Annotated in this window: 59 protein-coding genes and 1 tRNA gene (2 of these 60 cut by a window edge); 13 read left to right on the top strand and 47 right to left on the bottom strand. The window is 61.9% G+C overall.

The annotated features are described in order from the left end of the window. A protein-coding gene (gene argJ, locus P353_RS01515) for a bifunctional glutamate N-acetyltransferase/amino-acid acetyltransferase ArgJ (RefSeq protein WP_034364483.1) crosses the window boundary here: on the bottom strand, positions 1-323 show its beginning. The gene continues 907 nt to the left of window position 1, outside the view; 323 of the gene's 1,230 nt are visible here — the first part of the coding sequence; the start codon lies at positions 321-323; its stop codon lies off the left edge, out of view. A gap of 356 nt (positions 324-679) precedes the next feature. Next, positions 680-3,439 (bottom strand): preprotein translocase subunit SecA, encoded by a 2,760-nt coding sequence (secA, locus tag P353_RS01510; RefSeq protein WP_034364481.1) that lies wholly within the window; start codon positions 3,437-3,439, stop codon positions 680-682. 337 nt (positions 3,440-3,776) lie between these two features. Between secA and P353_RS01505 the strand changes: the two genes are divergently transcribed. Further along, positions 3,777-4,085 carry a hypothetical protein gene (locus P353_RS01505; protein WP_080750413.1) on the top strand — a complete coding sequence of 103 codons (309 nt, stop codon included), beginning with the start codon at positions 3,777-3,779 and terminating at the stop codon, positions 4,083-4,085. A gap of 52 nt (positions 4,086-4,137) precedes the next feature. On the opposite strand, the gene P353_RS01500 is transcribed toward P353_RS01505, so the two are convergent. The 6 genes from P353_RS01500 to petA form a co-directional block, all read right to left on the bottom strand. Next, a tRNA-Thr gene (locus P353_RS01500) sits at positions 4,138-4,213 on the bottom strand. A gap of 84 nt (positions 4,214-4,297) precedes the next feature. After that, positions 4,298-4,816, bottom strand: a complete 519-nt coding sequence (locus P353_RS01495) for a ClpXP protease specificity-enhancing factor (RefSeq protein ID WP_034364480.1) — start codon at positions 4,814-4,816, stop codon at positions 4,298-4,300. 99 nt (positions 4,817-4,915) lie between these two features. Next, positions 4,916-5,527: a glutathione S-transferase N-terminal domain-containing protein gene (locus P353_RS01490; protein ID WP_003058564.1), complete on the bottom strand. Its 612-nt coding sequence runs from the start codon at positions 5,525-5,527 to the stop codon at positions 4,916-4,918. Between the two features lie 100 nt (positions 5,528-5,627). Then, entirely contained in the window at positions 5,628-6,383 is a 756-nt protein-coding gene (locus P353_RS01485; protein WP_034364478.1) for a cytochrome c1, read from the bottom strand. A 17-nt stretch (positions 6,384-6,400) separates the two neighbouring features. Then, positions 6,401-7,816, bottom strand: a complete 1,416-nt coding sequence (locus P353_RS01480; protein ID WP_003074023.1) for a cytochrome b — start codon at positions 7,814-7,816, stop codon at positions 6,401-6,403. A gap of 14 nt (positions 7,817-7,830) precedes the next feature. Beyond that, a complete protein-coding gene (gene petA / locus P353_RS01475; RefSeq protein ID WP_034364476.1) occupies positions 7,831-8,433 on the bottom strand; it encodes a ubiquinol-cytochrome c reductase iron-sulfur subunit in 603 nt (200 codons plus the stop codon). A gap of 149 nt (positions 8,434-8,582) precedes the next feature. Here petA and mscL point away from each other — a divergent pair, with 149 nt between their 5' ends. Next, positions 8,583-9,017 (top strand): large conductance mechanosensitive channel protein MscL, encoded by a 435-nt coding sequence (mscL, locus tag P353_RS01470; protein WP_034364474.1) that lies wholly within the window; start codon positions 8,583-8,585, stop codon positions 9,015-9,017. A 114-nt stretch (positions 9,018-9,131) separates the two neighbouring features. Here the strand turns inward: mscL and pdxA are convergent, their stop codons facing one another. The 5 genes from pdxA to P353_RS01445 form a co-directional block, all read right to left on the bottom strand. Then, positions 9,132-10,190 (bottom strand): 4-hydroxythreonine-4-phosphate dehydrogenase PdxA, encoded by a 1,059-nt coding sequence (gene pdxA, locus P353_RS01465; RefSeq protein WP_080750401.1) that lies wholly within the window; start codon positions 10,188-10,190, stop codon positions 9,132-9,134. 81 nt (positions 10,191-10,271) lie between these two features. Continuing rightward, the gene (locus tag P353_RS01460; protein WP_080750400.1) at positions 10,272-11,030 is read right to left on the bottom strand and encodes a Nif3-like dinuclear metal center hexameric protein; all 759 of its coding nucleotides are present in this window, start codon (positions 11,028-11,030) and stop codon (positions 10,272-10,274) included. Positions 11,031-11,145: 115 nt separating this feature from the next. Next, positions 11,146-12,720 carry a malonate--CoA ligase gene (locus P353_RS01455; RefSeq protein WP_034364471.1) on the bottom strand — a complete coding sequence of 525 codons (1,575 nt, stop codon included), beginning with the start codon at positions 12,718-12,720 and terminating at the stop codon, positions 11,146-11,148. 29 nt (positions 12,721-12,749) lie between these two features. Beyond that, the gene (locus P353_RS01450) at positions 12,750-13,712 is read right to left on the bottom strand and encodes a Bug family tripartite tricarboxylate transporter substrate binding protein (RefSeq protein WP_034364469.1); all 963 of its coding nucleotides are present in this window, start codon (positions 13,710-13,712) and stop codon (positions 12,750-12,752) included. 51 nt (positions 13,713-13,763) lie between these two features. Beyond that, the gene (locus P353_RS01445; protein ID WP_034364467.1) at positions 13,764-14,513 is read right to left on the bottom strand and encodes an enoyl-CoA hydratase/isomerase family protein; all 750 of its coding nucleotides are present in this window, start codon (positions 14,511-14,513) and stop codon (positions 13,764-13,766) included. An 88-nt stretch (positions 14,514-14,601) separates the two neighbouring features. Here P353_RS01445 and P353_RS01440 point away from each other — a divergent pair, with 88 nt between their 5' ends. Then, entirely contained in the window at positions 14,602-15,300 is a 699-nt protein-coding gene (locus P353_RS01440; protein WP_034364465.1) for a GntR family transcriptional regulator, read from the top strand. 28 nt (positions 15,301-15,328) lie between these two features. Here the strand turns inward: P353_RS01440 and P353_RS01435 are convergent, their stop codons facing one another. Further along, positions 15,329-16,654 (bottom strand): MFS transporter, encoded by a 1,326-nt coding sequence (locus tag P353_RS01435; RefSeq protein ID WP_034364463.1) that lies wholly within the window; start codon positions 16,652-16,654, stop codon positions 15,329-15,331. 364 nt (positions 16,655-17,018) lie between these two features. Between P353_RS01435 and P353_RS01430 the strand changes: the two genes are divergently transcribed. Next, positions 17,019-18,179 carry a trypsin-like peptidase domain-containing protein gene (locus P353_RS01430; protein ID WP_034364461.1) on the top strand — a complete coding sequence of 387 codons (1,161 nt, stop codon included), beginning with the start codon at positions 17,019-17,021 and terminating at the stop codon, positions 18,177-18,179. Between the two features lie 201 nt (positions 18,180-18,380). Here P353_RS01430 and tatC read toward each other — a convergent pair whose 3' ends face one another. From tatC to hisF, 9 genes are all read right to left on the bottom strand, one after another. Continuing rightward, positions 18,381-19,193: a twin-arginine translocase subunit TatC gene (tatC, locus tag P353_RS01425; protein WP_034364459.1), complete on the bottom strand. Its 813-nt coding sequence runs from the start codon at positions 19,191-19,193 to the stop codon at positions 18,381-18,383. A 156-nt stretch (positions 19,194-19,349) separates the two neighbouring features. Continuing rightward, entirely contained in the window at positions 19,350-19,871 is a 522-nt protein-coding gene (gene tatB, locus P353_RS01420; protein ID WP_034364458.1) for a Sec-independent protein translocase protein TatB, read from the bottom strand. 22 nt (positions 19,872-19,893) lie between these two features. Beyond that, positions 19,894-20,130, bottom strand: a complete 237-nt coding sequence (gene tatA, locus P353_RS01415; protein ID WP_003058595.1) for a Sec-independent protein translocase subunit TatA — start codon at positions 20,128-20,130, stop codon at positions 19,894-19,896. A gap of 120 nt (positions 20,131-20,250) precedes the next feature. Further along, complete coding sequence (locus P353_RS01410) at positions 20,251-20,619, bottom strand: histidine triad nucleotide-binding protein (RefSeq protein WP_034364455.1); 369 nt, start codon at positions 20,617-20,619, stop codon at positions 20,251-20,253. A gap of 98 nt (positions 20,620-20,717) precedes the next feature. Continuing rightward, on the bottom strand, positions 20,718-21,761 hold the full coding sequence (locus P353_RS01405) for a patatin-like phospholipase family protein (RefSeq protein ID WP_034364454.1): 1,044 nt from the start codon (positions 21,759-21,761) through the stop codon (positions 20,718-20,720). Between the two features lie 269 nt (positions 21,762-22,030). Next, a complete protein-coding gene (locus P353_RS01400) occupies positions 22,031-22,429 on the bottom strand; it encodes a DUF4870 family protein (protein WP_034364452.1) in 399 nt (132 codons plus the stop codon). A gap of 11 nt (positions 22,430-22,440) precedes the next feature. Further along, entirely contained in the window at positions 22,441-22,839 is a 399-nt protein-coding gene (locus P353_RS01395; protein WP_034364449.1) for a phosphoribosyl-ATP diphosphatase, read from the bottom strand. Positions 22,840-22,843: 4 nt separating this feature from the next. After that, on the bottom strand, positions 22,844-23,272 hold the full coding sequence (hisI, locus tag P353_RS01390; protein WP_269799945.1) for a phosphoribosyl-AMP cyclohydrolase: 429 nt from the start codon (positions 23,270-23,272) through the stop codon (positions 22,844-22,846). Between the two features lie 70 nt (positions 23,273-23,342). Further along, positions 23,343-24,143 carry an imidazole glycerol phosphate synthase subunit HisF gene (gene hisF / locus P353_RS01385; RefSeq protein WP_003058607.1) on the bottom strand — a complete coding sequence of 267 codons (801 nt, stop codon included), beginning with the start codon at positions 24,141-24,143 and terminating at the stop codon, positions 23,343-23,345. Between the two features lie 789 nt (positions 24,144-24,932). On the opposite strand from hisF, the gene glmM reads away from it, so the two are divergent. From glmM to P353_RS01350, 7 genes are all read left to right on the top strand, one after another. Beyond that, positions 24,933-26,267: a phosphoglucosamine mutase gene (gene glmM, locus P353_RS01380; RefSeq protein ID WP_034365396.1), complete on the top strand. Its 1,335-nt coding sequence runs from the start codon at positions 24,933-24,935 to the stop codon at positions 26,265-26,267. A 162-nt stretch (positions 26,268-26,429) separates the two neighbouring features. After that, positions 26,430-27,611, top strand: coding sequence for a non-hydrolyzing UDP-N-acetylglucosamine 2-epimerase (gene wecB, locus P353_RS01375; protein ID WP_034364448.1), 1,182 nt, complete (start codon positions 26,430-26,432; stop codon positions 27,609-27,611). Beyond that, complete coding sequence (nrfB, locus tag P353_RS01370) at positions 27,598-29,820, top strand: cyclic di-3',5'-guanylate-activated glycosyltransferase NrfB (protein WP_034364446.1); 2,223 nt, start codon at positions 27,598-27,600, stop codon at positions 29,818-29,820. The genes wecB and nrfB overlap by 14 nt, the downstream gene beginning before the upstream one ends. 10 nt (positions 29,821-29,830) lie before the next feature. Next, on the top strand, positions 29,831-32,581 hold the full coding sequence (locus tag P353_RS01365; protein WP_034364444.1) for an NfrA family protein: 2,751 nt from the start codon (positions 29,831-29,833) through the stop codon (positions 32,579-32,581). Between the two features lie 102 nt (positions 32,582-32,683). Further along, complete coding sequence (locus P353_RS01360; protein WP_034364443.1) at positions 32,684-33,007, top strand: hypothetical protein; 324 nt, start codon at positions 32,684-32,686, stop codon at positions 33,005-33,007. 32 nt (positions 33,008-33,039) lie between these two features. Further along, positions 33,040-34,674, top strand: a complete 1,635-nt coding sequence (locus tag P353_RS01355; protein ID WP_034364442.1) for a DUF2334 domain-containing protein — start codon at positions 33,040-33,042, stop codon at positions 34,672-34,674. A gap of 47 nt (positions 34,675-34,721) precedes the next feature. Next, a complete protein-coding gene (locus tag P353_RS01350; RefSeq protein ID WP_232776189.1) occupies positions 34,722-35,591 on the top strand; it encodes a hypothetical protein in 870 nt (289 codons plus the stop codon). Between the two features lie 133 nt (positions 35,592-35,724). Here P353_RS01350 and P353_RS01345 read toward each other — a convergent pair whose 3' ends face one another. The 8 genes from P353_RS01345 to P353_RS01310 form a co-directional block, all read right to left on the bottom strand. Continuing rightward, on the bottom strand, positions 35,725-36,591 hold the full coding sequence (locus P353_RS01345) for a D-hexose-6-phosphate mutarotase (protein ID WP_034364439.1): 867 nt from the start codon (positions 36,589-36,591) through the stop codon (positions 35,725-35,727). Continuing rightward, entirely contained in the window at positions 36,584-37,327 is a 744-nt protein-coding gene (hisA, locus tag P353_RS01340; protein ID WP_034364438.1) for a 1-(5-phosphoribosyl)-5-[(5-phosphoribosylamino)methylideneamino]imidazole-4-carboxamide isomerase, read from the bottom strand. The genes P353_RS01345 and hisA overlap by 8 nt, the downstream gene beginning before the upstream one ends. Before the next feature lie 58 nt (positions 37,328-37,385). Then, the gene (hisH, locus tag P353_RS01335) at positions 37,386-38,054 is read right to left on the bottom strand and encodes an imidazole glycerol phosphate synthase subunit HisH (protein ID WP_034364436.1); all 669 of its coding nucleotides are present in this window, start codon (positions 38,052-38,054) and stop codon (positions 37,386-37,388) included. An 81-nt stretch (positions 38,055-38,135) separates the two neighbouring features. Further along, on the bottom strand, positions 38,136-38,759 hold the full coding sequence (gene hisB / locus P353_RS01330) for an imidazoleglycerol-phosphate dehydratase HisB (protein ID WP_003058637.1): 624 nt from the start codon (positions 38,757-38,759) through the stop codon (positions 38,136-38,138). After that, on the bottom strand, positions 38,756-39,874 hold the full coding sequence (gene hisC, locus P353_RS01325) for a histidinol-phosphate transaminase (RefSeq protein ID WP_034364434.1): 1,119 nt from the start codon (positions 39,872-39,874) through the stop codon (positions 38,756-38,758). The genes hisB and hisC overlap by 4 nt, the downstream gene beginning before the upstream one ends. A 69-nt stretch (positions 39,875-39,943) precedes the next feature. Beyond that, a complete protein-coding gene (locus P353_RS01320; RefSeq protein WP_034364432.1) occupies positions 39,944-40,384 on the bottom strand; it encodes a PIN domain-containing protein in 441 nt (146 codons plus the stop codon). Further along, positions 40,381-40,653: a hypothetical protein gene (locus P353_RS01315; protein ID WP_034364431.1), complete on the bottom strand. Its 273-nt coding sequence runs from the start codon at positions 40,651-40,653 to the stop codon at positions 40,381-40,383. Before P353_RS01315 ends, P353_RS01320 begins: the two co-directional genes overlap by 4 nt. Positions 40,654-40,712: 59 nt before the next feature. Beyond that, entirely contained in the window at positions 40,713-42,167 is a 1,455-nt protein-coding gene (locus P353_RS01310) for a PLP-dependent aminotransferase family protein (protein ID WP_420093343.1), read from the bottom strand. 129 nt (positions 42,168-42,296) lie between these two features. Between P353_RS01310 and P353_RS01305 the strand changes: the two genes are divergently transcribed. Further along, on the top strand, positions 42,297-42,626 hold the full coding sequence (locus P353_RS01305; protein ID WP_080750399.1) for a DUF2917 domain-containing protein: 330 nt from the start codon (positions 42,297-42,299) through the stop codon (positions 42,624-42,626). Positions 42,627-42,683: 57 nt separating this feature from the next. Here the strand turns inward: P353_RS01305 and P353_RS01300 are convergent, their stop codons facing one another. The 16 genes from P353_RS01300 to P353_RS01225 form a co-directional block, all read right to left on the bottom strand. Next, the gene (locus P353_RS01300; RefSeq protein ID WP_034364425.1) at positions 42,684-43,535 is read right to left on the bottom strand and encodes a hypothetical protein; all 852 of its coding nucleotides are present in this window, start codon (positions 43,533-43,535) and stop codon (positions 42,684-42,686) included. A gap of 198 nt (positions 43,536-43,733) precedes the next feature. Further along, positions 43,734-45,050 (bottom strand): histidinol dehydrogenase, encoded by a 1,317-nt coding sequence (gene hisD, locus P353_RS01295; RefSeq protein ID WP_034364423.1) that lies wholly within the window; start codon positions 45,048-45,050, stop codon positions 43,734-43,736. Positions 45,051-45,071: 21 nt separating this feature from the next. Then, a complete protein-coding gene (hisG, locus tag P353_RS01290) occupies positions 45,072-45,734 on the bottom strand; it encodes an ATP phosphoribosyltransferase (protein WP_034364421.1) in 663 nt (220 codons plus the stop codon). Next, positions 45,731-47,002: a UDP-N-acetylglucosamine 1-carboxyvinyltransferase gene (gene murA / locus P353_RS01285; protein ID WP_034364419.1), complete on the bottom strand. Its 1,272-nt coding sequence runs from the start codon at positions 47,000-47,002 to the stop codon at positions 45,731-45,733. Before murA ends, hisG begins: the two co-directional genes overlap by 4 nt. Before the next feature lie 91 nt (positions 47,003-47,093). Beyond that, positions 47,094-47,336, bottom strand: coding sequence for a BolA family protein (locus tag P353_RS01280; protein WP_034364418.1), 243 nt, complete (start codon positions 47,334-47,336; stop codon positions 47,094-47,096). A gap of 72 nt (positions 47,337-47,408) precedes the next feature. Next, positions 47,409-48,164, bottom strand: coding sequence for an ABC transporter permease (locus tag P353_RS01275; protein ID WP_003058656.1), 756 nt, complete (start codon positions 48,162-48,164; stop codon positions 47,409-47,411). Continuing rightward, entirely contained in the window at positions 48,161-49,096 is a 936-nt protein-coding gene (locus P353_RS01270) for an ABC transporter ATP-binding protein (RefSeq protein WP_034365393.1), read from the bottom strand. Before P353_RS01270 ends, P353_RS01275 begins: the two co-directional genes overlap by 4 nt. 74 nt (positions 49,097-49,170) lie before the next feature. Next, the gene (locus P353_RS01265) at positions 49,171-49,497 is read right to left on the bottom strand and encodes an STAS domain-containing protein (RefSeq protein ID WP_034364417.1); all 327 of its coding nucleotides are present in this window, start codon (positions 49,495-49,497) and stop codon (positions 49,171-49,173) included. A gap of 19 nt (positions 49,498-49,516) precedes the next feature. Continuing rightward, positions 49,517-50,149, bottom strand: coding sequence for an MlaC/ttg2D family ABC transporter substrate-binding protein (locus tag P353_RS01260; RefSeq protein WP_034364416.1), 633 nt, complete (start codon positions 50,147-50,149; stop codon positions 49,517-49,519). 80 nt (positions 50,150-50,229) lie between these two features. Continuing rightward, complete coding sequence (locus P353_RS01255; protein WP_034364415.1) at positions 50,230-51,033, bottom strand: VacJ family lipoprotein; 804 nt, start codon at positions 51,031-51,033, stop codon at positions 50,230-50,232. Then, positions 51,030-51,530, bottom strand: a complete 501-nt coding sequence (mlaD, locus tag P353_RS01250; RefSeq protein ID WP_034364414.1) for an outer membrane lipid asymmetry maintenance protein MlaD — start codon at positions 51,528-51,530, stop codon at positions 51,030-51,032. The genes P353_RS01255 and mlaD overlap by 4 nt, the downstream gene beginning before the upstream one ends. Positions 51,531-51,559: 29 nt before the next feature. After that, a complete protein-coding gene (gene mlaE / locus P353_RS01245; RefSeq protein WP_034364413.1) occupies positions 51,560-52,336 on the bottom strand; it encodes a lipid asymmetry maintenance ABC transporter permease subunit MlaE in 777 nt (258 codons plus the stop codon). Next, positions 52,333-53,145 (bottom strand): ABC transporter ATP-binding protein, encoded by an 813-nt coding sequence (locus tag P353_RS01240; RefSeq protein WP_034364412.1) that lies wholly within the window; start codon positions 53,143-53,145, stop codon positions 52,333-52,335. The genes mlaE and P353_RS01240 overlap by 4 nt, the downstream gene beginning before the upstream one ends. Positions 53,146-53,366: 221 nt before the next feature. Further along, positions 53,367-54,143 carry an amino acid ABC transporter ATP-binding protein gene (locus P353_RS01235; RefSeq protein WP_420093342.1) on the bottom strand — a complete coding sequence of 259 codons (777 nt, stop codon included), beginning with the start codon at positions 54,141-54,143 and terminating at the stop codon, positions 53,367-53,369. Next, positions 54,124-54,777: an amino acid ABC transporter permease gene (locus tag P353_RS01230; RefSeq protein WP_034364411.1), complete on the bottom strand. Its 654-nt coding sequence runs from the start codon at positions 54,775-54,777 to the stop codon at positions 54,124-54,126. The genes P353_RS01235 and P353_RS01230 overlap by 20 nt, the downstream gene beginning before the upstream one ends. A 143-nt stretch (positions 54,778-54,920) precedes the next feature. Continuing rightward, positions 54,921-55,730 carry an amino acid ABC transporter substrate-binding protein gene (locus P353_RS01225; RefSeq protein WP_034364410.1) on the bottom strand — a complete coding sequence of 270 codons (810 nt, stop codon included), beginning with the start codon at positions 55,728-55,730 and terminating at the stop codon, positions 54,921-54,923. Between the two features lie 268 nt (positions 55,731-55,998). Here P353_RS01225 and P353_RS01220 point away from each other — a divergent pair, with 268 nt between their 5' ends. Further along, positions 55,999-56,061 carry the 5' portion of a DUF3293 domain-containing protein gene (locus P353_RS01220; RefSeq protein WP_034365388.1) on the top strand. 387 nt of this gene lie beyond the right edge of the window, so 63 of the gene's 450 nt are visible here — the first part of the coding sequence; its start codon is at positions 55,999-56,001; the stop codon falls past the right edge of the window.

The raw sequence follows: 56,061 nt of genomic DNA, 5'->3' as shown, positions 1-56,061 counted from the left end.
TCCAGCTCCTTGGCCAGAGCCGCGCAGGTGGCACGGGCATTGGCCAGACCGGCTGCGCCGGTGCCGGCATTGGCATTGCCGGTGTTGATGACCATGGCGCGGATGCCGGTGCCGGCCGCCAGATGCTCGCGGCAGATCTGCACGGGAGCGGCGCAGAAACGGTTCTGGGTGAACACGCCGGCCACCGAGGCGCCTTCGTCGAGCAGGAACACCGTCAGGTCCTTGCGATTGGCCTTGCGCACGCCGGCTTCGGTAACACCAATGCGAACGCCATTGATCGCCAGCAGATCAGCGGCGACGGGAGCGGAAAGATTCACGGACATTTCTGTATGTTCCTGACAAAAGTCTCCCCCTGTGCGGCTGCGCAGCTTCCCCCGAGGGGGACGACATCTTCGCCGCGAGGCGGCTCTTGCTCGATGTCTCTGGCCAAGAGCACGCCCCGTGCAGCGGCCTAGGGGTCGAAAGTTAAAACGTTCCCCATTATCGGAACAAACAGAGGCCTGATCGGACTTGCCGGATTTTGTTGCGCAAAAAGCTGCGCCCCAATGCAAACACGGGCCGCAGCCCGTGTTGTTCGATAACGCATGCTCCAAGCCAGGGACGGCCAGCAAGGGGCGCCCCACAGCAATGAGCCCCCTTTTCAAGGGGAAGGCGCAGCGCGCCTCACGAGGTCAAGGGGTCAGGACAGCTTGCCGTGGCAAAGCTTGAACTTCTTGCCGCTGCCGCAAGGGCAAGGGTCGTTGCGGCCCACATGCACTCCTTCGGGCATGGCCAGTGGCTCGGCCAGCATCACGTCGTCTTCGATGCTCATGCCTTCCGTCTCCGAGGGCGAGGCATAGCTCATGTGCTCCAGGCTCTGCGCGCCGCGCTCGTTCATGGCAACGGCGGCTTCGTCCATCTCTTCGCGCGAGCGGACCTGCACCGTCATCAGCACGCGGGTGACTTCGGTCTTGACCTGATCGATCAGCTGGCGGAACAGCTCGAAAGCCTCGCGCTTGTATTCCTGCTTGGGCTGCTTCTGGGCATAGCCGCGCAGGTGAATGCCCTGGCGCAGATAGTCCAGCGCAGCCAGGTGGTCGCGCCAGTTGGTGTCGAAGCTCTGCAGCAGCACGGCACGCTGGAATTGCGTGAAGTTCTCCTGACCGATCAGGGCCACCTTGGCATCGAACAGATCGTGGGCTGCCTTGACGACCTTCTCCAGAATGTCTTCGTCGGTGATGGATTCCGAACCCGCCACGTCCTGCTGCAAGGAAAGATCGATCTGCCATTCGCTGGCCAGTGCCTTCTCCAGGCCGGGCACATCCCACTGCTCTTCCATGGAATCGGCCGGCACGTACTGGCGCACCAGGTCGGTGATCACGTCCTCGCGCATGGCGGCCAGCATGCCGCCCAGATCGGTCGAGTCCAGAATGTCGTTGCGCTGCTGGTAGATCACCTTGCGCTGGTCGTTGGCCACGTCGTCGTATTCGAGCAGCTGCTTGCGCATGTCGAAGTTGCGTGCTTCGACCTTGCGCTGCGCCGACTCGATGGAGCGGGTCACGATGCCTGCCTCGATGGCTTCGCCTTCGGGCATCTTCAGGCGGTCCATGATGGCCTTGACTCGGTCGCCCGCGAAGATGCGCATCAGCTGGTCGTCCAGGCTCAGATAGAAGCGCGAGGAACCGGGGTCGCCCTGGCGGCCCGAGCGGCCGCGCAGCTGGTTGTCGATACGGCGCGACTCATGACGCTCGGTGGCGATGATGCGCAGGCCGCCCAGAGCCACGATCTTGTCGTGGGCCACTTGCCAGTCGGCACGCAGCTGCTCGATCTGCTGCTGACGCTCGGTCTCGCTGAGGGCCTCGTTGCTTTCGATGGCCTTGAGCTGCTTCTCGATGTTGCCGCCCAGCACGATGTCGGTACCACGGCCGGCCATATTGGTGGCGATGGTGATCATGCCTTCGCTGCCCGCCTGGGCAATGATGTCGGCCTCGCGCTCATGCTGCTTGGCGTTGAGCACCTGATGGGGCAGCTTTTCGCGGGTCAGCAGCTGATCGATGATTTCGGAGTTCTCGATCGAGGTCGTGCCGACCAGCACGGGCTGGCCGCGCTCGTAGCACTCGCGGATGTCCTTGATCGCGGCGTCGTACTTTTCCTTGGTGGTCTTGTAGACGCGATCGAGCTGGTCCTGGCGCTTGCTGGGCTTGTTGGGCGGCACCACCACGGTCTCCAGGCCATAGATTTCCTGGAATTCGTAGGCTTCGGTGTCGGCCGTACCGGTCATGCCCGACAGCTTCTTGTACAGACGGAAGTAGTTCTGGAAGGTGATCGAGGCCATGGTCTGGTTCTCGGCCTGAATGGCCACACCTTCCTTGGCTTCCACGGCCTGGTGCAGGCCATCGCTCCAGCGGCGGCCCGCCATCAGACGGCCGGTGAACTCGTCCACGATCACGATTTCGTCGTTCTGCACCACATAGTGCTGATCGCGGAAGTACAGCTGGTTGGCACGCAGCGCTGCGTACAGATGATGCACCAGAGAGATATTGGAGGGGTCGTAGAGCGACGAGCCTTCGGTGATCAGGCCGGCATGGCTCAGCAGGCGCTCGGCCGCTTCATAGCCCTGGTCGGTCAGATAGACCTGGTGGGATTTTTCATCAACCGTGAAGTCGCCGGGCTTGGTCACGCCTTCGCCCGTGCGGGGATCGGCTTCGCCCTCCTGACGCACCAGATTCGGCACGATCTGGTTCATGGCCACGTACATGGCCGTGTGATCTTCGGCCGGGCCGGAGATGATCAGCGGAGTACGCGCCTCGTCGATCAGGATGGAGTCCACCTCGTCGACGATGGCGTAGTTCAGCACTCGCTGCACACGGTCGCCGGGCTCATACACCATGTTGTCACGCAGGTAGTCGAAGCCGTACTCGTTGTTCGTGCCGTAGGTGATGTCGGAGTTGTAGGCCTGCTGCTTTTGCTCGCGCGACAGATTGGGCAGATTGATGCCCACCGACAGACCGAGGAAGTTGTACAGGCGAGCCATGGTCATGGCATCGCGGTTGGCCAGGTAATCGTTGACGGTCACGACATGCACGCCCTCGCCCGACAGGGCATTGAGGTACACGGGCAGCGTCGCAGTCAGCGTCTTGCCTTCACCGGTGCGCATTTCGGCAATCTTGCCGTCATGCAGCGCCATGGCGCCCAGCATCTGTACGTCGAAGTGACGCATCTTCATGACGCGCTTGGAGCCTTCACGCACTACGGCAAAGGCTTCGGGCAACAACTCGTCAAGCGCCTCGCCCTTGGCAACGCGCTCCTTGAACTCCTGCGTCTTGGCGCGCAATGCCTCATCGCTGAGCTTTTCGTACTCAGGCTCCATCGCATTGATGCGAGCGACTGTTTTACGGTATTGCTTGAGCAACCGGTCATTGCGGCTGCCGAACAGTTTGGTGAGGAAATTGGTGGCCATGCGTGCGAAGGCACATTGCTTTTTTGCCTGTTGCGCAAAGCAATGTGTCCAGAATCCCTTGATTGTTGGTCTTCAGATGGGGCCGTCCCTGCGGCAGTCAAGAGCCACACCCGAAATGGGTGAAAAAACCTCCTGACGCACCCCAAACAGGGACAGGACCAAAAAATGATTCTAACCGCGCAAGCCTGCCTTGGCTTTTCGCTACTCCAGAGCTCGTATGGGATTGCACTGCACGCGCAAATAGCCAGCTCTGCGATAGCCGGCACTGCAGCATTCATTCTCGGCTGAGCTAAGCTTGGGCTTGCCCTTTGCCCTTGCCCAACTGTTTGCCGCTCGCATGACCATTGTTCGCCGCCATCACGCCGTAACTGCCATCAATGCCATGGAGTCTTCTCCCACATTGGCGCGCCTGGCTGCACTGACTCAGGACTCCAGCAACCGGCTCAAAGCCGTTTTGCCCCTGATTCCGCCCATGCTGCGCGCCAGCTTGCAGGCCGGCCCCATCGATGAAGACGGCTGGTGCCTGATCGTGAAAAACAACGCAGCGGCAGCCAAAGTGCGCCAACTGCTGCCAGCCATGGCGGCTCATCTGCGCACCAAGGGATGGGCCGTCACCAGCATCCGCATCAAAGTTCAGGCCCGATAAGGCTTTTTAGGCACTGAAAAACAAAAAAGGCCTCCGAAGAGACCTATTTGTTTGGTGCCGGTTGTCGGATTCGAACTGACGACCTACCGCTTACAAGGCGGGTGCTCTACCAACTGAGCTAAACCGGCGAAGACTGAATTCTAACGTAGAAATTCAGCCCCAAAAGAAGAATCCTGAAATTTCCCGATCTACCGGCAAAAGCACTGGCCGGACTACTTCACACGCTTGAGCGCCGGACGGCCGCCTGCGGGCGGTGGAGTACGAGGAGCATCATCTTCGTCGGAAGCTTCTGCTTCCGCCTTGACGGGAACCAGCTGCACCACACGCTCGGCCGAGGACTCCTCATCCGACGCCATGTCGGGCTCGACATCCTCCATCGATGGCGCATCGCCATCCTCGGGGACTTCGTCCTCCTCGGGCGGGAAGGCCATGCCCTGGCCGGTCTCGCGCGCATAGATGGCCAGGACGTTCGCCACAGGCACCATGATTTCGCGGGGCTGGCCGCCAAAGCGTGCCTTGAATTCAACATACTCATTGCCGATCAGCAGGCCGCTGGTCGCGTCATAGCTGATGTTGAGCACGATCTGGCCATCACGCACAAACTCCATGGGCACCTGGGTGCTGCGATCCACACGCACGGCGATATGCGGCGTCAAACCATTGTCGGTACACCATTCAAACAGAGCCCGCAGCAGATACGGACGGGTTGAAGTCGTTTCAGGGGCTGTCATCTCGTTTCCTGACGAATCAAATCCAGAAGATTGCAAAGACAAAAAAGCGGGCAGATGAAGGAAATCCCTTCAGCATGCCCGCTCTACGCTCATGTGCAATTACTTGCGCATGACCTTTTCCGAAGGCGTCAGCGCTTCAATGTAAGCCGGACGCGAGAAGATGCGCTCGGCATACTTGAGCAAAGGAGCGGCATTCTTGGACAGCTCGATGCCGTAGTAGTCCAGGCGCCACAGCAGCGGAGCAATGGCCACATCCAGCATGGAGAAGTTCTCGCCCATGATGTACTTGTTCTTCAGGAAGATGGGCGCCATCTGGGTCAGGCGGTCACGGATATGGGCGCGTGCCTTTTCCAGAGCCTTTTCATTGCCCTTGACGTTGCGCTCTTCCAGAGCGCTCACGTGCACGAACAGTTCCTTTTCGAAGTTCAGCAGGAACAGACGCACACGGGCACGGTCCACTGGGTCGCCAGGCATCAGCTGGGGATGGGGAAAGCGCTCATCGATGTACTCGTTGATGATGTTGGACTCGTACAGAATCAGGTCGCGCTCGACCAGGATTGGCACTTGACCATAGGGGTTCATCACGGCGATTTCTTCGGGCTTGCTGAACAAGTCCACATCGCGGATCTCGAAATCCATGCCTTTTTCAAACAGCACAAAGCGGCAGCGGTGTGAGAAGGGGCAAGTCGTTCCCGAATAAAGCACCATCATGGTGGAGACTCCTAAAAATCAAAAAGAGTGGGTTGCCCACGGCACCCCACTCTGCACTAACACGGTTTGGCTGCAGACAACTTCTGCACGGCGGCAACGCTTATTTCACGTCTTTCCAGAACGCGGCATTCAGGCGCCAAGCGATAAAGATGAAGAAGGCCAGGAAAATCAACACACCCACCCCGATACGGGTTCGGGTGTTCTGAGCCGGCTCCCCCATCCATTGCAGGTAATTCACCAGATCGCCAACTGCCTGATCGTACTGCACTGCGCTCATCTTGCCAGGAGACACCTGCTCCCAACCCTTGAACACCTGGGTCTTAGTCCCATGGTCGTCATGCTCTTCGAAGATGGCGCGACGCTCGCCCTGCAGCTCCCACAGCGCATGCGGCATGCCTACGCTGGGGAAGGCAAGATTATTCCAGCCCGTGGCCTTGGTGTCATCCCTGTAGAAAGTACGCAAGAAGGTATACAGGTAATCGGCACCCGAGCCGCCCGAGCCGGCGCGCGAGCGCGCGATCACGGTCAAGTCGGGAGGGTTGGCACCGAACCACTCCTTGGCCTCCTTGGGATTGATGGCCGCCTTCATGGTCTCGCCCACCTTGTCGGTGGTGAACAACAGGTTGTCCTTGATGTCCTGCTCGGTCAGACCAATGTCCTTCAGGCGGTTGAAACGCATGAAGGCAGCGGAGTGGCAGCTCAGGCAGTAGTTGACAAAGATCTTGGCGCCATTTTGCAGGGATGCCGTGTCGCTGGTGTTGACCGGCGCCTTGTCCCAGTGGATGCCGCCTTCGGAGGCTTGCGCGGCACCGGCAATACCCAGGGCCGCAACCAGGGTCAGAATCAGTTTCTTCATTCTTGTTCTCTCCTGCTTCAGTGAGGCTTGAAGGTCACACGCTCGGGCACGGGCTTGGTCTCACCCAAGCGACTCCACCAGGGCATGAGCAGGAAAAAGCCGAAGTAGAACAGCGTGCCGACCTGAGACACCTTCTCGCCAATCGGCGACGGAGGCTGCACCCCCAGATAGGCCAGGACGACGAAGTTCACCACAAACACTGCATACACATATTTGTGCCAGCTGGGACGATAGCGGATCGACTTGACCGGGCTGCAATCGAGCCAGGGCAGAGCAAACAAGATGATGACCGCACCACCCATGACGACCACGCCCCAGAACTTGGCATCGATGGACAGCATCATGGCGATGGCACCCAGCGCCACGATGGCCACGGCGCCCTTGGCAAAACCGGGCAGGCGCGACTTCAGAATGCCGTAGCCGGCACCCAGCACCACGCAGGCGATCAGCACATACATCATCTCGCCGGTGATGGCACGCAGCATCGAATAGAAGGGCGTGAAGTACCAGACGGGAGCAATGTGATTGGGCGTCTTGAGCGGATCGGCGGGGATGAAGTTGTTGTACTCCAGGAAGTAACCGCCGAACTCGGGCGCAAAGAACACCACGGCCGAGAACAGAAACAGGAACACTGTCACGCCAAAGATGTCATGCACCGTGTAGTAGGGGTGGAAGGGAACGCCATCCAGAGGGCGACCCTTTTCATCCTTGGGCGCATTCGGACCCTTAATCTCGATACCGTCGGGATTGTTGGAGCCCACATCGTGCAGCGCCAGCAAATGCGCCACGACCAGACCCAGCAGCACCAGGGGCACCGCGATCACGTGGAAGCTGAAGAAGCGGTTCAGCGTCGCATCGCCCACCACATAGTCGCCGCGGATCAGCAAAGCCAGATCGGGACCGACAAAGGGGATGGCGGAGAACAGGTTCACGATCACCTGGGCGCCCCAGTACGACATCTGGCCCCAGGGCAGCAGATAGCCCATGAAGGCTTCGGCCATCAGCACCAGGAAGATGGCGCAGCCGAAGATCCAGACCAGTTCACGCGGTTTGCGGTAAGAACCGTACAGAAGGCCGCGGAACATATGCAGATAGACCACCACAAAAAACGCCGAGGCGCCCGTGGAGTGCATGTAGCGGATCAGCCAGCCCCAAGGCACATCACGCATGATGTATTCCACGGAAGCAAACGCCTTTTCGGCGTCGGGCTTGTAGTGCATCACCAGAAAGATGCCGGTGACGATCTGGATCACCAGCACCAGCAGCGCCAGCGAGCCAAAGATGTACCAGAAGTTGAAGTTCTTGGGAGCGTAGTACTCCGACATATGGACGCGGTACGCATCGAATGCCGTCGGAAACCGGTTCTCCAGCCAGTTCATGGCCTTGGCTCCGGTCGTGGAGTTCGGGTCGATTTGCTTGAATTCGTGGGCCATTGTTCTTGTCTCCCTCAGGCTGCCTTGGTGTCTTCACCAATCAGCAGCTTGGTGTCGGACAGATACATATGTGGCGGCACCTGCAGGTTGTCCGGCGCTGGCTTGTTCTTGAACACCCGGCCGGCCATGTCAAAGGTGGAGCCATGGCATGGGCAGAGGAAACCACCCTTCCAGTCTGCGGGCAGCGAAGGCTGGGGCCCTGCAACGAACTTGTCGGTGGGTGAGCAGCCCAGGTGGGTGCAGATGCCCACGACCACCAGGATTTCAGGCTTGATGGAGCGCGCTTCATTTTGCGCATAGGGCGGCGTGAACTCTTCGGGATGACGCACCGATTTCGGGTCCGCCAGTTCGCCATCGAGGCCAGGCAGGTCCTTGAGCTGCTCGGGTGTGCGCTTAATGATCCACACCGGCTTGCCACGCCACTCGACGGTGAGCTTCTCACCATCCTTGAGATTGGAGATATCCACCTCTACCGCAGCACCTGCTGCTTTGGCTTTTTCAGAAGGCTGGAAGGAGCTCACAAAAGGGACGGCCGTTGCCACACCGCCCACGGCACCAGCACATGCTGACGTGATGATCCACGTGCGCTTGCTGGAGTCGACTGGAGAGTCACTCATGGATTTCCTCGAAGTACATCGCTTGATTTGGGGTCAACTGCAAATTCTAGCGGTGGGGTTATGGTTATTCCAGCCCCAGTCCGACGTTGACAACCGCCAAAGTCACGCAATACTGCGCTATCTCAAACTCTTAGTGACTGGAACTGCTTATGGGCATGATGCAAGAATTCCGTGAGTTCGCAATCAAGGGAAACGTCATGGATCTGGCCGTGGGCGTGATCATCGGCGGCGCGTTCGGGAAAATCGTTGATTCCGTGGTCAACGACCTGATCATGCCTCTAGTGGGTCTGTTCTTTGGCAAGCTGGATTTCTCCAACCTGTTCGTCGTTCTGGGCACCATGCCCGAAGGAGTTCCACGCACCCTGGATGCACTGAAAAAAGCTGGCATTCCTGTATTTGCCTACGGCAACTTCATCACGGTTGCAGTGAATTTCATGATTCTGGCCTTCATCATTTTCATGATGGTCAAGCAGATCAACCGCCTCAAGCGCGAGGCACCTGCGGCACCGGAGCAAGCACCCGCTACCCCTGAAGACATTCAGCTGCTGCGCGAGATCCGCGACAGCCTCAATCGCAAGGCCTGAGACCCTTCAGGTCCGATGACTGAAAGCCTGCCGGCCCCGGCAGGCTTTTTTCATGGGCGCGCATGCAGTGCACGCCTTCGGGCGGCCACCGCTCGATCTGCCGCTGAAAAACCGTCAAATAGCCAGACTGCGTGCCATGTGCACGGCTTCGAGCAGACTGGCCTCGTCGGCCACGCCCTGACCCGCAATGTCAAAGGCCGTGCCATGGTCGGGACTGGTACGCACCAGCGGCAAACCCAGGGTCACGTTGACGCCTTTTTCCACACCCAAATATTTGACTGGGATCAACCCTTGGTCGTGGTACATCGCCAACACCACATCGAATTCACCCGGGTGAGCAGGCGTATTTCTCGCCCGCATGAAGACCGTGTCCGGCGCAAACGGCCCCTGCACATCCATGCCTTCGGCCTGCGCTGCCGCGATCGCCGGGGCAATGATCTCGATTTCCTCACGACCGAAGATGCCGCCCTCGCCCGCATGTGGATTGAGTCCGGCCACGGCAATGCGAGGTGCACGCCCCAGGCTCCTGCTCAGCGCCTGATGCGTGATGCGCAAGGTCTGCTGGATCTGCGGCACGGTCACAGCCTCGATGGCCTCGCGCAGCGAGACATGGATGCTGACCAGCACGGTGCGCAACTCGTCGTTCGCCAGCATCATGCGCACCGGCATCTGCTCGAGCGAAACGCCCGCATGAGCGGCCGCCTCCGCCTGCAGGAGTTCCGTATGCCCGGGGAAAGTCACGCCTGCCAGATGCAGAGCCTCCTTGTGCAAGGGTGCCGTGACCAGGGCGGCAATCTCGCCACGCAAAGCCGCTTGCGCGGCCCAGACCACGCATTGCGCAGCCGCCTGTCCGGCCGCTGCGCAAATCTGGCCATAGGGCTGAGGCCCCGCCAGGCCCGGCAAATTCAGCAGCGCGACAGCACCTTCCGGAACAGACCAGGCTTCGCCCGGCTCATCGATCACCACCACGGGCTGGGCGATGGCCTGATCGCCGTCTGCGGCCCGGGCGGCCAGCGCTGTCGCCCGGCGCAGGGTCTGCAACTCACCCACCACAAAGCAGCCGCGCATGGCATGCGGCGCAGCCCGAAAAGCCTTGGCGATGATTTCAGGCCCTATGCCTGCGCAGTCGCCCTGGGTGATGGCGATGGTTTGGGTTGAAGCGGTGACGGACATAGGCATCAGAGTCGCCGCAAGCCCCTCTGTTCCCAAGTGCTTGCAGCCATCAAAAGTGAGAGACGAAGATCCAGAACCGGATCAGGCCGGGTTGTCGATATCGATGAAGCGGTGCTCCAGCCCGCACTCCCGGGCCACATGGGCGGCCACGGCCGGCGCGCCGTAGCGCTCGGTGGCGTGATGGCCGGCGGCAATAAAGCTCACGCCCATCTCCCGCGCCAGATGCATCTGGGGCTCGGAGATCTCGCCGGTGATATAGGCATCGGCGCCGGCGGCAATCGCGGACTCGAAAAAGCCTTGAGCCCCTCCGGTGCACCAGGCCAGCTTGCGAATCGGCCTGCGCTCTTGCGCACCGGCCAGCGTCACCTCTCGCCCCAGCACGCCTTGCACATGTTCGGCCAGAGCAGTGGCATCGGCAAAGTCCGCATCGGCCAGCCAGCCCAGGTTCTGGTCGCCGAATGCGGCCTGACCCTGCACGCCCAGCCGCGCACCGAGTTGCGCGTTGTTGCCCAGTTCGGCATGGGCGTCCAGCGGCAGGTGATAGGCAAACAGATTGATGTCATGCGCTAGCAGCAGGCGGATGCGCTCCTTGAGCCAGCCCGTGATGCGGCCATCCATGCCGCGCCAGAACAGACCGTGGTGCACGAAGATGGCATCGGCCCCGGCCTCGATCGCACCCTCGATCAGGGCGCGACTGGCCGTCACACCGCTGACGATGCGACGAATCTCGCTCTTGCCTTCGACCTGCAGGCCGTTGGGTCCGTAGTCCTTGAAACGTTCAGGCTGCAGCAAGGCATCGAACGCCTGCAGCATGTCTTGGCGGGTGGTCATCATGGGCATGATTGTCGCACCCGCCGCACTTCAAAATAAGGAGCTGCTAGCGCATACTATCAAAGCATTTCAGTACCAAATAGAGCTGAATACCTTTTCTACCATTCGACAGCAGCTATGGTTTTCAGAGGAACAAATCCCGGTAGCGATCACGCAGCAGGTTTTTCTGCACCTTGCCCATGGTATTGCGGGGCAGCTCCGAGACGACAACGCAGCGCTTGGGAATCTTGAAGTTGGCAAGCCGGGACTTGAGCGCGGCGACGATGGCGGCGCCGTCGAGCGAATGGCCGCTCCTGGAGACGACCACCGCCACCCCCACCTCGCCGAAATCCGGGTGCGGCACACCGACCAGGGCGCTCTCGGCCACGCCGGGCATATCGTTGATGAAGCCTTCGATCTCCGCCGGGTAGACGTTGTAGCCGCCGCTGATGATCAGATCCTTGCTGCGACCCACGATGCTGACATAGCCGCGCTCGTCGAGCCTGCCGACGTCGCCGGTCCTGAACCAGCCGTCGGCCGTGAACTCCTGCGCCGTTTTCTCAGGCATGCGCCAATAGCCTTTGAAGATATTGGGTCCCCGGACCTCGATGGCACCGACCTCGCCCGTGGGCAGCGGCTGGCCGCTGTCGCCCGCCACGCGTACCCCCACACCGGGCAGCGCAAAGCCCACGGTGCCGCCACGACGCTCGTCCTGCCCGCCGTGGCGTGCATCGGGACCGTAGGGATTGGAGGTGAGCATGATGGTTTCGCTCATGCCATAGCGCTCGAGAATGGTGTGGCCGGTGCGCTGGCGCCACTCGCCAAAGGTTTCGATGAGCAGCGGTGCCGAACCCGAGATGAACAGCCGCATCCGGCCGGCCGCCTCCCTCGTCAGCGTCGGCTCAGCCAGCATTCGCACATACAGCGTCGGCACGCCCATGAACACTGTGGCGCGTGGCATGGCGGCGATCGCGGCCCTGGCATCAAATTTCGCCATCCAGATGATCTTGCTGCCATTGATCAGCGCGCCATGGATGGCGACGAACAGCCCGTGCGCATGAAAGATGGGCAAAGCGTGGATCAGCACGTCGCCACCCTGCTCGCGTGTGCGCCAGCCCCAGTACTGCTTGAGCATGAGCGCGTTCGAGAGCAGATTGCCATGCGAGAGCATCGCGCCCTTGCTGCGCCCTGTGGTGCCACTGGTGTAGAGGATGGCGGCCAGATCATCGGCCAGGCGCGGCACAGGCGCATGCACCTCGTCGAAGCGCAGCGCCTGCTCCAGCAGGCTGCCGTCCTGCACTTCGCCCAGCGTGAAGACATGCTGAGTGCCACAGTCCGCCGCCACCTTTGCCACCCAGTCCGCATTGGCGGGCGTGCAGACCACCACGGCGGGCTCGGCATTGCCGATGAAATATTCGATTTCGGCACTCTGGTAGGCAGTGTTGAGCGGCAGGAACACATGGCCGGCGCGCAAGGTGGCCAGATACAGCATCAGCGCCTCGACTGACTTTTCCACCTGCACCGCGATACGGCTGGCGGCGGGCAGATCGAGCGAGGCCAGCAGATTCGCCATGCGTGCGCTCATGCGGTCCAGGTCGCGCCAAGTATAGAGAAGCGGCGCGTCGGCCGGAGCCTGGGGCGATACGGCCTCGATGGCGACCTCGTCCAGATCGGCCGGGAAAGCCGCGCGCAGTGCGGTGAACATATTCATGTCAGACATATGGATAACTCTCTTTGCTGGAAACCGCTTCATTGCCCGGCCATGGCGCGCTCGGCAACGGCTTTTTGCTTCTTGCCATCGGCCTGGGCCCAGGCCTCGAACTCCTGGGGCGATGCCGAGGGATAGGCCACGACGCCCTGCTTTTCGAGCTTGGCCTTGACTTCCGGGTCGCTCAAGGCCTGGCGGCTGGCCTCGAACAGCTTTAGCGTGATCTCCCTGGGCAGCTTGGCCGGCCCGTAGAGACCGAACCAGAGCGTAAAGTCAGCCCCATCGATGCCGGACTCCTGCATGGCCGGCAGATCGGGGAACAGCTGCGAGCGCTGGGCCGTGGTCACGGCCATGATGCGCAGCTTGCCGCCGGCGGCCATCGGCATCACCGAAGGGGGCGTTCCGAAAGTCATGCCCACATCGCCCGCCCCCACGGCCTGAATCGACGGAGCCCCGCCCTTGAACGGCACATGCAGCATGTCGATGCCGGCCGCATGCGCAAACGAGGCCCCCGCCAGATGCGTGACCACGCCCGTGCCGGACGAGGAATAGCTCAGCTTGCCGGGGTTCTTGCGCGCCCGCGCTATCAGGCCGGCCACGGATTTCTCGGGAAAGTCCTTTTTCACCGCCAGCAGCATCGGCGAATCGCTCCAGCGCATGATGGGCGTGAAGCTCCTGACACCGTCGTAGCGCGCACTCTTGTAGAGAATCTGGTCCGTGCCGTAGAGATTGGCAGAGCCCAGCAGCAGGGTATAGCCGTCCGCAGGCGCCCGCGCCACCAGATCCGACGCAATCGTCGTGCCTGCACCGGGGCGGTTGTCCACCAGCACCGCCTGGTTCAGCACCCGCCCCAGCTTCTCGCTGACGATGCGCGCCACCGCGTCGGCACCGCCGCCGGGCGGGAAGCCCACCATCAGCGTGATGGGGCGCGACGGGTATGCGTCCGCCAGCGCCAGGGTGCTGGCGCTCAGCAGGCAGGCCGATACCAATGCTTTCTTGAACATGCTTGTCTCCTTGATGGAAGCTAGGGTTGTTTTTTCGGCGCCAGTGAGGCGCTAGCAGCCTTTGAAAACCGCTACGCGCTTCTCGCGCCAGGCCAGGCCGCCTTCGCGCAGATCAGCGGACTCGACCGAGCGCTGCACGTCGCGCGCAATCGCCTCGCGGTCTTGGCGACCGCAGGCAATCAGGTTCAGGTGTTTCTTCATGCCGGACAAAGCCAGGGGCGCCATTGCAGCGATCGTCTCGACCAGAGCCGCCACGGTCTCGTCGAGCTGCTGCGGCGCCGCCAGATGCGTCAGAAAGCCGCAGGCCTTCATCTGCTCGGCATCCAGGCGTTCGCCAATCAGGAACAGGCGCTTGGCGGTATCGAGTCCCAGGCGGCTGACATAGCGCTCCATTCCCGAGGCATAGAAATGCAGGCCCAGCCGCGCCGCAGGCATGAACATGTCTGCCGCCATCGAACCCACGCGAAAGTCGCATGCCAGCGCCAGATCGGTCCCGCCGCCATAGACGCCGCCCTGGATGGCGGCGATGGTCACCGCACGGCACTGCTCCACCACGTCCACCATTTCGCCGAAGCTGCTGCCTTCGCTCTGGCTGTTTTCGATTTGTGATATATCGTAGCCACTGCAGAAATACTTGCCTTCGCTACGCAGCACCAGCACCCGTACCTCCGCTCTGCGATTGACGCTCTCGATGGATTCCATGAGCACCGGCAAGTCATCAGGCGCCAGGCGGTTTGCCACCGTGGGGCGCTGGAGAGTAATGGTTGCGATATGGTCTTGGTAGTGCAGTCTTGGATTCATGCGTATCAGACATATAAATAGATATATCTAATATTGAACAATGAACCACAAACCTTCACCAAGGGAAGAAACCCTAGACGCGCCCAGCATGCAGGACCGCATCCGCCTGGCTCTGGAGCAGGATCTGCGCAACGGCGCGCTGCTGCCCGGCGCCGCCATCGACGAGCAGGCACTGTGCGAGCGCTTCCAGGCTTCGCGCACGCCGGTCCGTGAGGCCTTGCTGCTGCTGTCCGCCAAAGGGATGGTGAGCATTCTTCCGCGCGTGGGAATCTACGTGCGCCACCTCGATCCCCGCGAGCTGGTCGCGATGATGGAGGGGCTTGCCGAGCTGGAAGGCGTGCTGGCGCGCCTAGCGGCCCGGCGCATCAACGCCGAGCAAAGAGCGCAACTGCAAGCCGCTCTCGCGCAGACCGCAGCCCATGCCCAGAAGGCCGATTCGATTGCCTATGAGCAAGCGAATGCCAGGCTGCATGATCTGATATATCAATCCAGCGGAAACACCTTTATCGTCGAGCAGACCCGCGAAGCCAGACTCCGGGTCGCACCGTACCGCAGCAAGATGTTCGAAAAGCCGGAGCGGCTGCTGCACTCCCAGGCCGAGCATGAAGTCGTGGTGGCCGCCATTCTGGCGGGCAACAGCGAAGTCGCTGCCGAGGCCATGCGCAACCATATATCGGCGGGCGGCAGCGCCTTTGCCGACATGGTGCTGAGCACCGTGTCCGCGCACGTCATGCAGCCACGTCGCCGCAAACGCGCGAGCAGTGAAAAAAAAGGCAGCCACTGCTGACTGCCTTTTCTCATCCGCCTGTGCAGGCTCACGCTTTGCGCGGCTGCCAGCCCTTGCAGGCCAGTGGCCAGAAGCCCATGGCCATGCCCAGCACGCCCATTGCCGCCACATAGTGGGCAGGAGCCATCACGTCCACCTGCTGCCACACGGACACCAGCATGGGAGTCAGGCCGCCAAACACGGCATAAGCCATGTTGTAGGAGAAGGACAGACCGGTGAAGCGCACTTCAGGCGGGAAGGCCCGCACGCCCACCACAGGCAGCAGCGAGATGGAGCCCACAAAAAAGCCCACGGTCGCATAGTTGCAGATCAGCGATGCCTCGTTGCCTGGCAGGTTCAGATAGAACAGATAGGCAGTGGCCGTCATGCCGCCCCAGCCGATGAGCATGGTCGGCTTGGTGCCGATCTTGTCGGACAGCCAGCCCCAGAACACGCAGCCCATGGTCAGCGTCACGGTCGCCACGGCATTGGCCTTCAGGGCCATGGCAGGCTCGATGTGGAACACCTTTTGCAGATAGGCCGGCGTGAACAGGATCACCACCACAATCGCCGTGGACAGCACCCAGGTCATCAGCGCCACGACAACGCAGGCTTCGCGGTGGTCGCGCAAGATGGTCTTGATCGGCAGTTCGCGGTCAGCGGCCTTGCGGGCCTGCAGCTCCTGGAAGATGGGGGTCTCGTGCAGGAACTTGCGCAGATACACCGACACCAGACCGAAGACACCGCCCAGAATGAAGGGCAGGCGCCAGGCCCAGTCGTGGATCTCGCCCTGGCTGTAGGTGCTGTTGAGCCAGACCCCGATGATGGAGCCCAGGAAAATGCCGCCGGTAATGCCGGAAGTCAGTGCGCCGATCGCAAAGCCGTAACGCTTCTGGGGAGCATGCTCGGCCACGAACACCCAGGCACCGGGCATTTCACCGCCGATGGCAGCACCTTGCATCACACGCATCAGCAGCAGCAGGATGGGAGCGGCAAGGCCTATGGTTTCATAGGTCGGCAGCAGGCCGATGACCAGCGTGGGCACGGCCATCAGGAACACCGACAGCGTGAACATCTTCTTGCGGCCCAGGATGTCGCCGAAGTGGGCAATCAAGATGCCGCCGATGGGGCGTGCCAGATAGCCGGCAGCGAAAATACCCAGCGTCTGCAGCTGGCGCATCCACTCCGGCAGCGAAGCAGGAAAGAACAGGCTGCCAATCACATTGGCAAAAAAGACGAACACCACGAAGTCGTAAAACTCCAGCGTTCCGCCCAGGGCCGATAAGCCCAAGGTCTTGTAGTCCTCCCGGTTCAGGAGACGATTCGTCGCTGCAGCCGGCGCGTCAGCCGATGCAGCGTGGTCAAGCGTAGTCATGGTGTTTCCTAGATCGAACAGCAGGACAGCGCGGATAAGGCCGCTGATCACGGGTCAACGTGCAGTGGCAGACCGATTGCGGCGGGCTTCAGATACAAAGCCACACCAGACCGAATATGAGCACCTTGTGGGCAGTCACTTCAGTAACGGCGGCGTAAGCGCAGTCGAAAAAACATTCTAGGGTTTTCACTCATGACTCCTGGCCGCGCAAAACTTTAGATGCCTGCAGTCCTATAGCCATCGCTCCTGCAATCTGCAAAGCTTTGCGTTATGCAATTGCGTGCAAGCAAATGTTCGCTTCGACGCCCGGTGCAGCCATGCTTCACAATGTGGGCTTGTTCTCCTCACTACCTATACGCATTACATGAAACGCACCTGGTTGCTGTTTTCGCAGGTCGTCACCGTGCTGGTGGCTATCTATTTTGTAGTAGCTACCCTACAGCCCACTTGGCTTCAGCGCGGAAATATCCGTAGCAGTGCCGGTGTTTCGCTGCTGCAGGCTCCATCCACTCCGGCGGGTGAAGTCGCTCCCGGCAGCTTTGCGCCCGCCGCGCGCAAGGCCTCGCCCGCCGTGGTCAGTATCAACACCAGCAAGGCTGTTCGCCACCCGCGCGCCAACGATCCCTGGTTCCAGTTCTTCTTTGGCGATCAGGGTCCGCAAGAGCAATCTGGTTTGGGTAGTGGCGTCATCATCAGTCAAGATGGCTACATCCTCACCAACAACCATGTGGTGGAAGGCGCCGACGATATCGAGGTCACGCTGACCGACAGCCGCCAGGCCAAGGCCAAGGTCATTGGCACGGATCCCGAGACCGATCTGGCCATTCTCAAGATCGAACTCGACAAGCTGCCCGTCATCGTGCTGGGCAACTCCGATCAGGTCGCTGTGGGCGACCGCGTGCTGGCTATCGGCAATCCCTTCGGCGTGGGCCAGACCGTGACCAGCGGCATCATCAGCGCTCTGGGCCGCAGCCAGCTGGGCATCAACACCTTCGAGAACTTCATCCAGACCGACGCTGCCATCAACCCCGGCAACTCCGGCGGTGCGCTGGTGGATGCCAACGGCAATCTACTGGGCATCAACACGGCCATCTACTCGCGCTCGGGCGGCAGCATGGGCATCGGTTTCGCGATTCCCGTCTCCACAGCCAAGATGGTGCTGGACGGCATCGTCAAGGACGGCAAGGTCACACGCGGCTGGATCGGCGTGGAACCCAACGAGCTCTCGCCCGAGCTGGCCGAGACCTTTGGCGTCAAGGCCGATGCCGGCGTCATCATCACCGGCGTGCTGCAGGCCGGCCCCGCTGCCCAGGCCGGCATGCGCCCCGGCGACGTGATCGTCAAGGTGGGCGAGACCGCGACCCGCAATGTCTCCGAACTGCTGACGGCCGTGGCCTCGCTCAAGCCCGGCGAAGCCGCCAAGTTCGATGTGCGCCGCGGCGACAGCGAAGTCGTGCTGGACATCACTCCGGGTGCCCGCCCAGCAGCCAGCACCTTGCAGCAGCAGAGCCGCCCACGGCGCTGATTGCAGCTCCATCAAGCCCACAACAAGCCAGCGCCAGTCGCTGGCTTTTTTCATGCTGCGGCCCGCTCTGCAAGCCACAGCGGCACCATCAGGACTCATCAGGAAACATGGCTCAAGCGCTTGCAGGCAAAGCGCCGGCAGCTATCAAAACAAAAGCCCTTGAATCGCTTCAAGGGCTTTGTCGGGAGTCGGGGATGAAGATCAGTGGCCGTCCGTGGATTTCTCCACTTCCGTACCCGATCCTTCTTCGGCATCGGGCGCACGCGATACCCGACTGAACCAGCCGGCTCCCAGAATGCCGATCTCGTAGAGCAGGCACATGGGCAAGGCCAGGGCCAGCTGAGAGATCACATCGGGCGGCGTGATGACGGCAGCAATCACAAAGGCCAGCACCACGAAATAGCCGCGGAAGGCCTTGAGCTTTTCAATCTCCACCAGACCGAAGCGCACCAGCAGCATCACCACGATGGGCACCTGAAAGGCTGCCGCAAACGCGATGTAGAGCGAGAGAATCGCTTCCACATACGAGGCAATGTCGGGCGTGGCCGCCACGCTGGCCGGCGTGAAATGCTGGATGAACTTGAACATATTGCCCAGCACAAAGAACTGTACGAAGGCAATGCCGGCATAGGCCAGCAGGCTGCCGAACATGATCAGCGGCAGGGCGAACTTCTTCTCATGGCTGTACAGGCCCGGCGCCACAAAGGCCCAGATCTGGTACATGATCCAGGGCAGCGCCAGCAGCACGGCCACCATCATCAACACCTTGAGCGGCACGAAGAAGGGCGAGAAAACGCCCACCGCAATCAGCTTGGCGCCAGGCGGCATGTGCTCCTTGATGGGCAGGGCGATGAAGTCGATCAGGCCGTCGGGGCCCGGCCAGAACATCAGCAGCCCGACGCCGATCAAAACGCCATACAGGCTGTAGAGCAGGCGGTCACGCAGCTCCATCAGGTGCTGGACAAACGGCTGCTCCGTGCCGGCGAGTTCGTCTTCTTTAGAGGGTTCGGACATGGTGCAAAACCGCGCCGGAGCCGGATCGGCCCCACACGCTTGGGAAACAACAACGCCCGCGAATCACGGGCAAAGAGCGACATGCGGGCAGCAGGGCCTGCCCCCTGGGGCCGGCCTTGGCCGACCTTGCGGCCGGCAGGCTGCTGAGCTGCATGTTCAATGGAACTTCTTGGGGCGAAAGCGCGCCACGCGTGCCGCACCCGACTGGACCTTGCTGCGTACCCCGGCACGGGCCTTGTACCACTGGGGCACGGCACCGCGCTTGACGCGCCAGTTCTTGCGCGGATGGCGATAGCTGGGCACCACGCTGCTGTGCGTATCCAGACCGGTGTAGCCACCTTCCGCATCATAGGAGCCGAAGGACGAAGCCGAAGTCATGTTCGCGTCGTCGCGCAGGTCCTTGGTCGCATCGCTCCAGTCCTTTTCAAGATCGGAGGCCTGATTGCGCATGCTGGACTCCACGTCCCGCGCAGCGGTCTCGACCGTGTCCTTCATCTTGCGCAGCTCATCGAGCTCCATGGAGCGGTTGACCTCGGCCTTGACGTCGGACACATAGCGCTGTGCCCTGCCAAGCAAGGTGCCCACCATGCGGGCCACGCGCGGCAGCTTCTCGGGACCGATGACCACCAGGGCCACGGCACCGATCAGCGCCATTTTGGACAGGCCAATATCAAACATCTAAATGTCAGTCCTGCCGCGATCAGCTCTTTTGCTTGGCTTCCACGTCGATGGTGGCCTTTTCGGCGGCCTGCTGGTTGGCCACCTGGCCGGTTGCAGCGTTGGCGTCGGCGTCAGTCGCGCCGTCCTTCATGCCGTCCTTGAAGCCCTTGACGGCGCCGCCCAGGTCGGAGCCGATGTTCTTGAGCTTCTTGGTGCCAAACACCAGAACCACGATGAGCAGCACGATCGCCCAGTGCCAGATAGAAAACGAGCCCATGAGAATCTCCTAGAAATTGCGAACCATTTTAGACGGGGCTTGTGACAGATACGAATCAATCACCCAAAAAGCCTGCAGCGCACAGCTCTATCGCCGGGTGCAGGCCTTGCCTGCGCCGGATCAGCCCTTGAGCCAGGGGCGCGGGCCGCCCATGACGTGCAGGTGCAGATGGTGCACTTCCTGCCCGCCTTCGCTGCCGGTATTGACCACGATGCGGAAACCGCCATCGGGATAAGGGTTGCAGCCCTGCTCCATCGCCAGCTTGGGAGCCAGCGCCATCATGCGGCCCAGCAGGGGCGCATCCTCGGCGCCGACCTGGGCCATGGAGCGAATGTGCTTCTTGGGAATCACCAGGAAGTGCACGGGCGCACCGGGGTGAATGTCATGGAAGGCGAACAGTTCCTCGTCTTCATACACCTTGCGCGAAGGAATCTCCCCTTTGGCGATGCGGCAGAAAATGCAATTGGCGTCGTAATCGTGGTCGTGCATGGTCTCTTGTATCTCTACGGTTCAGTACTCCGGACGCCCTGCCCTGCCCATGACCCGGGAAGCCAGAAAGCAAGCAATGGCGTCGCCCCCTGCGGAGGCTATCCCCTATTCTCGTTGAATCGCAGCGTCTGCTTGACGCCAAGGTGCTCGCGGTTGAGCTGCAGCCATTGCTGGCCGCGCTCACGCCCCAGCTCGAACAGCTTGCGCACCATGCCCATGTCTGCGCGCACCTTGCTCGAGGCGCCAAAGGGCTTGAGCACCGAGCCGCCATCGATGCGGTGCATCAGCACATGCTTGTAGCGCTCGGGGTCCAGGCGCTTTTGCTCCAGCAGCTTGACCACGAACTCTATGGCCCTCAGCTCGGCCAGCAAGCTGGCGTTGAAGGTGATTTCGTTCATGCGGTCCATGATCTCGCGGGCCGTGTCGGGCGAGACATCGGACTCCTTGGGATTGATCTGCACCAGCAGGATGTCCCGGCTCCGAGTCTCGTAGATCAGCGGATACAGGGCCGGATTGCCCGAAAACCCGCCATCCCAGTAGCACTCCCCGTCAATCTCCACCGCCTTGAACAGCTGCGGCAGGCAGGCCGAGGCCATGATGGCGTCTGCCGTCACCTGCTCGCCCTTGAAGATCTTGCCGGCGCCCGTGCGCACATTGGTGGCGCAGATGAAAAGCTTGGGCACCACGCTGGGGTGCTCGGGATGCGCCAGCGTCTCGAAGTCCACCACCCGGGTGAGCAGTTGTCGCAGCGGGTTGATATTGAGCGGATTGGTCTGATAGGGCGACAGAAACTGATTGAGCACGCCCATGAACTGCTTGCTGCCCGGCAACGGCGCGGCCCAGAACATCTTGCCCACGCTGCCCATGGTGCCCACGCCCTCCCACAGCTCGCGCAGAGACTGGCGCGCCAGCTGCCGTCCCAGGTAACGGGCATCGTCCACTTTTTTTTCCTGCGCGGCCGCCTGCGCGAAACCATGGGCCAGCGCCACGGCATTCATGGCACCGGCGCTGGTGCCGCTGATGCCTTCGAAGATCAGGCCGTCATCGTCCAGCAATGCATCCAGCACGCCCCAGGTCAGCGCACCATGCGATCCCCCGCCCTGCAAGGCCAGGTTGAGGGTATGGGAAGTCTCTGCAGCCATGGCACGATCCTGTGAAGGTTGAGGAACCAAGCTAGGGGCTTGGGACTTACGCAAACAAGAAGGCATACCGGGCAGTTCCATGGAAAAGACACCATGCCCGATTCGAATCCGCGCAAGTCCTGGAGCTTATCCAGCACCGCGAGCATTGCACAGGCCCGGCCCCCGTGTCAGCCTGCGACCTCGAATCTGTTGCAGTGCAGCAAAACCGCTTGCAAAAACAAAAAAGCCCCGGCCGTAAAGCGGGGGCTTGGGTGTCAGGCAAGTTCGGCTCAGGGCTGGATCGCACGATTCTTGTTCATGGCGATCATGCCGCTGACGATGCGGTAGAGGAACCAGATGGAGATCAGCACCCAGGCGGGGTTGAAGATCAGGAGACCCAGCAGGAAGAACGGGAAAGTCACGGCATAGAGCACGATGGCCCAGAGCACGCTGCGCAGTCGCCAGGAAAAATGGCTCTCCTGCCAGGTGCCGCGTGCATCGTCGCGCTTGACCAGATCGATGACGACTGCAATCAGCAACAGCAGCACACTGACCTGCGCGCCCGGCAGCACCGCGGCCACGGCCACGATCAGGTGCAGCAGATAGCTGACCCAGCCCCAGGCCTTCAGGCCCTCAACCTCGGTAGAGCCGCTGGGGCCTACATCGATGATGTCGCGATCGTCATTCATGCGCTTCCTCCTTATTGCTTGGCCGCCCCTTCCTGAGCAGCGCGTTCCTGGGCCTTGCGCAGGGCTTTTTCCTCCAGACCGCTGGTGCCCTCGCGGCGCTCCAGCTCGGCCACCACCTCTGCGGGCGTCAATCCATAATGCGACAGCGCAATCATGGAGTGAAACCACAGATCCGCCACTTCATAGAGGATCTTGCCCTTGTCCGCGCCATGATCGACATCCTTGGCGGCCATGACGACTTCGGTTGCCTCTTCGCCGATCTTCTTCAGAAAGGCGTCGGGCCCCTTGTGCAGCAGGCGCGCGACATAGCTTTTTTCGGGATCGCCACCGTTGGCGACCTTGCGGCTTTCGATCACGGCGGCCAGACGGGCCAGCGCGCCCTCGACCGACGCGGTGTTGTGTTCAGACATGACTTTATTTGTAGATGGAAGCAGGATCTTTCAAGACCGGATCGACAGCCAGCCACTGTCCGTCCTTGAAAACGCTGTAGAAGCAGGAGTGGCGACCGGTATGGCAGGCAATACCGGGATCATGCCCCTCTTGCGTGATCTTGAGCAAAACCACGTCGTTGTCGCAGTCGATGCGCATCTCATGCACGGTCTGCACATGGCCGGACTCCTCGCCCTTGAACCACAGCTTGTTGCGCGAGCGGCTGAAGTAGACGGCACGCCCGAGCTCGGCGGTCTTCTCCAGTGCCTCGCGGTTCATCCAGGCGAACATGACCACGTCGCCGCTGCTTTGCTCCTGTGCAATCACGGGCACCAGCCCTTGCGCATCCCATTTGACCTGATCCAGCCAGCTCATTGCAGACCTTTGTTTTGTATAGCTGCTAGCGCAGGCCAGCAACCGATTTCAACCACAAAACATATGGAAAGCCGCTTGTAGCCTGCGCAAGCAGCTCTCAAATTAACTATTACAAGCGTACGGGAATGCCACGCGCGCGCATGCATTCCTTGGCCTGCTGCACGGTGTACTCGCCATAGTGGAAGATGCTGGCAGCCAGCACGGCATCGGCGCCGCCAATGGTCACGCCATCGGCCAGATCTTCCAGATTACCGACACCGCCCGATGCGATCACGGGCACGGCCACGGCATCGGCCACGGCACGCGTGAGCTTCAGGTCGAAGCCGCTCTTGGTGCCGTCCTTGTCCATGCTGGTCAGCAGGATCTCGCCGGCACCACGCCTGGCCATCTCTTCGGCCCAGCGCACCACGTCCAGCCCCACGTTCTTGCGCCCGCCATGGCTGTACACATCCCAGCCCGGCCCCATGGGCGTGCCGCCGGGGCCGATGCGCTGCTCGTCCTCGGGCGTGCGGCGCTTGGCGTCGATGGCCACCACGATGCATTGCGCGCCGTACTTGTCGCTGCAGGCGTTGATGGTGTCGGGGTTGGCAATGGCGGCGGAGTTGAAGCTGGTCTTGTCGGCTCCGGCATTGAGCAGGCGGCGCACATCTTCCACGCTGCGCACGCCACCGCCCACGGTCAGCGGAATGAAGACCTGCGAAGCCACGGCCTCGATGATGGGCAGGATCAGGTCGCGGCCATCACTGGTGGCCGTGATGTCCAGAAAAGTCAGCTCATCCGCACCCTGGGCGTTGTAGCGTGCGGCAATTTCCACCGGGTCGCCCGCATCGCGCAGCTCCAGAAAATTGACGCCCTTGACCACGCGGCCACCGGTCACGTCAAGGCAGGGAATGATGCGTTTGGCAAGCATGGACCAGTCTCGGAATATCTACGAACAAGGAGGCCAAAGATACCACGGCCTCGCCGCTGCCTAGGGCATCTGCCGGCGGCGTCCCCTTGCCGCTGCCATGGCATTGCCACCCGGCTTCGGCGGCACGCAGCCCGGCCACAGCCATCGCATCGCGAATCAAGCCTGAGCGAGTTGAAACGATTCAATGCAACAGCTGCCTAAACCCATAAAGAGCAGCACAAAATCCCTGTGCTCCCAATTGAATAACAGCAAACACAGAGCCGGCCTCAGGATTTATTGTTTTCAGCCCCAATTTCTTTCCTGCATCAATATTCCGGCTGCGATTAACTGGCGCACATAGGACCATCGCCCACTCCTGAGCAGGCATGCCACAAGCGATCCGGAAATAAAGGCACTGATATTTTCAATGAGCGGCCTCCACACCAGCGAGAAGCTGCACTGCAGAGAGCGACACATGACGGCATGACAAGCAAAGCTATTGCGGGATGGGCTTCGGCAAGCCGCCTGACGCTAGGGTTGACAGCAATGCAAAGCAGTCCCGACCGGGAAGCGAAATACCCTAAATACTGTGTATAAAACCCCAATTCGGCATCCAAATATTCATGGCGTAAAAAGATGTTTCTTTTTACGCTGCATTCTTGTTCGGATTGTTTTTGCTAGTGAAACTATGGAAAAAATAAATCAATAGTTTTTAATACTTCGACAGTGTTGCACCCATAAATAATTGACCGAACCCGGAAACCCATCCCGCTCGATCAATGTATTCAGGCACAGGTGATCATCATGGATATGAGACGCCAATATTTCGGTACCGACGGAATCCGTGGGCGGGCTGGGTACTTTCCCATCACGCCGGACTTCGCTCTGCATCTTGCCCATGTCGTCGGACGAATGCTTCATCGCAACGAAGAGCGCCCGACGGTGCTGATTGGCAAGGACACGCGCATCTCGGGGCACATGCTCGAAAGCGCCTTGGTGTCGGGCTTCAATTCCTCTGGCGTGGATGTGGTGCTGCTTGGAACGCTGCCTACACCGGGCGTGGCCTATCTCACGCGGGCCTTGCGGGCCAGCCTCGGAGTGGTCATCAGCGCCAGCCACAACACCTTCGAGGACAACGGCATCAAATTCTTCAGTGCCAAAGGCACCAAGCTGCCCTACGTCTGGGAGGTAGCAGTCGAGCAAATGCTGCTGGATGAGCCGCATTGGGTCCCGGCGATCGCACTCGGAAAGACCCAGCTCCTGGAGGATGCCGCCGGTCGCTATATCGAGTTTTGCAAGAGCACCTGCGACCATGCGTTCACCTTGCGAGGACTGAAGATCGTGGTCGATGCCGGCCATGGCGCGGCCTATCAGATAGCGCCCATGGTCTTGCATGAACTCGGGGCCGAAGTGGTTGCCATAGGCTGCGCGCCCGATGGCATGAATATCAACCAGGGGGCTGGAGCCGCACATCCGGAGCTCCTGGCCACGACTGTTTCCGGTTGCGGTGCGGATTTCGGCATCGCCCTGGATGGCGATGCCGATCGCCTGCTGGTCGTCGATGCAGCCGGGCGGCTCTACAACGGTGACGAGTTGCTGTACCTGATTGTTGCCGACCGCCTGGAGCATGACGAGAGCATTGCGGGTGCCGTCGGCACGCTGATGACGAATATGGCGGTGGAGCGGGCATTCGGGGTGCTGGATGTGGACTTCATGCGCACCAAGGTCGGTGACCGCTACGTGCTTGAAGAGCTCAGCCGCAGGGGCTGGACCTTCGGGGGCGAGGGCTCAGGCCATCTGCTGATACTGGACCGCCACAGCACGGGCGACGGTCTGGTGAATGCACTGCAGATATTGCAGGCCTGTGTGAGCACCGGCCGCACACTGTCGCAATGGCTGCTGCCGGTGCAGCTCTACCCCCAGGCATTGCTCAATGTGCACTGGTCACCAGACCGGGATTGGCGCAGCAATGCGTTGCTGGCACGAGTGCAGGCACAGGTCGAGGCCGAGCTGGGTTCTACCGGGCGTGTGCTGGTTCGTCACAGCGGCACGGAGCCGCTGTTGCATGTGATGGTGGAAGCGCAGGATGGCGATCAGGCCAGCCGCTGTGCCGAGCGTCTGGTCACGGCGGCCAGAGACGGTTAGCTCGCTGATGCGGCTGCGCCGCTCATGCAGCAGATAAAGCCGGCACCGATGGCGGCCAGCATGAGGAGCTGGCTGACATACCCGAAGCAGAGCGTGAAAGATGATTTTGAGCAGGTACGAATGAAGACAGTCTGATACCAATTGACTCAAAGGGAGAACGCAATGAATCAGGACTCCGAGGCTCTTCACGCCACGCCAGACATCGCGCAGTTGCTCATCGTGTCCGGGACCAGGCCCGAAATCATCAAGCTGGCCCCTGTCTATCACGCACTGCAACAGACGCACTGGGCCCGCCCCATCTGGCTGCACACCGGCCAGCATGGCGACATGGCCGCGCAAATGCTCGATTGCTTTCATATCCAGCCCGATCATGTGCTGCAAAGGCAAGGAAGCTCACTGCTGGAATTCGCTACAGGCTGCCGGACTCAGCTGGAGTCCGTGCTGGCGGATACGAGCTGTGAGGCAGTGATCGTGCAGGGCGACACAGAGAGCGCATTTCAGGGTGCATTGGCCGGCTTCTACCTCAAGGTGCCCGTCGTCCATGTCGAGGCCGGCCTGCGCACCTACAACCTGCACCGACCTTTTCCAGAAGAAGGTCTGCGGCAAATGATAGGGCGCATCGCCAGCCTGCATCTGGCCCCCACCCTCAGAGCCCAGCAGGCACTGGAGCGCGAAAACGTGGCCAAGGAAAAGATCGAGCTCACCGGCAACACCGTCGTCGATGCCCAGCTCTGGGCCAGCCAGCATCACCACATCCATCGCCGCATGCAGGGCCGAGGCCATATCCTGGTGACCATGCACAGGCGAGAGAACTGGGGCCCCGATGTGGATCATGTGTGCGAAGCCATTGCCGACATCGCGCGCGAGTTTCCCCAGATGCCGGTGCTGTTTCCGGTCCACCTCAATCCGGTGGTCAAGGAGCCCGTATACCGCCTGCTGGGCGGACTTCCCAATGTCAAGCTGACAGAGCCGCTGGATTACCTGGCCATGCAGCAGGCCCTGGCCGATGCCTGGCTGGTGCTGACCGATTCCGGCGGACTGCAGGAGGAGGCGCCGACCTTCAAGGTACCGGTGCTGGTCTTGCGCGACGAGACCGAGCGTCCCGAGGTGCTGGAAGCCGGCTGCGCCGCCTTGGTTGGGGCCGACAAAGGCAGGATCGTTCAGTCCGTGCGCCACCTGATGCATGACGATGCTGCCTACCGGAGCATGCAAGCCAGCAGCAACCCGTTTGGTGACGGGACTGCAGCGCAGCGCACCGAGAAAAGACTGCACCAGATGCTGAGGCCTGATCAAGCTGGCCTGGCACAGAAAGCCGCAGAAAGGACGCCTCATGTCCTGGCTTGACCTGTTCACCGGATACCTCTATGTCCTCAAGAGCATCGCCATCGTCATTGCGGTGGTGATCTTCATCAGCGGACTGGACGATCTGTTCATCGACCTCTTTTACTGGGGGCGGCGCGCCTGGCGTGCACTGACCGTGTATTCGCGCCATGAGCAGATGAATTACAAGGCCTTGCTCGGCGTGGACGAGAAGCCGCTGGCCATCATGGTGCCCGCCTGGCAGGAGCATGGCGTGATCGGCAAGATGGCGCAGCTGGCGGCAACCACGCTGGACTATGAGAACTACCACATCTTCATCGGCACCTACCCCAACGACCCTCAGACACACGCCGATGTGGAGCAGGTAAGAGCCCATTTCCCGAATGTGCACAGCGTGGTCTGCGCACGCCCCGGGCCAACCAGCAAGGCCGACTGCCTCAACAACGTGCTCGATGCCATCTTCCAGTTCGAGCAGCGCTCGGGCATAGCGTTTGCAGGCTTCATCCTGCATGACTCGGAAGACGTGCTGTCCAAGCTGGAGCTAAGGCTGTTCAACTTCCTCGTGGATCGCAAGGATCTGATCCAGCTGCCGGTCTACCCCCTTGAGCGGCCGCTGCGCGAATTTACCGGCGGGCATTATCTGGACGAGTTTGCCGAGCTGCATGCCAAGGACATCGTGGTGCGCGAGGCCCTGGTGGGCCAGGTGCCCAGCGCCGGGGTCGGCACCTGCTTCAGCCGCCGCGCCATCACGGCGCTGCTGGAGCTCGGTGACGGCGTGGCCTTCGATACCCAGAGCCTGACCGAGGACTACGACATCGGTTTCCGGCTCAAGCAGCTGGGTATGCGCGAGATCTTCGTGCGCTTTCCCGTGCATGATGCGGACCAGCCTGCCGACCCCGAGCAGCCACGCCGACGCGGACGCAGCGCGCGTGAGGCCAGCGTCATCTGCGTGCGGGAGTTCTTTCCCGATACGCTGAATGCGGCGGTGCGACAGAAGTCCCGCTGGATCACGGGCATCGTGATCCAGGGTTTCAAGACCCTGCGCTGGACCAAGAGCGGCGTGCTGAACTATTTTCTCTGGCGCGACCGAAAAGGTGCTCTCACCAATTTCGCCAGCTTTCTGGCCATGCTGCTGGCGATGCAGCTGATTGCCATCTGGCTCTACCAGCGCCTGGTACCGGACAGCTACCGGTTTCTCTCCATCTTCCAGGGAGACTGGTGGCTGTATGCGCTGCTGGCTGCGAACTTCATGCTGATGCTCAACCGCATTGTCCAGCGCATGTTCTTCGTCACCAGCTACTACGGCATCGTCCAGGGATTGATGTCGCTTCCGCGCCTGCTATGGGGCAATTTAGTGAACTTTCTGGCCAACTGGCGGGCCATCGCCCAGGCGCTGCAGGCCAAGGATATCCGGCGCATGGCCTGGGCCAAGACCGACCATGACTTCCCCATGCTGGGAGAGGGACCCAGACTGCGCCAGCCCCTGGGACAGATACTGATCGCACAAGGTGCCTTGACCGAGAGCCAGTTGCAGGAAGCACTGGTGCGCCCCACTCCCGGCTTGCGCCTGGGCAGTGCGCTGGTGCACAAGGACCTGATCAGCACCGCACAGCTGGCCGCTGCAGTTGCCCAGCAAGCTGGCGTTTCATGGGAGTTTCTGGGAGAGCATCTGATCCCCGACGAGATCGCGGCGCTGCTGCCGGCACATCTGGCACTGCATTACAGCGTGGTGCCGCTGCGCGAGGAGGGAAAAACACTGATCCTGGCCAGCGAGTCCGTCATAGACCCGGTCTCGCATGCAGCCCTGGAGCGCAAGCTGGAGAGGCCCGTGCGCTACCTCATTGCCCCCAAGGGAGAGGTCACGGTCGAGCTGCGGCGTCTGTATGCAAGACAGCATGGGGAGCCGGCTCGCGAACTGCTGGCCTGGGCCGTGGAGCGCAAACGCGTATCCGCCGAACAGGCGAAAGAGCTGTGGAAATTCTATGTGTCGCGGCAGCTGATGCTGGGCGAAGTGCTTCAAGCCCTGGGCCGCATCGACACGGCAGTGCTGAATGCCTTGCTGCTCAGACATGAGCAAAGCGATGACAGCCTGGGCCAGTTCCTGGTGAACCAGGGGGCCTTGACGCAGGCCACACTGGATGAAGCACTGCGACTGCAGCAACAGCTGCAAGTCACCATGGCGCAACTTTTGCGCCGCCTTGATGCCGCCCCGATCGTGTCCGTTGCTGCTTAGGTGCCAATATATGAAGCTTTCTCGTCCTATTCTGGTTCTTTCCCTGGCATGCGCCACCCCATACGATGGTCTGGCGCAGGCCGTGGATCTAGGTCCGGATATCACTCCCAGACAGCGCTTTCAGGTCTACCCCCGGATCGACAAGGCGTATGAGGCCATGGCGCGCGGCGATGGCCAGCGCGCCATCTCCGAGCTGCAGCAGGCTCAGCGTCTGGCACCGGACAACACCGAGATCGTCTTGCAATTGGCGGCAGCCCATCGCCGCTTTGGCCAACCCGCACAGGCCGAAGCTGTACTGAAGGCTCAGCTTCAGCGCCACCCTGGCGATGCGCGTCTGACCCAGGCTCTGCGCGACATGCATCAGGGAGCCGTTCCGGCCAGACAGCCCGAGTCTCAAGCCCTGCCCGCTCCTTCGGCCAAGGAGCCGCCGAAGACGCCAGGCACGGCCACGCCTTCAGCAGCGACAACACCGGAGCCGACAAAGGCGGCCGCCTCGACAGCAGACACCACGCCGCGCCCGCGCAAGAGCCCGGCAGCACAGGCCATGCCTGCTGGTTACGCCAAGGCCAGCCAGGCCTATGCCGCCACCGAGCGGCGCGACTTCGCCGCTGCCTTGCCTCTGGCCAGACAGGCCGTAGCGGCGGCCCCGGCGCGTCTGGACTACCAGCGCCTGCTGGTCTACCTGCTGGTCGAGAACGGACGCTTCGACGAGGCCGAGGCCCGTGCAGCAAGACTGGACAACGTGAAACAGCTGCAGTCGGATCCCGATTGGCAGATGCTGCGCACATCCATACGTCAGCGCCGCGCCCTGCGTCCCTTCGAGCAGGCCTTGCAGGCACGCGAGCAAGGCGACATGGTCAAGGCCCTCAGGTATGCCGAGACCAGCGTCCGAACAGCACCGGATGCACTGGCTCCCCGCCTGCAATGGCTGGGCCTGCTGCTCCAGGATGGGCAAGCGGCACAGGCACAGCGCGTGGCAGAGCAAGGGCTGGCACTGCAGGACGATCCGGCACTGCGGATGCTGCTGGGCGTGGCCCTGCATGCACAGGGACGCGGCATGGCCTCCGAACAGGCCTTCGACACCGCCCTTGCCGCACCCCATCTGGCGCGCTCCGAGCGGCAGAACTACGGCGTGATTACCCTTGATGCGGCAATGGCCGCCGGCCAGACCGAACGTGCCCAGCGCCTGGTGCAGGCACTGGAGACAGACAGCAATGCCGATGTCAGCAGCCGCCGCGAGCAGCTCAAGGCTTTGCGCTCTTCGGCCATGTCACGCAGCTACGAGCTGCCCTTGCCCCTGGTCAACTGCTTCAGCGCCGGCGACGTGCCCGGCTGCGAAATCTGGCCCGGGCAGGAGGCGCCGGACCCGGCCTACAAGGTCGCACATGAAGCCTATCAAGCCTACAGCGATGGGCAATATGCTTTGGCGGCAGAAAAGGCCGGGGCTGCCGTGCAGCTCAACCCCGGACAACTGCCCTATCGCCAGCTGCGCCTGCAGGCCTTGCTGGCCTCTGGCCAGAAGGCGCAAGCCCTCGAAGAGGCCGATCAAACCCTGCAGCTGCAGCCCGATGCCGTCGAGGTGCTGGCCCTGCGCAGCCGTCTGCGTCGCGAGCTGGGCATGACCGAGGCGGCCAATGCCGATGCACAGACGGCCTTGCAGATGGGCGGCCTGTCCCTGTCCAGCGAGGTGGATCTGCTGCTGCAACTGGGACGGCGCGAGGAGGCGGCAGCACGTTTTGCCCAGGCTGCCTCGGAGCCAGAGATGCAGCAAAGCGCCGATCCCAATCTGGCCTATATGGCCATCCGCGTGGGCGATGATCGCCGTGCCTTGTCCATCTTCAACCGCGCACGGGAGCAGAGCCGCCTGCCGGACACGGCGCTGCGCGATGGAGCCTACGCGGCCAGCAGGCTGGCCGAGAACGAGCAGTCCATCGACTACTTCAAGCAGGCCATTGCCGCGGCACATGACGGCAGACTCGCCATGACGCCGCAGCAGCAATATGAGACGCGGCGTGAAGTGGCCGACCGGGATCGCTCCTGGGGCGTCAACACCTTGCTGGGCTATCGCGGCATTTCCCTGGGAGCTGCGGGCGCCCAGCCCGGCCTGTATGGCGACGTGGCCCAGCTTGTCAGCGAGGTGTACTGGCGCCCGCAGAAGTTCGGCGATGGCCGCTTCTGGGAGCTGTACGGCGGCGCTGCGCAAACCGTCTACAGCCGCCACGATGTGCCCACGGGCGGCGAGACTACTCAGGGGGCCTTCGGCATTCGTGCCAAGCCACTGAGCGATCACAACCTCATACTCGCGGTCGAGCGGCGCGTGCGCATCGGCTCGCTGTCCAGCAACGACTGGTTGCTGCGCATGGGGTATTCGGGCGGCATGGGCACCGATCTGCGCGTCGATGTGCCCAGCTGGAACACCGTCAACGTCTACACCGAAGTAGGCCGTTTCATTCATCGCAAGCAAAACTACGCGACGTTCGAAGCCCAAGCAGGGCGCAGTTTCCGTATGGGGGGGGGCGACTCGAGACTGGTGCTGTTTCCGCACGCAGTCCTGGGCGCTGATTACAACTCTGAACGCACAGCCTCGGGCAAGCAAAGCTCGGTTGGCGCTGGCGTTGGTGTGAACATGCGTTTCTGGTTCCGCGAGGACCGTGACCATGCACCTCGCTCCTACCTCGACCTCTCCCTGCAGTATCGCGCCCGGCTTGCCGGGGACGACAGAGGGAAAGGCGTGTTTCTACGTGCCGCCTTGGTGTTTTGAGATGGCACGCCTTTAAGGCCCGAACCCATCGCCATTTTTAGAGTTTATGGAGATGGTGTTGTTTGACACTTTTTCTTTCTGCTCTCCAGAAAGGAGACTCTCATGCACTCCCATGATCAAAGGCAGGCCACGCGCGCGCTGCTCGCGCTGGCGCTGTTGACCTGGGCCAACTGGACCCTGGCCTCGAACGTCATGCCGCCGCCATTGCCGCCTGGGGCATCCCAGATCCGCATGGACGCAGGCGCAGCCCCCGAAGAGCGCAAGCGCAACGAGCGTGCGCATCACCACAAAGGACATTTCAAGAAGGATTTCACACGGGATGACACGCTGGACGAGCCGCCCATCAAACCCGGCAACCCCTCCCCCGGCAATCCGCCGAAAGGCAAGCCCAATCCGGGCAGCCCATTCCGTGACCAGCAGCGATAGGCCTCACCGTGTACTGATCTCAGGAGAGTCTCATGAAAACCCTAGGACGCATTCTTGGGGCATGGCTGCTGGCCATGCTCTTTGCGAGCCCTGGCGCCTTTGCGCAAACAGGTCCCCGCACACTGATCCTTTATGACGCGCCGCCCAATACGGCCTACACCAAGCTCGGCATGAGCTATGCCATCATGCTGCGCAATCTGTTGGGACATTTCGACAGCAAGGTCGATATGGTCGCGGTGCAGAACTACACGGCAGGCCAGCTCAGCGGCTACGACGCCACGTTCTATCTGGGCTCGTATTACGACAACCCGGTTCCCGCCGCCTTCATGACCGATGCCGCCAGCTCGAGCAAGACCATAGTCTGGTTCAAGTACAACATCTGGCAGTTTGCCTGGGACCCGGCCTACGGCTTCCAGTCACGCTATGGCTTCAACCTGACGGCGCTGCGAGGACTCAATGCGGCGCCAACTGCGAGCAACACCACGCCGGGGTTCTTTGACACCATCACCTACAAAAACCTGCCCTTTGTCAAATACTACGCATACGACAGCAGCACCGGAGCCGTGAATTCGGATCCCGATGTAGGGGTGACGGCCATCACCGACACCACCAAGGCCCAGAATCTGGTCTCCATGTCCAATCCCAAGACCGGCGAGCAGGCGCCCTATGTGGTGAGGTCGGGCAACTTCTGGTATGTGGCGGATATGCCGTTCAGCTATATCGGACCGCGCGATCGCTATCTCGTGCTCGCCGACATGCTGCATGACATGCTGGGGGTGAACCATGCCGAGAGCCACAAGGCCATGGTCCGTCTTGAAGATGTGAGTGCCAATGTCAGCGTGACAGCGATGAAATCGCTGACGGACTACCTCTACCTGCAACGGATACCGTTTTCGATTGCGACCATTCCGTACTACAAAGATCCTCTTGGCGTGTACAACTCGGGAATACCAATGCAGGTGCCCTTGTCGCTGGCCGCCAATCTGAAGAGAGCTCTCAACTATGCACTGGTGCGCGGCGGCGAAATCGTGATGCATGGCTACACGCACCAGTACAGCAATGTGCGCAACCGCTATACGGCCGTGAGTGGCGATGACTACGAGTTCTGGGACATTGTCAACAACAAGCCCGTGCCGGAAGACTCGACATCCTGGGCGCTGGGACGTTATCGAGCTGGCCTGCTGGAGCTGTCTCTCAATGGATATCGCGCAACCGCCTGGGAAACCCCGCACTACCAGGGCTCTGCGCTGGCATCCAAGGCCAGTACGCAGGTCTTCCCCAAGACTTATCAACGCGTGGTGTACTACACCGCAGACAAGCCCAATTTCACTGCATCGGTGGAGAAGGATTTTGCCGTGGGTCAGATCTTCCCCTACCCCATCCAGACCGACTACTACGGGCAGAAAGTGTTGCCGGAAAGCCTGGGGAACATCGAATACGACATCCACCTCGTCGATCCGACCTCCTCCTTCAACTACACATGGCAGGACATTCTCACCAATGCCCAGTATGTGAAGACGGTGCGTGACGGCTATGCCTCGTTCTTCTTCCACCCGTTCTGGCTGGAGCCGCAGGTTGGAACCCCTGGCCTGGCGGACTTCAAAAGCCTTGTCAGCGGCATCTCCAATCTGGGCTTCACCTGGACCGTTCCGAGTCAGCTGCCATGAAAGAAAAGCGCTTTCTCCGGAAGGAGAAAGCGGCTCGATCAATAGATATGACGATGGAACAATGCACCAGACGCGAGGCGCTGGGCCTGGCCTGGGCGCTGAGCTGCAGCCTGCCCGAGGCACAGGCCAAGCCCGGTCCGCGTCTGCCCGGCATGGTCTGGCAGCCCAGTGCCGATACTCTGCGACCCCATGGGTCATGGCAGCGTCTGGGCATCCGCCGCCTGCTGGTGCAATGGACGGCCGTGGACAATCTGAGCCTGGTGCCCGGCACTTACCTGCCCTCTATGAGCCGCAATCTCCCGGACTGGGAGCGCATCGCTGCAGAACCCTGGGCGCAGGAGCTGATTCTCGGCTTGGCCGGCATGCATGACGAGGCAAAGGCCCGCGCCAGTCTCGCGGATCTGGCAATGCAGTCATATGCCTTGAAAGCAGCGATCACAGCGCTGCCACTGCGGGTTGCCGGCTGGTACTTCCCGGTCGAGGTCGATCCGACCTGGGCTGCGCCCAGTCTTCTCACCGAAGTTCTCAACAAGCTGCCGCGTCCGCTGTGGATCAGCGCCTATGACAATGCCAATATGGGTCCCCAGGCGCTGGTTGACTGGATCATGCGCTGGATACCTGAAGACGTGGGCGTGTTTTTCCAGGATGGAGTCGGCGTGCACGCGCGCACTCCCAGCGTGGCACGCGAATACCTGCAGATGCTGACCGCCCATCTGGGCCAGGCGCGGGTACGGGTGATTGCCGAGGCCTTCCGACCTGCGCCGGGCGGCGGCTTTCGCAGCGCCATGGCAGAGGAATTTCTGCCGCAGCTGACGGCCTACCAAGGCTGGACGGTCTTCGCATTCGACGGCCCGCATTATCTGAACCCGCCTCTGGTCGATGCATTGGCGGATGCTCTGAGCACCAAATCCCGATGAGTCGCCGTCCGCCCTGCCTCTACAGCTGCGGCCCATGGAGCCGGCAACAGGGCTGAGCAGACTGACAGCCAGCGGCTCTGCGCATACGGGCAGGCCCAGGCTCGGGTGACATCACCCCGCCCCGCTCAGCGCTTCAAAAGCATTCGAAGGTCTGCGCCGCCTTCCAGCGCTGCTCGGGTGCAAGAACCACAGGTGCATCGATGGCCGCGGCCTCCACACACAGCATCTGCTGCCAGCTGTCAGCCTCCATGTCCTTGAGCGTGGCGCACAGAGCAGGGCCTGGATTCCAGACCACGGTTTCGCTCCAGGATGCATCCTGGGCAAGCTGCAGCCAGGGCTGACCCGAGCTTTGCAGCTGCAGGGCTTGCGCCGCACGTGGATAGACGCGATCGGTCTCCGCACCGAAGCTGACGCTGCCCTCCTGCGTGACATGGGTGTTCGGCTGAGCCGCAGCCGCGTCCCAGTAGCTCAGACCTTCGAGGCCATGCAGGCTGGCCTGTTCGACCTGGGGCACACGCAGATAACCGTGCAAGGCTGCGGTAAAAGACAGGTCCTGGCGGCCGCGGTTATGCACGGCCAGCTCCACACGCAACACGCCGGGCCTGAGCTCAATCGTGAGCACTGCTTCAAAGGCGTGCAGCCAGACCGCGCGCGATGCTTCGCTGTCCGTCAGGCGCAAGGAGACTTGCACACCATCCTCGCCCAATGGGCGCGCAGCATCGGCCTGCCAGTGGCTGAGGCGCGCAAAGCCATGCTTGACCAAGGGACCACGCTGGTTGAACTGCGGAAAACAGACCGGAATGCCGCCGCGAATGGCGCTGTGGCCGTCATGGGCTGCCCTGGGACTGAGGAACAGGCGCTCCTGCCCCTGGCCGACCCAGGACAGCACCTGGGCGCCCTGCAGGCAGATCAGCACCGAATCCCCCTGACCCAGCTTCAAGGCAATGGCAGGGAGTCCTTTCCAGTCAACGACCTGGGCCTGAAACGTCAAATCACTCACCCGTGAGCTCGTCCGCACGCTCCTGGCCGGCTGTGAAGTCCAGATCGCCGGTATAGATGGCGCGGCCGCAGATAACGCCTTCCACGCCCTCGCCCTGCACCTTGCACAGCGCTTCGATGTCGGCCATGCCGGCCAGACCGCCCGAGGCGATGACCGGAATCTTCAGCGACTGGGCCAGCTTGACGGTGGCGTCGATGTTGATGCCGCTGAGCATGCCGTCACGACCGATGTCGGTGTAGATGATGGATTCCACGCCCCAGTCCTCGAAGCGCTTGGCAGTCTCGATCACATCCTGGCCGGTGAGCTTGCTCCAGCCGTCAATCGCCACCTTGCCGTCCTTGGCGTCCAGGCCCACGATGATGTGGCCGGGAAAGGCGCTGCAGGCATCCTGCAGGAAGCCGGGGTTCTTCACGGCAGCGGTGCCGATGATCAGGTACTCGATGCCCAGATCGATGTAGCGCTCGATGGTGTCCAGATCACGGATGCCACCGCCCAGTTGCACGGGAATCTCGCCATCGACTTCCTTGAGGATGCTCTTGATGGCCGACAAGTTCTTGGGCTGGCCCGCAAAGGCGCCGTTCAAGTCCACCAGATGCAAGCGACGGGCGCCGGCATCCAGCCACTTGGTGGCCATGGCTGCGGGGTCTTCACCGAAGGTGGTGGACTGGTCCATATCACCCTGAATCAGGCGTACGCAGTGGCCGTCCTTGAGGTCGATAGCGGGGATGAGCAACATGATGGTGATCTGCTAGCAAAGATGGCCGTCAGAATTGGCCAGTGCATAAAGAAAAACTTCAGGGCTTCCAGCCCAGGAAGTTGCGGAACAACGCCAGCCCCTGGTCCGAGCTTTTCTCGGGGTGGAACTGGGTTGCGAAAATATTATCGCGTGCGACGGCACATGCAAAGAGGCCGCCATAGTCGGTCTCGGCCGCGCAATGCGCGCTTTGTTGCACCAGTGCATAAAAGCTGTGCACAAAGTAGTAGAAGCTGCCGTCGGGAATTCCGGTCCACAGCGCATGGGGCTTGCCGCCCTGCTGCGTCTGCTGCACCTGGTTCCAGCCCATCTGCGGCACCTTGAAGCGGCTGCCGTCGGCTTGCGTCCTGCCTTGCAGATCGAACTTGCGCACATTGCCGGGAATCAGCCCCAGGCCCGGCACATCGCCTTCATCGCTGTGGTCGAGCAGCATCTGCATGCCCACGCAGACGCCGAACAACGGCTTGTTGACGGCGGCATCGAGCACGGCCTGCTGCAGGCCCGATTCGCGCAGCTCGCGCATGCAGTCAGGCATGGCGCCCTGACCGGGCAGGACCACGCGGCTGGCCGCATGGACCACCTCGGGATCGGCCGTGACGACCACGTCCCAGCCGGTATCGGCTGCGGCCGTGCGCACCGCCTGCGAGACCGAACGCAGATTGCCCATGCCGTAATCGACCACGGCCACGGTGTTGTTCTTCAAACTCATAGCAGCTACCGCTTATAGAGATTGGCTTTTATAGACAAAAAGCTCTGAAATACTTTGTGAACAAGCGCAAGACGCTCCTGATTAAAGAGCACCCTTGGTCGAGGGAATCACGCCGGCCATGCGCTCATCATGCTCCAGCGCAAAGCGCATGGCACGCGCGAAGGCCTTGAAGATGGTTTCGCACTGGTGGTGGGCGTTGAAGCCCTTCAGGTTGTCGATGTGCAGCGTCACGCCGGCATGATTGACAAAGCCCTGGAAGAATTCGAAGACCAGCTGCGTATCGAGCTGACCGATGCTGCCGGCGGTGAACTTCACATCCATGTGCAGACCGGGACGGCCCGAGAAGTCGATGACGACGCGGCTCAGGGCTTCGTCCAGCGGCACATAGGCATGACCGTAGCGGCGAATGCCTTTCTTGTCGCCGATGGCCTTGGCAAAGGCCTGGCCCAGGGTGATGCCGATGTCCTCCACCGTGTGGTGGCCGTCGATGTGCAGATCGCCCGCGCATTCGATGTCCATGTCGATCAGGCCGTGGCGCGCGATCTGGTCCAGCATGTGGTCGAGAAAGCCGATGCCGGAGTTCAGGCTGGCCTTGCCCGTGCCGTCGAGGTTGACGCGCACGGCAACGCGGGTCTCGGCCGTGTTGCGCTGCACTTCGGCAATGCGCGGCAGGTTCTGGGCGATGGAGGGGACGATATTGCTCATAGGCTTTCTTTCAGTGCCGCCAGCATCTGGGCGTTTTCTTCGCGGGTGCCCACGGTCAGGCGCAGGCAGTTGTGCAGCAAGGGGTGCATGGCCGATACGTTCTTGACCAGCACGCCGCGCTGCTTCATCTCGATCTGAGCCTTGCCGGCATCGCGCACGCGCAGCAAAACCATATTGGCTTCGGAAGGCCAGACTTTTTGCACGCCATCCAGCAGGGCCAGAGCATCGATCAGCGGCTGGCGTTCGGCGCGGATGGCAGCCGCCTGCTCGGCGTACAGGGACTCGTGCTGCAGCGCAAAAATCGCCGTCTCGCAGTTGAGCACGCTGATGTTGTAGGGCGGGCGCACCTTGTCGATCTCGTTGACGATGGCCGATGGGCCGATCAGATAGCCCAGGCGCGCACCGGCCAGACCGAACTTGGACAGCGTGCGCATCAGCAGCACATGGGCGTTGCGCGCGGGGTCGGCCTTCATGCGGGTGATCCAGCTGCGGCTGGCAAAGGGCTGGTAGGCCTCGTCCATCACGACCAGACCGCCAACCTCGGCCACGGCATCGATCACGGCCTGGACCTTGTCCTCGGCCCACAGCGTGGCGGTGGGATTGTTGGGATAGGCGATATAGGTGATGGCAGGCTGGTGCTCGGCGATGGCGGACCGCATGGCCGGCACATCGAGGTCGAAGTCGCTCGTCAGATTCACGCCCACGAAATCCAGGCCCTGCAGCTTGGCAGACAGCGGATACATCACAAAGCCCGGCATGGGTGCCAGCATCTTGGCGCGGGCATTGTTGCAAGGCTGGGCCGTGGCCAGTGCCAGCAAGGTAATGATTTCGTCCGAGCCATTGCCCAGCAGCACCGAGGTGCCGGCCGGAGCACCGGCGTAGTCGGCCAGCATCTGCTTGAGCACTTCCTGACGCTCGCCAGGGTAGCGGTTGATTTCCAGGCCGCCCAGATGCTCGCCCAGCTTCTGCTGCAGCTCGGGCGGCAGACGGTATGGGTTCTCCATCGTGTCCATCTTGAGCAGGCCTTGCGCGGGCTGCACATGGTAGCCCTGCATGGCGCGCACATCGGCGCGGATGCGTTGCAGGGCTTTGGTCTGGATGTCTTGGGCAGTCATGGGTTCACTCCTTCACACAAGGCTTGCGTTGGCCAATGCAGTCGATACCAATCGCTGCGATTGTGGCGCTCAAGCCTCAAGATTCTGCGTGGCGGCTTGCTCCAGCGGGTGCACCACGGTTACGCCGCCAAACTCTGCCCCATGGGGCAGATGCAGGCTCAGCATCTGGTTGCAGCCGCTGTGCTGGGCGCAGGCCACGGCCAGGCAGTCGCCAAAGTCCAGCGCATGGCGGGCCTGTACGGCCCAGGCCGTCTCCAGCGTGGCGGCGTCGGTCTTCCAGGGCGTCCAGGTCTGGTAGCGACGGATGGCAGCACGGGCATCGCCCTGAGGCAGGGGCAGGGCTGCGGTGGTGGCCTGGTCATAGAACTCCACCAGCGCCTGGTTGCTGGTGCGGCCGCTGCGGCTGCGCCACAGCAGATCCAGCCATTGCAGCGTGGCCGCATACAGCGCACCGCCAGCCGCATCTTCCGCGGCAATCAGCACCGAGGTATCGACAAACACGGGGTTCACTTGGCCACCTCGGCTTCGGCATTGCTGTGCGCTGCAGCCCGTTTGCTACTGGCACTGCGCGTCAGGGATTTTGCCGACTGAGCGGCAGCTTGCCAGGTGCGCTCATCGGTGCGCCAGGCCAGGTAGGCACGCTCGTAGGCATCCTCGCGCTGCATCATCTCGGCCATGAAGTCACCCAGCATGCGCGAGACGCTGCTGCCGCGCCTGGCCGCCTCAATGCGAGCCCAGTCAAGCACGCTGTCTTCGACGGTGATGGTGACGTTCTTCATGGAACGAATGGTACACGAAATTCGTGTCACACGAAATTCGTGTGAAGCCGATAGCGCAATCAACCCAGCATGGAACAGGCCATCGTCCCCACCTGCCGCAAGGCCTGCAGATGCTGCGGCGTCCAGTCCCCTCCCAGACCTACGCGTATTCCTTGCTTGAAGCGCCCTGCAGCGCCAAACAGCGCGCCGGGCGCTATCAAGATCTGCTGCGCCAGACAGGCTTGGTGCAAGGCCGCAGCGTCCAGCGGCGCAGGCAGCTCCAGCCACAGCAACAGGCCGCCGGGCGGATCGCTGACCCGCGTGCCTGTCGGAAAGCTCTGTGCAATCACCTGCCGCGCCTGCTCCACCCGCGCGGCAATGGCGGCGCGCAGCTGACGCATGGCGGCGTGATGGCCTGCCTGCGAGATCAGATCGGCCAGCGCCAGCTCCAGCACGGCCGACTGGCCACCAGCCTGCATCTCCTTGATGTGGCGCAGCCTGTCCGTCCAGCGTCCCGCCTCCAGCCAGCCCAGCCGCAGGCCCGGCGCCAGCGTCTTGGAAAACGAGTGACAGAGCATGACCTGCCCCGTGCTGTCATAGGATTTGACGCTGCGGCGCATGGCGTCGCCTTCCGCCAGATCGGCGTAGATGGCATCCTCGATCACGGGCAGATCATGCTGCACCGCCAATTGCACCAGGCGCCTGCGCTCTGCCTGGGGCATGCAACTGCCCAGCGGGTTGCTGAGCGTGGGCACCAGCAGCAGCGCCTTGACGGGCTGGGTGTCCAGCGCCAGTTGCAGCGCATCCAGTGAAATGCCATGGCGCGGGTGACAGGGAATTTCCAGCGCCTTCAGCTGCAAGGCCTGCAGCACCTCGAGAAACGAGAAATGCGTGGGCGACTCCAGCGCCACCACATCGCCGGGCTCGGTGACTGCGCGCAGACACAGGGCAACGCTGTCCATGCAGCCGCCGGTCATGAGAATGCGCTCCGGGTCCAGACTGCATCCCAGCCCCACTGCATAGCGCGCCAGCGCGCGGCGTGCCTCTTCATGACCGTCCGAGCTTGGATAGGTGCACAGCAGATGGCGGTGCTTTTGCACGGCACGGGTCAGCGCGCGGCGTACACGGTCGGGGTTGAGCAAATCGATGCCAGGGGTGCCGCTGCTGAACGACACCATGCCTTCGGGCTGCTCACGCCCCAGAACACGCTGGCCCAGCCAGTCCAGCGAAACGGCCCGCGGCCGACGCATGGGACGGGCAATCTTGGGCTCGGGCAGTTGCACAGCGCGCGGCGCAACAAAAAAACCGGAGCGTGGCCGCGCCGTGATCTGCCGCGCATCTTCCAGCCAATGGTAGGCCTGCACCACCGTGGTCTGCGCCACTCCGTACTGCCGTGCCAGCATGCGTACGGACGGCAGCTTTTCTCCATGTGCCAGCGTGCCTTGTCGTATGGCCTGGCTCAGCATTCCGGCAATTTGCAGGTAGCGCGGTGTCGATGCATCGAATTCCATCACGCCATTCTGTACTGCCTGCATTCAAGCCATACAGCACAGATGACTCGCAGCACAACCAGTACAGAAGCGCCGGAACCCCCATCTGTACTCGTTCACATCCTGCCGCGCTGTGGCTGGTGAAATCGCCGCCTGTTTTGCACAGTCAGGGGCATGCACTCAGCCCTTACCTCCGAACCCTGGAACATCTTGTCCCTGCCTGCCGCAGCACCGGTGCAGATGCTGCGCATCCGCTGCGGCCAAAGCCTTTGGCTGCAGACGCAGAGCGGCATCGTCTGGCTGACCTGTGAAAGCCAGCTGGCGGATAGCTTTCTGCACCCCGGCCAGTCGCTGCGCCTAACCGGACCTGCCACGCTGTACCTGGGTGCCCATGGATCGCAAAACTCTCAGGACGCCAGCCTGCGCTGGTGCGATGCCGCTGCCACACCATCACAGGCTGTTGCGGCAGCTGCAGCATCGGCATCGGCATCGGCATTGGCCTGAAAACCGCCCACAAAAAGGCCCGGCTGCGCCGGGCCTCTGACGGGAACGCCACACGCCTCAGCGACGGTACTGGGGCGGCGGTGCGTACTGGCGACCATCGGCCGGGAAGGCGCTGGGGTCACGGGAATCGCGCAGTTCCACCGCAGGTGCAGGGCGGCGAGGCAGATCCGGGTCACGCTCGTCCAGGCGCACATCAAACAGCGCCGTACCAATCACCCCCACATTGCGCGCATCGCCTGCGGGCGTATTGTTGGCATAGGCCCTGCCCTTGTCAGAAAAGCGAAATGCCGCAACCTCGCGGTCGCTTTTGCGAAAGCCGTCAATCACCAGCCGCTCGCCAGGGCGCAGCAGATAACCGCCACTCTTCACGCTGCCCGGGTGACCGCTCAGCACATCCAGTCCATCGACAGTCGCCACCACTTCATAGAAGCGATTGCTGCGGTTGATGTAGAGCAGTTCATAGCGTTCGCCATGGCTGCCCGCGACATGGAAGTCCCTGGCTCCGCGCGTGGAGAAAATGCGCAGCACCGATCCGCTTCCGCTGAGCACCTGCAACTCCACATCGCCATCGGCCAGCAGCGCATTGGTCTGCCGCTCAGCGGAGCTGCCAAGCGCACGCAGAATGCTGTGCTCGTCCGAATAGCGCAGCTGGCCCACATCGCGTGGACGCTCTGGCGTCAGGCGAGATGCTCGCACCACCTTGGTGACGGACTCCCTCCCTTCCCCCCATTGCGTGCCCAGTGTGGACTCGACCCTGGGCGTGCGCGGCGCTGCCGATGCGCTCTCTGAGACCTGCAAGGCGTCCTGCGCCGAAGGCGGTGCACCGCAGGCGGCCAGTCCCGCGACCAGCAGCAATCCGCCCAGCAGCCGCCAGCCGCCTCGGCGCCAGAAACTCACGACTTGACTCATCTTCACGCTCCCTTGTTGTGATTGGCATATTGAATGCTTCGCTGCTACGCAGCCCGCCGAGTGTCACAGCAAATCCGCTCTTTCCCGCGCAAGGAAACATCTGGAGATGATTTGCCCCGAGACGGGGGGCATTCAGAGCCGCCCGGAAATGAAAAAAGCCGTGGGCAAGCCACGGCTGATGGGCAAGCGCCGGCGGATTTACTTCAGGCGCATTTCGGCAGCCCTGGCGTGGCCCTGCAGGCCTTCGCCATAGGCCAGCACGGCAGCGGTCTTGCCCAGGATCTGGGCACCGGCCTCGCTGACCTCGATGATGGAGCTGCGCTTCTGGAAGTCGTACACCCCCAGCGGCGAGGAAAAGCGGGCCGTGCCGCTGGTGGGCAGCACGTGATTCGGGCCTGCGCAGTAGTCGCCCAGGCTCTCCGACGTATATGCGCCCAGGAAGATGGCGCCGGCGTGCCTGAGCAAAGGCTCCCAGCGGTGCGGGTCGCGGCTGGAGACTTCCAGGTGTTCGGGCGCAATGCGGTTGGAGATGGCGCAAGCCTCTTCCATGTCCTTGGTGAGAATCAGCGCGCCGCGGTCGCTCAGGCTCTTGGCGATGATGGCCTTGCGCGGCATCTCGGGCAGCAGGCGGTCGATCGCGGCCTGGACGGCATCGATATAGGCCGCATCGGGGCACAGCAAGATGGACTGGGCCAGCTCGTCGTGCTCGGCCTGGCTGAACAGATCCATGGCCACCCAGTCAGGCGGGGTCGTGCCGTCGGCCAGCACCAGAATTTCAGAAGGACCGGCAATCATGTCGATGCCCACGATGCCGAACACGCGCTTCTTGGCGCTGGCCACATAGGCATTGCCGGGACCTGTGATCTTGTCCACCTTGGGCACGGTGGCCGTGCCGTAAGCCAGGGCCGCCACGGCCTGGGCTCCGCCGACGGTAAAGGCGCGCGTCACGCCCGCCACATAGGCGGCGGCCAGCACTAGCGGGTTCTTCTCACCCTTAGGGGTGGGCACGACCATGATGATCTCGGGCACGCCGGCCACATGGGCGGGAATGGCGTTCATCAGCACGCTAGACGGATAGGCGGCCTTGCCGCCGGGCACGTAGATGCCCACGCGGTCCAGCGGCGTGACCTTCTGGCCCAGCAGCGTGCCGTCCTCGTCGCGGTAGCTCCAGCTCTCGCCGTTGGCCTTCTTCTGCGCCTCGTGATAGCTGCGCACACGGCGCGCCGCCGACTGCAGCGCTTCGCGCTCGGCTGCTGGCAGGCTGTCGAAGGCGGCTTTCAGCTCCTGCTTGGTCAGCTCCAGTGCCGCCATGGAATCGGCCTGCAGGCCGTCAAAGCGTGCCGTGTACTCCAGCACGGCGGCATCGCCACGCTGCTGTACATCGGCCAGGATGTCGGCCACCCGCTGCTCGATGGCTGCGTCCGTGTCCGCCGACCAATGCAGACGCTGCGCAAAATCATGCTCGAACTGGGCATCAGCGGTTGAAAGACGGGCGGGAGCAGCTACGAATTCCATAGTATTTACCAGTGGGGAAAATCAGTTGTTCTTGGCGGCAACGGCCTGCGCAAACGCATCGATGATGTGGCGCAGCGGAGCCTGCTTGAGCTTGAGCGAAGCCTGGTTGACGACCAGACGCGAGCTGATGTCCATGATGGGCTCGACCTCGACCAGATCGTTGGCCTTGAGCGTGTTGCCGGTGGACACCAGGTCGACGATGGCATCGGCCATTCCGGTCAGCGGCGCCAGCTCCATGGAGCCGTAGAGCTTGACCATGTCCACGTGAACGCCCTTCTTGGCAAAGAAGTTGCGGGCAATCTCTGGGTACTTGGTGGCAATGCGCAGACGCGCGCCCTGCTTGACGGCCAGCTGATAGTCGAAGCCGTTGCGCACGGCCACGCTGACGCGGCACTTGGCAATCTGCAGATCCAGCGGCTGGTACAGGCCCTGGCCGCCATGCTCGATCAGCGAGTCCAGGCCCGAGACGCCCAGGTCCGCACCGCCGTATTGCACATAGACGGGCACGTCCGAAGCGCGCACCAGCACCACGCGCACATCGGGACGGTTGGTGTCGAAAATCAGCTTGCGCGACTTTTCCACATCCTCGGTCACCTCAATGCCGGCAGCGGCCAGCAGGGGCACGGTTTCTTCAAAAATGCGGCCCTTGGACAGGGCGATGGTCACAGGCGTTGCGGTGCTCATGCGGAAATTCTCTCGATATCGGCGCCCAGGGCGCGCAACTTGTCTTCCATGCGGTCGTAGCCACGATCCAGGTGGTAGATGCGATCGACGATGGTCTCGCCCTCGGCCACCAGACCGGCAATCACCAGGCTGGCCGAAGCGCGCAGATCGGTGGCCATCACGGTGGCGCCGGACAGGCGCTTGCCGCCTTCGATGGTCGCCACGCGGCCGTCGGTGGTGATGCGCGCGCCCAGGCGCACCATCTCGTTGACATGCATGAAGCGGTTCTCGAAGATGGTCTCGGTCACCATGCTGGTGCCTTCGGCCACCAGGTTCAGCGCCATGAACTGGGCCTGCATATCGGTGGGAAAGCCCGGATATTCGGTGGTGCGAAAGCCCTGGGCCTTGAGCTTGCCCGAGGAGGCCACCTTCAGGCCGCCATCCACGCACTCCACGCTCACACCCGCATCCTTGAGCTTGTCGATCACGGCGCCCAGATGGTCGGCACGCGCATGGTGCAGCAAGGCTTCACCGCTGGTGGCCGCCACGGCACAGAGGAAGGTGCCGGCCTCGATACGGTCGGCCACCACCTGATGCTCGCAGCCATGCAGCTTGTCCACGCCCTGAATCACGATATGGCTGGTGCCATGACCGGTGATCCTGGCCCCCATCTTGATCAGCATCTCGGCCAGATCGATGATTTCGGGTTCCATGGCGGCGTTTTCCAGCACCGTCTCGCCTTCGGCCAGCGCAGCGGCCATCAGGAAATTCTCGGTGCCGGTCACGGTCACCATGTCGGTGGTGATACGTGCGCCCTTCAGACGCTTCCAGCCTTCGGGCAGGCTGGCATGCATATAGCCGTTTTCCACGGTGATGATGGCACCCATGGCCTGCAGGCCCTTGATGTGCTGATCCACGGGGCGCGAGCCGATCGCGCAGCCGCCGGGCAGCGACACCTTGGCGTGGCCGAAACGGGCCAGCAGCGGGCCCAGGGCCAGCACCGAGGCGCGCATGGTCTTGACCAGCTCGTAAGGCGCTTCGGGCACCAGGCTGTCGGGCGCCACAAAGCTCATGCCGCCGCGTTCGCCATGGGTTTCGGTCTGCACACCCATGTTGGCCAGCAGCTTGCGCATGGTGGCCACATCGTGCAGACGCGGCACATTGTGCAGATGCACAGGCTCGGCCGTGAGCAGTGCGGCACACATTTCAGGCAGAGCGGCGTTTTTGGCGCCGGAAATGATTACTTCGCCCTTGAGGGGACGACCACCGTGGATCTTGAGTTTGTCCATGGCTTCAAGCCTTGAATGTTATGTATAAAAAATGCACTCGGCGCCTGTGTATCAAGCGCTGACAGCTATCAATCTTGCGTCTCGACTCGCATCAGGCCTGGGCAGCAGCCCATTCTGTCGGGGTGTAGGTCTTCATGGACAGCGCATGGACTTCATCGGTGGCCATGCGGTTGCCCAGCGTGGCATAGACCAGACGCTGGCGGCCCAGCAGACGCTGACCTTCGAACTGCGCAGAAACAATGGTGGCAAACCAATGTCGGCCATCGCCTTCCAGCGCAATATGCTCGCAGGGCAGGCCGGCGGCGATCAGGTCTTTGAGTTGGTCTGCAGTCATGGGGAACCTTTAAGCGCAAAGCTGGCGAAACCGGTCATTGTCTCGCAAGCAGCCCTGCGTCAATTCTAAAAATCAGTTACGAATCTTGTAGCCGATACGCAGCAGATGCACGGCCAGCGCGCTCACGGCCAGCCAGGCAGCGCCCACGATGGCAAAGCTGAGCCAGGGCGAGACATCGCTCTGGCCGAAGAAGCCATAGCGGAAGCCGTCGATCATGTAGAAGAACGGGTTGACATGGCTGACCGCCTGCCAGAAGCCGGGCAGCGAGTGTACGGAATAGAACACGCCGGACAGAAAGGTCAGGGGCATGATCAGAAAGTTCTGGAAAGCCGCCATCTGGTCGAACTTCTCTGCCCAGAGACCGGCGATCAGGCCCAGCGTGCCCATCAGGGCGCAACCCAGAAAGCCGAACACCAGAATCCACAGCGGGGCGGCAAAGTCGGGCACGGCAAAGAACAGCGTGACCACAAACACGCCAAGACCGACCAGCAGGCCGCGCAAAATGGCCGCTCCCACATAGGCGCTGAACCAGGCCCAGTGCGACAGCGGCGTGAGCAGCACGAACACCAGCGAACCCATGATCTTGCTCTGCACCAGGCTGGACGAGCTGTTGGCAAACGCGTTTTGCAACATGCTCATCATCACCAGCCCGGGAATCAGAAACGCGGTGTAGGGGATGCGGTCGTAGACCATGACCCGGCCTTCGAGCACATGGCCGAAAACCAGCAGATAGAGCACGGCCGTGAGCACCGGTGCGGCCACGGTCTGAAAGCTCACTTTCCAGAAGCGCAGCACTTCCTTCTTGAGCAGGGTCTGCCAACCGTTCATTGGACACCTCCTGCAGGAGCCTGTGTCCTGGAGCCTTCATTCATGATGTGGATGAACACATCTTCCAGATCCGCGCGGCGGATCTCCACATCCTCGGGAGTCACACCCGCTTCGCGCAAAGCGGCCAGCAGCTGCTCCACATCGCCGGCATGGGCGGCGGGAATCTGCACGATTCGACCGGTTACACGCGCCCTGTCGGCCACTGCCTTGGGCAAGGCGCTATCGGTCTTGAACTGCAACACATTGCTGGAAGCCGACTTGAGCAGCTCGCTCATGGGCGAGAGCTTGATGATCTCGCCGCGCTTGAGCATGGCCACGCGGCTGCACAGTGCCTCGGCTTCTTCGAGATAGTGGGTGGTCAGCAACACCGTGTGGCCCTGCTTGTTGAGCTTGGCAATGAAATGCCACAGAGTCTGGCGCAGCTCCACATCCACACCGGCCGTGGGCTCGTCCAGCACGATGATGGGCGGCTTGTGCACCAGGGCCTGGGCCACCAGCACGCGACGCTTCATGCCGCCCGAGAGCTGGCGCATATTGTTGTGTGCCTTGTCCATCAGGCCCAGGCTGTCGAGCAGCTCGTCGATCCAGTCATCGTTGTTCTTGACGCCGAAATACCCGGACTGGAATTTCAAGGCCTCGCGCACATTGAAGAAGGGGTCGAACACCAGCTCCTGCGGCACGATGCCCAGCTTGCGGCGTGCATCGGCGTAGTTCGCCTGCACATCGCTGCCCTGCACCAGCACGCGCCCGCCCGTGGCTTGCGCCAGTCCGGCAAGGATGCTGATCATCGTGGTCTTGCCGGCGCCGTTGGGGCCTAGCAGACCGAAGAATTCACCTTCCTCGATATCCAGGCTCACCGATTTGAGGGCCTGGAAATCCCCCTTGGGGGTGCGGTAGGTCTTGGAGACGGATTGGAATGAGACTGCGGACATGGAGCCCATGATTCTAGGGCTTGCCCACAGCCTCTGCCTTGGCGGGGCTTAGCCGGACACAGTGATTCGTCAGCCTAGCCCTGCTGAGCGGTGGCAGCCGCATCGGGTACGGGAGCGGGCATCAGCAAGCCATCCACGCCATACAGCGCGGCCATGGACTGCAGCCCCTTGGGCAGACCCTGGACGATGAGCTGCTTGCCCACCTCCTGGGCAGCACGTCGGCAGCCCAGCAGCACGGCCAGAGCCGCCGAGTCAAACACCTTGACGGCGCTGGCATCCAGCACCACCTGGGCATCCGCATGGCCCGTGACCAGCGGACGCAGGCGCAGCAGACAGTCGCGCCCCTGACGATAGGTCAGTTCCTTGGGCAGTTGCAGAGGGTTGCTAGCTGAGCGCGCCATGACGTCTGAAGCGCTTTGCTTACTTGGTGGCCGTGGCCGGCATGGAGCTGCGCGAGGCCAGGGTCTTGATCAGGCCGTCGATGCCGTTGGCATTGATTTCCTGCGCAAACTGGTTGCGATAGGTTTCCACCAACCACACGCCGAGCACGTTGAAGTTGTAGAGCTTCCAGCCCGTGGCCTGCTTTTCCAGACGGAAATCCAGCTGCACGGGATCGCCACGGCCGTTGACCTGAGTACGCACCAGCACGTCGGTGTCGCCGGCGGCCATGCGCACGGGCCTGACGGTAATGGTCTGATCGCCGACCTGGGACAGGGCCCCCGCATAAGTGCGAATCAGCAAGGCCTTGAACTCATCTTGCAGCTTCTGGCGCTGCTCGGGCGTGGCCTGACGCCAGGCCGGACCGACCGCAGCCGATGTCATGCGGCGAAAGTCCACATAGGGCATGACCTTCTCGTTGACCAGCGCATTGATCTTGCTGGAGTCGCCGTTGCGCAGCGAGGAATCCTTCTTGATGGTCTCCAGCACATCGGCAGAGACGCGCTTGACCAGCGCATCGGGCGCTTCCTCAGCAGCCCGGGCTGCGGGCAGGCCCAGATTCAGAGCGAGCACGGCACCTGCTGCCATGCCCCACATGCGACGAGTAATCTTCATTGCGTTTTTTCTCCTAGGCCCGCAAGTGTCACCGCACTCACGCAGCCTGTGCATCATGTTTGTAACCAAGCTCTACCGGCTCACTGGCCTTCTGGGGGCAGCTTGCCGGCGTTGTCGTCATCATAGTTTTCGAGACGACCATCGCCGCCGGACGCCGCGCCGCCAATGCGTGAGCGCAGATAGACATCGCGCACCAGACTGTATTTGTCGAGCGCAACGGAGTCCAACACATCGCCGGCCTTGAGCAGATTGGCACGGTTGTTGACCATGCGCAGGCCGAACAGGCTGTTGCGCCAGCGCACATCATCCATGGTGTTGGCAGGATAGCCGAAGGCATCGACCACCAGGCCGGCCGAATCCCGCACCGTGGATGGACCCCAGAAGGGCAGCACCACATACGGCCCCGTGGGCATACCCCAGCGACCCAGAGTCTGGCCAAAGTCCTGCTTGCGGCGCTCGATGCCAGCCTCGCTGGCGATGTCGAACAGGCCGCCGATGCCCAGCACCGTGTTCACGCTGAAGCGCACCATGGAGTTGTAGGCACCCTGGCCCTGACCCTGCAGCACATTGTTGACGAAGGACCAAGCATCGCCGAGATTGTCGAAGAAGTTGGTCACACCCTGACGCGCCACACGCGGCGTCACGGTCTGATAGGCCGTGGCCACGGGCTTGAAGATCGCCTCGTCCACGCCTTCGTTGAAGGAGTAGATGCTGCGGTTCATGGACTCCAGCGGGTCGGCAGGATTGGCAGGGCCCGTGGCGGTGGTGGTGGCGCAGCCGGACAGCAGTGCGGCTACGGAAACACTGGCTGCCAGCGCAACGTGCCTGAGCGCCTGGTTCTTGTCTGACGTCAATTTCGTCTGTGGGCTTGTTGTAGTCATCATTCTTTCGCTCCCCCGTTGGCTGTGGCACCACCAGAATCACCACCCTGCTCCGCCTTGCTGTAGAGAAACTGACCGATCAGATTCTCGAGCACCACGGCAGACTGTGTAGCCGTCACGCGGTCGCCTGCCTTGAGGTTCTCTTCGCTGGCGCCCGCCTCAATACCAATGTACTGATCGCCCAGCAGACCGCTTGTCAGAATTTTCAGCGAACTATCCTTGGGAAAGGCGTAACGGGTTTCCATGCTCATGGCCACGTTGGCCTGGAAGGTCTGGTCGTTGAAGGTGATGGACTCGATGCGGCCCACAACCACGCCGGCGCTCTTGACCGCGGCCTTGGGCTTGAGCCCGCCGATATTGTCAAAGCGGGCGGTAATCGTATAGGTCTTCTGGAAGTTCAGGCTCAGCAGATTGGCCGACTGCAAGGCCAGGAACACCAGGGCCAGAGCACCGATCAGCACAAACAGGCCAACCCAGAGATCACTTTTCTTTTGCTGCATGATTTTCTACCTTTATCTGCTGTGCAGCCTCAAATGCTGAACATGGTTGCGGTGAGCAGGAAGTCCAGACCCAGCACCGCCAGCGAAGCCACGACCACGGTACGGGTGGTGGCCCGGGAAACCCCTTCGGGCGTAGGCTTGGCGGCATAGCCCTCAAGCAGGGCCACAAAGGTCACGGCCAAGCCGAAGACAAAGCTCTTGAGCACGCCATTGCCCAAATCGCTCCACCAGTCCACCCCCTGCTGCATCTGCCCCCAGAAAGCGCCGCTGTCGACGCCGATCATCACCACGCCCACCAGCCAGCCTCCCAGCACGCCGACGGCACTGAAGACCGCAGCCAGCAAAGGCATGGTGATCAGACCGGCCCAGAAGCGCGGCGCCAGAATGCGTTTGACGGGGTCGACCGCCATCATCTCCATGGCAGACAGCTGTTCGCCGGCTTTCATCAGGCCGATTTCGGCAGTCAGGGCCGTGCCGGCACGGCCCGCGAACAGCAAGGCCGTGACCACGGGCCCCAGCTCGCGCAGCAGGCTCAGGGCCACCATCATGCCCAGCGCCTCGGCCGAGCCATAGCGCTGCAGGATGTAATAGCCCTGCAGACCCAGCACAAAGCCCACGAACAGACCGGAGACGCCGATGATGGCCAGCGAATAATTGCCCAGAAAGTGAATCTGGTCGCCGATCAGGCGCGGGCGCCGCAGCGCCGGCCCCATCAAGCTCAGCAGGCGCCACAGCAGGCGCGCGCCAATCCCCATGTTGACCAGTTGGCAGCGCACCGCCAGGCCAATGCGTGCGAGAAAGTTCATGCACGCCTCCTGCTGCCAAAGTCCTCGTCGGCGCTGACGCCCGGATAGTGAAACGGCACAGGTCCCGTGGGTCTGGCATGGATGAACTGCTGCACCAACGGGTCGGCGCTGGCGCGCACCTCATCGGGTGTGCCCTGAGCGGCAACGCCTCCGGCCCCCAGAATCACCACATGGTCGGCCACGCGGAAGGTTTCCTCCAGATCGTGGGAAACCAGAATCGAAGTCAGGCCCATGGCATCGTTGAGCTGGCGGATCAGCTGCGCCGAGGTACCCAGTGAAATAGGGTCCAGACCCGCGAAAGGCTCGTCATACATGATGAGTTCGGGATCCAGCGCAATCGCGCGGGCCAGTGCCACGCGGCGGGCCATGCCGCCCGAGACCTGGGAAGGCATCAGATCGCGCGCACCGCGCAGGCCCACGGCATGCAGCTTCATGAGCACGATGTCGCGAATCAGCTCTTCGGGCAGATCGGTGTGCTCGCGCAGCGGAAAGGCCACGTTGTCGAACACGCTCATGTCGGTGAACAGCGCACCGAACTGAAACAGCATGCCCATGCGGCGACGCGCGGCGTAGAGCTGCTGCGCATCCATGGTGGTCACATCCTGACCATCGAACAGCACCTGCCCCTGCTGGGCGTGGTTCTGCCCGCCGATCAGACGCAGCACCGTGGTCTTGCCGCCGCCCGATGCGCCCATCAGCGCCGTGACCTTGCCGCGCGGCACTTGCAGGGACAGATCGCGCAGGATGACGCGGTCACCATAGCCAAAGGTGACATTGCGCAGTTCCACAAAGGGTGCGTTGGGTGACATGCGTGAAGAGCCGCTCAAGAGAAAGCAAACTGGTATTGTGCCGACAAGCTCGGCAAAAAGCTCGGGTTAGCCCCAAGTAAACATACATTCGCGAATGTTTCTTCAAGGCTAGGCTTGGAGCGCAAAGCCATCACTCCTGTTTCAGGAGCTGTCAGCCCTTGTTGTGTATGCGCAAACTGCCTTTTTTGCGATATGAAATCTCAGCGGCAGCTGCGACTTATTTACAACATATTCTGCAAAAACGCCTTGGTGCGCTCGTGCTGGGGCGCCGCAAAGAACGCCTCGGACGGGCCTTGCTCGACGATGTAGCCACCGTCCATGAAGATGACGCGGTTGGCCACCTCGCGTGCAAAACCCATCTCGTGGGTCACGACCAGCATGGTCATGTGCTCCTCGGCCAGTTCGCGCATGGTGCGCAGCACCTCGCCGGTCAGCTCGGGGTCCAGCGCCGAGGTGGGCTCGTCGAACAGCAGAATGTCCGGCTCCATGGCCAGCGCACGCGCAATCGCCACGCGCTGCTTCTGACCGCCTGAGAGGTGGTTGGGGTAGGCATCGCGCTTGGCGGCCAGCCCCACCTTGGCAAGCAGGGCCTCGGCCTTGGGGATGATGTCTTCGCGCTTCATGCCCTTGACGATGATGGGCGCCTCGATGATGTTTTCCAGCACCGTGAGATGGGGAAACAGATTGAAGGACTGAAACACCATGCCCATCTTGCGGCCGATCTTGCGGATTTCGGCATCGCTCACATACTGAGCCCTGGCCTCGCCCTCGGAGCGCGCCAGCACCTCACCTTCGATGCTGATGATGCCGCGGTCAATCGTCTCCAGGTGGTTGAGGCAGCGCAGGAAGGTACTCTTGCCCGATCCGGACGGGCCGATCACTGCCACCACTTCGCCACGCTTGAGCTCCAGCGAAACGCCGCGCAGCACTTCATTGCCGCCAAAGGCCTTGTGGATGCCCTGGGCGGAGATCATCACATCAGGCTTCATACTTGGCATAGCGTTTCTCGAGGTATTGGAAGCCCCAGGTCAGCACCAGGGTCATGATCAGATAGAAGGCCGCAGCCACGACAAAGGGCGTGAAGCTGAAGTCGCGCTGCACCACACCGCGCGCCACGCGCAGCAGGTCGTTGAGCGCCAGCACATAGATCAGCGAAGTGTCCTTGACCAGGGTGATGGTCTCGTTGCTGACGGGCGGCAGGATGCGGGCCCACATCTGGGGCAGCACAATGCGGCGCATGGTCTGGGCATAGGTCATGCCCAGCACCTTGGCGCCTTCGTACTGGCCGCGGTCCACGGACTTGATGCCGGCGCGGAAAATTTCAGCGAAATAGGCTGCGTAGTTCAGCGCAAACGCCACCACGGCCGCCTGAAAGTCGGGCAGGCGCACACCGATGTAGGGCACAAAGGGCAGCGCGAAGTACACAAACAGCAGCTGCAGCATCAGCGGCGTGCCGCGCATCAGCCAGATATAGGCGCCCACGGCGCCGCTCAGCGGCTTGATGCTGGAGATGCGCATCAGCGCCAACGCCAGTCCCAGAGGAATGGAAAGCACCAGCGTGATGAAAAACAGCTTGAGTGTGACAAGGGCACCAGCCGACATGGGCCCCAGGAGCGAGATTACATAGTCCATCAAATGGCCTTCAGTGTGGCGCTGCAGCTATCGAAAGCCCGCCACAGGCACGGGCGTGCGCAAAAGGAAGTGTTTGCACGCATTGTCGTCGCAAAAAAAACCGGCAATGCCAGGCATTGCCGGTGCAGTACACGAAAAAGGGATTAGTGCTTGATCACGTCAGCGCCAAACCACTTCTGGGCGATTTCAGCAGCCTTGCCGTCCTTCTTCATTTCGGTCAGCACATCGTTGACCTTGTTGCGCGTGGCTTCGTCGTCCTTGCGAAAGCCCACGCCGTAGTCTTCGGTACCGAAGTCATCAGCCAGCACCACGTAGTTTTCGGGCTTTTTGTTGACCAGGAAACGGCCCACCACTTCATCGACCACCACCACGTCCAGGCGGCCGGCTTCCAGATCCATCAAAGCCGTGATGTTGTCGCCGAAGAGCTTGGTTTCCTTGAACTTGTCCGACAGTTCCTTGTCCTTGGTCAGGGCGGTCACGGCGCTGGAGCCTTCCTGGGCACCCACGATCTTGCCGACCATGTCAGCCTTGCTCTTGATGGGAGAGCCGGCCTTCACGATGATGATCTGCTTGTTCACCATGTAGGGATCGGAGAACAGGATCTTTTCCTTGCGCTCTTCCAGAATGGTCAGGCCGTTCCACAGAGCGTCCACACGCTTGCCCAGCAGCTCGGCTTCCTTGGCGTTCCAGTCGATGGGCTTGAATTGCACTTCGATATTGGCGCGCTTGGCCACTTCACGGGCCATGTCGATGTCGAAACCGACCAGCTCGTTCTTTTCGTCACGGAAACCCATGGGCGGGAAGTTGTCGTCCAGACCCACCACCAGCTTGGCGGCGACTGCCGCAGGAGCGGGCGCAGGAGCTGCAGCGGTGTTGCTTGCGGGCTCGTTCTTGCCGCAGGCAGCCAAAATTGCAGTCAGGGCCACCGAGGCCAGCAGGGTACGTTTTTTCATGGCGTCAAAATTTGAAGTGGAAAAAGCGGAGGCAGGGGCTTTGTCTCCCGCCCGGGTGTCTATCGCAACAGCCCCGGAGCCGGGCTGCCGCCAGCGCCGAATCCGCTATTGTCGCGCAGACGGGACAGAACGTCACTCGCCGGTCGCAAAACCATCACGACTTACGCAAAACAGGTTCAGGCAAGACGGCTGCCTCAGGAGGCCGGCCGTTGTTGAATTCTTGTTTGCGCAAGTCCTCTCCATCTGCAAGCTTGCCAAACTCCAGACCATGTCACCACCGTCGCCCGGCACCAGCCAGCTCCCCGCCGCCTTGCAGCAGGCCTATCGCAAC

The organism is Comamonas testosteroni (genome assembly GCF_000761245.1).
Taxonomy (GTDB): domain Bacteria; phylum Pseudomonadota; class Gammaproteobacteria; order Burkholderiales; family Burkholderiaceae_C; genus Comamonas; species Comamonas testosteroni_C.
The sequence above is the reverse complement of the archived record's forward strand: the minus strand, read 5'-3'. Positions and strand labels throughout refer to the sequence as shown.

Coding starts and splice junctions, on each gene's coding strand:
- secA (WP_034364481.1), bottom strand. CDS start 3,439: ATGGCCACCAATTTCCTCACCAAACTGTTCGGCAGCCGCAATGACCGG.
- P353_RS01505 (WP_080750413.1), top strand. CDS start 3,777: ATGACCATTGTTCGCCGCCATCACGCCGTAACTGCCATCAATGCCATG.
- P353_RS01495 (WP_034364480.1), bottom strand. CDS start 4,816: ATGACAGCCCCTGAAACGACTTCAACCCGTCCGTATCTGCTGCGGGCT.
- P353_RS01490 (WP_003058564.1), bottom strand. CDS start 5,527: ATGATGGTGCTTTATTCGGGAACGACTTGCCCCTTCTCACACCGCTGC.
- P353_RS01485 (WP_034364478.1), bottom strand. CDS start 6,383: ATGAAGAAACTGATTCTGACCCTGGTTGCGGCCCTGGGTATTGCCGGT.
- P353_RS01480 (WP_003074023.1), bottom strand. CDS start 7,816: ATGGCCCACGAATTCAAGCAAATCGACCCGAACTCCACGACCGGAGCC.
- petA (WP_034364476.1), bottom strand. CDS start 8,433: ATGAGTGACTCTCCAGTCGACTCCAGCAAGCGCACGTGGATCATCACG.
- mscL (WP_034364474.1), top strand. CDS start 8,583: ATGGGCATGATGCAAGAATTCCGTGAGTTCGCAATCAAGGGAAACGTC.
- pdxA (WP_080750401.1), bottom strand. CDS start 10,190: ATGTCCGTCACCGCTTCAACCCAAACCATCGCCATCACCCAGGGCGAC.
- P353_RS01460 (WP_080750400.1), bottom strand. CDS start 11,030: ATGCCCATGATGACCACCCGCCAAGACATGCTGCAGGCGTTCGATGCC.
- P353_RS01455 (WP_034364471.1), bottom strand. CDS start 12,720: ATGTCTGACATGAATATGTTCACCGCACTGCGCGCGGCTTTCCCGGCC.
- P353_RS01450 (WP_034364469.1), bottom strand. CDS start 13,712: ATGTTCAAGAAAGCATTGGTATCGGCCTGCCTGCTGAGCGCCAGCACC.
- P353_RS01445 (WP_034364467.1), bottom strand. CDS start 14,513: ATGAATCCAAGACTGCACTACCAAGACCATATCGCAACCATTACTCTC.
- P353_RS01440 (WP_034364465.1), top strand. CDS start 14,602: ATGCAGGACCGCATCCGCCTGGCTCTGGAGCAGGATCTGCGCAACGGC.
- P353_RS01435 (WP_034364463.1), bottom strand. CDS start 16,654: ATGACTACGCTTGACCACGCTGCATCGGCTGACGCGCCGGCTGCAGCG.
- P353_RS01430 (WP_034364461.1), top strand. CDS start 17,019: ATGAAACGCACCTGGTTGCTGTTTTCGCAGGTCGTCACCGTGCTGGTG.
- tatC (WP_034364459.1), bottom strand. CDS start 19,193: ATGTCCGAACCCTCTAAAGAAGACGAACTCGCCGGCACGGAGCAGCCG.
- tatB (WP_034364458.1), bottom strand. CDS start 19,871: ATGTTTGATATTGGCCTGTCCAAAATGGCGCTGATCGGTGCCGTGGCC.
- tatA (WP_003058595.1), bottom strand. CDS start 20,130: ATGGGCTCGTTTTCTATCTGGCACTGGGCGATCGTGCTGCTCATCGTG.
- P353_RS01410 (WP_034364455.1), bottom strand. CDS start 20,619: ATGCACGACCACGATTACGACGCCAATTGCATTTTCTGCCGCATCGCC.
- P353_RS01405 (WP_034364454.1), bottom strand. CDS start 21,761: ATGGCTGCAGAGACTTCCCATACCCTCAACCTGGCCTTGCAGGGCGGG.
- P353_RS01400 (WP_034364452.1), bottom strand. CDS start 22,429: ATGAATGACGATCGCGACATCATCGATGTAGGCCCCAGCGGCTCTACC.
- P353_RS01395 (WP_034364449.1), bottom strand. CDS start 22,839: ATGTCTGAACACAACACCGCGTCGGTCGAGGGCGCGCTGGCCCGTCTG.
- hisF (WP_003058607.1), bottom strand. CDS start 24,143: ATGCTTGCCAAACGCATCATTCCCTGCCTTGACGTGACCGGTGGCCGC.
- glmM (WP_034365396.1), top strand. CDS start 24,933: ATGAGACGCCAATATTTCGGTACCGACGGAATCCGTGGGCGGGCTGGG.
- wecB (WP_034364448.1), top strand. CDS start 26,430: ATGAATCAGGACTCCGAGGCTCTTCACGCCACGCCAGACATCGCGCAG.
- nrfB (WP_034364446.1), top strand. CDS start 27,598: ATGTCCTGGCTTGACCTGTTCACCGGATACCTCTATGTCCTCAAGAGC.
- P353_RS01365 (WP_034364444.1), top strand. CDS start 29,831: ATGAAGCTTTCTCGTCCTATTCTGGTTCTTTCCCTGGCATGCGCCACC.
- P353_RS01360 (WP_034364443.1), top strand. CDS start 32,684: ATGCACTCCCATGATCAAAGGCAGGCCACGCGCGCGCTGCTCGCGCTG.
- P353_RS01355 (WP_034364442.1), top strand. CDS start 33,040: ATGAAAACCCTAGGACGCATTCTTGGGGCATGGCTGCTGGCCATGCTC.
- P353_RS01350 (WP_232776189.1), top strand. CDS start 34,722: ATGACGATGGAACAATGCACCAGACGCGAGGCGCTGGGCCTGGCCTGG.
- hisA (WP_034364438.1), bottom strand. CDS start 37,327: ATGTTGCTCATCCCCGCTATCGACCTCAAGGACGGCCACTGCGTACGC.
- hisH (WP_034364436.1), bottom strand. CDS start 38,054: ATGAGTTTGAAGAACAACACCGTGGCCGTGGTCGATTACGGCATGGGC.
- hisB (WP_003058637.1), bottom strand. CDS start 38,759: ATGAGCAATATCGTCCCCTCCATCGCCCAGAACCTGCCGCGCATTGCC.
- hisC (WP_034364434.1), bottom strand. CDS start 39,874: ATGACTGCCCAAGACATCCAGACCAAAGCCCTGCAACGCATCCGCGCC.
- P353_RS01315 (WP_034364431.1), bottom strand. CDS start 40,653: ATGAAGAACGTCACCATCACCGTCGAAGACAGCGTGCTTGACTGGGCT.
- P353_RS01310 (WP_420093343.1), bottom strand. CDS start 42,167: ATGCAGGCAGTACAGAATGGCGTGATGGAATTCGATGCATCGACACCG.
- P353_RS01305 (WP_080750399.1), top strand. CDS start 42,297: ATGCACTCAGCCCTTACCTCCGAACCCTGGAACATCTTGTCCCTGCCT.
- P353_RS01300 (WP_034364425.1), bottom strand. CDS start 43,535: ATGAGTCAAGTCGTGAGTTTCTGGCGCCGAGGCGGCTGGCGGCTGCTG.
- hisD (WP_034364423.1), bottom strand. CDS start 45,050: ATGGAATTCGTAGCTGCTCCCGCCCGTCTTTCAACCGCTGATGCCCAG.
- hisG (WP_034364421.1), bottom strand. CDS start 45,734: ATGAGCACCGCAACGCCTGTGACCATCGCCCTGTCCAAGGGCCGCATT.
- murA (WP_034364419.1), bottom strand. CDS start 47,002: ATGGACAAACTCAAGATCCACGGTGGTCGTCCCCTCAAGGGCGAAGTA.
- P353_RS01280 (WP_034364418.1), bottom strand. CDS start 47,336: ATGACTGCAGACCAACTCAAAGACCTGATCGCCGCCGGCCTGCCCTGC.
- P353_RS01275 (WP_003058656.1), bottom strand. CDS start 48,164: ATGAACGGTTGGCAGACCCTGCTCAAGAAGGAAGTGCTGCGCTTCTGG.
- P353_RS01270 (WP_034365393.1), bottom strand. CDS start 49,096: ATGTCCGCAGTCTCATTCCAATCCGTCTCCAAGACCTACCGCACCCCC.
- P353_RS01265 (WP_034364417.1), bottom strand. CDS start 49,497: ATGGCGCGCTCAGCTAGCAACCCTCTGCAACTGCCCAAGGAACTGACC.
- P353_RS01260 (WP_034364416.1), bottom strand. CDS start 50,149: ATGAAGATTACTCGTCGCATGTGGGGCATGGCAGCAGGTGCCGTGCTC.
- P353_RS01255 (WP_034364415.1), bottom strand. CDS start 51,033: ATGATGACTACAACAAGCCCACAGACGAAATTGACGTCAGACAAGAAC.
- mlaD (WP_034364414.1), bottom strand. CDS start 51,530: ATGCAGCAAAAGAAAAGTGATCTCTGGGTTGGCCTGTTTGTGCTGATC.
- mlaE (WP_034364413.1), bottom strand. CDS start 52,336: ATGAACTTTCTCGCACGCATTGGCCTGGCGGTGCGCTGCCAACTGGTC.
- P353_RS01240 (WP_034364412.1), bottom strand. CDS start 53,145: ATGTCACCCAACGCACCCTTTGTGGAACTGCGCAATGTCACCTTTGGC.
- P353_RS01235 (WP_420093342.1), bottom strand. CDS start 54,143: ATGCCAAGTATGAAGCCTGATGTGATGATCTCCGCCCAGGGCATCCAC.
- P353_RS01230 (WP_034364411.1), bottom strand. CDS start 54,777: ATGGACTATGTAATCTCGCTCCTGGGGCCCATGTCGGCTGGTGCCCTT.
- P353_RS01225 (WP_034364410.1), bottom strand. CDS start 55,730: ATGAAAAAACGTACCCTGCTGGCCTCGGTGGCCCTGACTGCAATTTTG.